We start from the raw sequence: 57,671 nt of genomic DNA, 5'->3' as shown, positions 1-57,671 counted from the left end.
AAATACGCACATCACCAGATTGCAAACGTATTTCATTGCCCGGTTATGCTTTTGACCGAAGTATTTACTGGCCTGAAAATGCGAATTTCTTACACCTGTTTTCTGGCAATGAAAGCACAGAAATAAGTCAGACGCCTGTTACCAAGAATGAAAATATATCAGATTGGTTTTATCAATCTGTCTGGCAACAGGATATTTTAAGAAACCGGAAGCAAGAGAAAAACGTTAAGACAGCGCTTTTATTCAAGTTAGGGGATCATTCTGAGCAAAGTATCATTTACGAACAAGCATTAATCACTCATTACCACAAAGTTATTCAAGTTAGGCTTGGTCAGCAATGTAAATTGGAAATTGGCGCCCCAAGTACCATTCGTGGTCTCAACAGTGAAGATCATGCAAATTTATTCAAATTTATTAACAATAATCAGATTTCAATTGAAGACATTATCATTGATTGTACCGATGTAAACCTGACGGTTAATGAACAATTGGCTTCGGTACTTTATTTACTTAAATCACATCGCGCATTTTGCAATATAAATCATTTAAAGGATATTACCTTACTTATCCAGAATGCACGTGAAGTTTGTAATGAACCTGATATTGATCCGAATGCGGCTGCAATGCTGGTTATCAGCACGATTATCCGACAAGAATTTCATGAAGTATCTTGCCGGGCTATTGATGTTGGTCATGTGAATGACTGCTCTGCTGAGAGGCTAATACGCGAAATTGAGGAAGGTGGAAATAAAACGGTTATCTACAGAAATAACCGGAGATGGACTGAAACTTTCTTACCGTCTATTCCCTTTGTGAAGGATGAGACTTCCCGTTTGAAAAAAGAGGGGGTGTATTTACTCATCGGTGGGCGTGGTTTTATTGGTCATACATTCTCCCAATACCTTGCTACAGAATATAACGCTAATTTGGTTATTTCTTCACGTATCAAATACGAACATGACCAGAAGTGGCAATCCGTCGCCGATGCTGCAAAAAACCTGGAGTTTGTTCAGGTTGATGCGAGTGATCATGGCGCCATGAAAAAACTTATCCATGATTTGATTGCCAAATATGGCCGTATTGATGGGGTATTCTACTTGGCGGGGTTAAGCGATGACATGTCGTTTAGATCAATAAGTGAGACGGATGTAGAGTATATTGAGAGCCATCTCGTCCCTAAGCAAAAAGGAATAACAGTATTAGAACAAGTTTTGGAACCTGTTGATTATGACTTTTGCCTGATCGTTTCTTCTTTGGCGCCTATTCTCGGAGGTGTCGGATTTTTCGCATATGCGGCCGCCAGCGCCTATTTAGATGCGTTTGTATTACGCCATAACCGGAGAAACAGAAAAACATGGGCGTTAATCAACTGGGATGGCTGGGAATTAGCAGAGAAAGAAAAAATTAACGCGGGGGTGGGCAGTAGCCTGTCACACTTGCTTGTGACGAGAAGTGAGGGAATTTCTTTATTAGAAGAAGTACTCAGGTATCGGGAAGAACAAGCCCTTGTGATCTCAACGGCGGATATCAATGCACGTATTGCCCAATGGTCGGCTCCTGCTATCCACGATAATGAGACAGCCATTCAACTCAGGGATTATGCGGCAAGACCTGATTTAGATTCTGAATATGTCTTACCAAAGAGTGATGTTGAGAAAAAACTAGTCTCAGTTTGGCAAGATTTTCTGGGAATTGAACCGATTGGCTTAAAAGATGATTTCTTTGAACTGGGCGGTAATTCACTTAAAGCGATAACTTTATTATCGAGGATCCACAAAAATTGCAAAATAGATGTCTCATTAACACATTTTTTTAAGAACCCGACGATCGAAGACATTATTATTTTATCTGCTTCACAGGCAGAATCAGAGTATCAAACGATATTGCCAGCAGAAGTTCAGGAAACCTACCCGCTATCACCCGGACAGCGGCGGCTTTATCTGCAACAGATTATGGATAAAAATTCAGTTGCTTATAACGAAACAGCCGCATTTAATATTGTCGGTAAATTAGACAGGAACAAGTTTAACAAAACACTTCAATTATTATTTAAACGACAGGATTCATTGAGAGCATCATTTATTCTTTGTGAAGGCGAACCAAGACAAAAATATCATGATGACATTGAAATAAATATAGAATATTTAAAGCTTGACTCATCCAATATGAGTGATGATGAAGTGAAAATTAAGGTTAATAGCCTTATTAAGCCCTTTAAATTAGACGAACCACCTTTGATAAGAGTGACCCTGATCGAAGTTCGGGAGGGGCACTATATATTCTTCTTGGATTTACACCATATTATTTCGGATGGGCTTTCTCAAGATATCTTTGTAAGAGACTTTTTGGATCTTTATCAGGATAAGGAGCTGAAACCATTAGAAATACAATATAAAGACTACACGGTCTGGCAACAAGGCATGGTAAATGATAGTTGTATATTGGAACAGAAGGCATTTTGGTTATCAACGTTAAAAAATGTACCGGAGTTTAAATTACCAATAGATTATGCCCGAACAAACGAGGTGGGTAATATAGGTGGCCGGATAGGTTTTGTGATTGATAAGGCATTGAGTGATCAACTTGATGCGTTGGCAGAACGCGAAAATATCACAAAATTTATGCTGTTCATTTCGTCTTATGCGCTTTTGATGAAAGATATATCCGGACAAGATAAATTTGCAGTAGGTACACCAATATTGGGACGGCCGCAAAGTGAACTGCAAGGTATCATTGGTATGTTTGTAAACTTGTTGCCGATTGTCTTTGAGTGTAACGGAGAATTACCCTTTAAGCATTTTGTCAAAAGGGTCGCTGAAAGAACGATAGCCTCATTTGAGAATGCTGATTTTCAGTTTGAAAATATGGTGAAGGAGCTTAATATTAAGCCAAGGTTAAATAGAACACCGATTTTTGATACCGTATTTTCCTATATGAATATTGGAATGGCCGATTTTGTATTACCTGAAGTTAAATTCTCTCGTTATGATCTCCATCAGGAGAATACCCGATTTGATATTACCTTTTTTGTTAAGGAAAATTATTCAGGCTATGAATTCAATATTGAATACAAGAAGGATCTATTTAAAGAGAAAACAATGGAGTATTTCAAATATCGATATATTACATTATTAAATAATATCATCGCTTATCCTGATAAAGATATTCAATTTATATTGAATGCAAGTAATGAAAGTCATCATGATGAAGTGACGGAGAGTGATTTTATGGACTTTAATTTTTAGCTTGAAAGGTGAAGGGTATAATTTCCTGTTAAATGGTATATTACACGTGGCTGCCCTTATGACTTCCTATTTTTTGAAAGAGAAAAATCCGGATATTAGAAGGGCAGTTTAATTCATTATCTTATTTATAGAGTAAGTATGTTAGATAAAATTCATTTAAATACACCGATAAATGCAAAATTGAGATTATACCTTCTACATCATGCGGGGGGATCTCACATGTTTTACAGGGCATGGCAACGAGAATTACCTGATTGGATAGAGTTTATTGCGATAGAACTTCCTGGCCGTGGATTGAGCTTTGGCAAAGCGTGCCTGGAATCTATAGAAGATATTTTAGAGGCGTTATTGCCTGTGATTAAGACCGATAAACCATTTGCGTTTTTCGGGCATAGTATGGGGGCATTAATTACCTATGAACTGACTTTAAAATTGCAAGCGCGCTGTATATACCCATTATGGATTGGCCTGTCTGCATTCAAACCGCCTCATATAAAAAGAGCTGAGTTAGTTCATCGCGCCTTAATGACGGAAAATCAGTTTTTAGATTATTTAAAAACATTAGGGAATATCAGTGGATTAACTGAAGATAAACATGCGATGAAAATCATGCTTGAAATAATCAGGAAAGATTTTAAAGCAATTGATGATTTTATCATGAGTGAATCAAAGATTGATAATAAAACCGCAGTGGGTTTGTTTTATGGCAAAGAAGATTCAGAGGTGACATTTGAAATGATGAAAGGTTGGCCGGACTATATTTCAGGTCGGTGTACAACTTATGGATTCCGGGGCGGGCACTTTTATTTACAAGAAGTTAAAAGTGAAGTTATCAATAAAATAACACTTGAAATAAATGAAATCATACAGGAAATAAAATGAAATATGTCATTATTTGGACATTGATTTTCCATCAGAAATGGAATGCACTTACGCGGTATGAGCGGAAAAAATTGCAAAATGAACATTTGCCAGAGATATTAAAAAAATACAGCTCATCAATTAGCCTGAGAACGATAGATACTGAGGGTTTTACCGCAGAGTTTCAGGATTTTGTTATTATAGAAACAGAAAATTTAAGTGACTATTATTGTATGTTACAGGATATGAGAAACACACAAGTCTTCTCTGAAGAATATTTGAGTATCTCTAAAGTTTTCATGGGCATTGAAAATGCTCATGAGATTTACAACGCTGATTGATTCTAACTAACTTGATGGGTTTTAAATACATTCTTTGAAAAACGTCAATGGTGACGTTAATTAGGTCAGCTAATTTATGAGATCAATTGAGTCAATACTCAAATGATGGGATATCTATATGATGAATGTAAAAAATGAATTAAATACAAACATTGATAAAGAATATTTTTGGAAGAGAATAATTAATGATCATGAGCCATCAGAGTTTGAAAAATCCCTGATATTTAATCATGATAGCGTGAACCGACAAAAAATAGTGTTTTCACGTGAAGCATCACAAAATATCTTATCTATGGCGAATGGTTCAGATAAACGATTAAGTGCTTTACTGATATCACTGATGGGTTTTGCTCAGTCAATGATGCAGAGAAGCCAAAGCTCTTTGATTTTAACCACAAGTTATCTCGATGATGGTGAAGAACCCCAGATAATATGTGTTCCGGCAAAATATTCACCTGAACAATCTCTGGCAGAACTGATAAAGACAGTATCAAAAAATATACAGAATTTATTACAGTATAGATTAGGTTCATTTCACGAAATTTGTGAACAACCTAAATTTTTTACATCGTGTATTCTTTTGAAAAACTGTCAGACGGTGAATAAAGAAATTTATGATTTATCTGTTTCTCAAGTATTTTTTGAACATGATAATGAAATAATAAGTTGTGAAGTTCATTCACCTTATCATGTTAATTATTACGCCGAAATGATTAAAATGGTCGTGTTGTTGAGCCAGCAAATTCGTTCCCAGAAGGCGCTCAGTACACTCAAATTATCTGAAGAGTCGGGTGTATATGCCCATCACTTTACACCTGAAATTGACAGTCACTCTACTATTCATTCTTTATTTGCAGAACGAGTAAAACAGCATCCTTTGCGCACAGCGATTACAGATGAACATTGTGCTCTCAGTTATATCGAGTTAGATAAATTAAGCTCAATGTTTGCCACTAAATTGTTAAGCCAGGGTATTAAACAATATGATACCGTCGGTATTCATATGAATCGTTCATGTGCCGCCATTGTTGCTATGCTGGCTGTTTTAAAAACAGGGGCTAAATATTGTCCGCTTGATATAAATTGGCCTGCTTCCCGAAAGAAACATGTCAAAGATACCGCCTCAATTAAGCATGTCATTATTTCTGATGAAACAATCTGTGAACTTGAAGACTGTCAGAACATTGCCTATGTATCGCCTGATAGTGATACCAATATTGATATCGGCGAACCGTTTCATATAACGTCAGACGATTCTGCTTATGTTATTTTTACCTCTGGTTCAACAGGTGCGCCAAAAGGTGTTGAAGTTTCGCATGCTGCTGTCATAAATCTGGTTTTAGGATTACATGACAGAGTTTATCAACATTATCAGGGCACTCTGAATGTAGCCATGATGTCTGCACTGAGTTTTGATGCCTCAGTACAACAACTGTATCCGGCATTGTTACTCGGCCATACTCTTCATATGGTGCCTGAGTCCGTCAAGCGGGATGGAAAAAGAGTGGTTGAATTCTGGGGTAAGAATGCCATCCAGATCGCAGATTGTACGCCGACACATTTACGTATGATCCGAACACAATTCGCTGAACATTCAATTCATTGTACGGTCAATCATCTTATGATTGGTGGTGAATTGTTGGAAAAGCATAACTGGTATAATTTTGCCAAATGTTGGGAGTCGGTTCCTAATGCTTCTAATGCTTACGGCCCGACAGAATGCTGTGTGCAATCCACTTCTTTTGAATTTAACGAGAAGAGTGAAATTCAAACACCGACAATTCCCATTGGTTTTCCGATGCCGGGTGAAGAGATTATATTGATTGACGATTTTTTAAGACGGTTACCTGAAGGTGCCATTGGTGAAATTGCCATTGCTGGGAAGGGTCTTGCAAAAGGCTACATCAATCATCCAGAGTTAACCGCTGAAAAGTTTATGACTATCGAAGGTAAGAAATATTATAGAACCGGTGATCTTGCCCAATATTCAGGAGAAAATGGCTTAATTTATCTTGGCCGATCCGATAATCAGGTCAAAATTAATGGTTATAGAATTGAATTAGGGGAAATAGAAGTTGTTACTCAAAAAACGATTAATGAACAAATCAATGGGCTTGAACCCGGTTCGAAAGCGATTTGTGAAGTTTTTGTTATGGTTAATTCCCAGGACTCAGACAATAAATTTTTAGTGGCTTATATATATACCAATATTGAATTTAATGGAGAGGTTTTGAAGAAAGCATTGGCTGAACGTTTGCCAAGTTACATGATTCCGAGTTATTTCATTAAGGTTGCAGAGTTTCCGCAAAATAACAGCGGTAAAATCGATGTGGCGAGGTTGCCAGATCCCAGAAGTACTGCAAGAAACATTGAGATGAAACCTTGTAGTAGTGAGGTTGAGGTCAATATATTATCTCTTTGGGCTGAAGTTTTAAAAATAAATAAGGAAAATATCAGCTCATGTGACAACTTTTTTGATTTGGGTGGCTCTTCATATACCTTGTTACAACTTAGTATTAAATTGAATGAGTTTTTTAATAAGGAAATTGAAGTTGTTGATTTATTCCAATATACCACAATAGAACAACAAGCGATTTTTATAGAATCTCATGGAAAGGCAGAAGAAAATAATTTGGTTGACGATAATCAACTTGAACAATTTGATAATGCGATAGGAATGTTTAATCATTGAGTGTAAATGGTCAAAAAATAAGATGATGAGCAATCAGTATACGAATGGATTTCGTGAACTTTCGATTCGTATTTATTTTTAATTTTCATTGGTGATGGCATATTATGAATAAAGAAGAAAACCCAATTAATGATAAATTACCTCAAAAATTAACAGGTCTAGAAATCGCTATTGTTGGTATTTCCTGCCGGTTTCCTGATAGCCCAACGGTCGAAAGTTTTTGGAAAAATTGTCTTGAGGGTAATGACTGTATCACCCGATTTTCTGATGAAACGTTAGCTAAGAATGGTGTTCCTGAACATGAATATAAGCACCAGAATTATGTCAATGCGAAAGGTGTGATTGAAAATCCTTTGCGGTTTGATGCTGAGTTTTTCCAATACAATAAGCGCGAAGCGGAGTTACTTGAGCCACAAATCAGGCACCTTCACGAATGTAGTTTTGAGGCATTAGGTTCAGCAGGTTTAGTACCTTCAGCTTATAAAGGAAAAGTAGGCTGTTATTTGGCAGCCAGTGCTCAGTTACAGTGGCAAATGGCAGCTTATGAAGAGAGTAAACAAGACGGGGTCGGTTTATTTTCTGCATTTAGCCTTATCGAAAAAGATTTTGCGGCCACGCGCTTAGCGTATAAGTTGGGGCTGACTGGCCCGGCCGTTGCACTACAAACCGCGTGTTCTTCTTCATTAACCGCAGTGCATATGGCGGCTCGTGCATTATTACTGGGCGAATGTCAGTTGGCTTTAGTGGCCGCTGCCGCTTTGGTGACACCAAATCAACAGGGATATCTCTATCTGGATGGCATGATAGAATCACCGGATGGTGTTTGCCGCCCTTTCGATGAACAGGCCAATGGCACTGTGGGAGGTGAGGGCATTGGCGCCATTGTGCTGCAACCGTTAAAGCAGGCTCTTGCAGAAAAACGGCCTATTATTGCTTTAATTAAGGGAAGCGCTATCAATAATGATGGCGCAAGAAAGGTGGGCTATACCGCGCCAAGTATTGAAGGGCAGACAGACGTTATTCGTAGTGCAATCACAGTATCCAAAATTGATCCTAAATCCATTTCATATATTGAAGCACACGGAACGGCAACTAAATTAGGTGACCCCATTGAAATTACTGCGTTAAAAAATGTATTCCATGATTGTCCGGTGGGCAGTATTGCAATAAGTTCAGCTAAATCTATTATTGGGCATCTTGATAGTGCTGCTGGTATGGCGGGTTTAATTAAGACCGCATTAATGCTGAAAAACAAAATGCTTTGTGCCAATAAGTATTTCAGTACACCCAATTCTAAATTAAAGCTGGAATCATCACCCTTTTACATTAATAAAAATAGCCAAGAGTGGTATAGCGAATCAATCAGAAGGGCGGGCGTCAGTTCTTTTGGTATTGGAGGGACAAATGCGCATATCATCCTCGAAGAGATGATCCATGAACCATTGAATTCTGAATCACCTGAACAATTGGCACTGTTGCCGTTGTCTGCTAAGAATACAGCAAGTTTATCGATGATGGAAAATGAGTTGCTGAAACTTCTGTCAGAGAAAAAGCATAAATTATCTGATATTGCTTATACCCTGCAACAAGGGCGGGAACACTTTGATTTCCGTTCTGTATTGGTTTGTTCCGGGAATAAAACATCCAGCACTTTATCTGATTTTATTCACGGAAAAGCAAAACATTCAGCCAAAAGGATCGTCTTTTTATACCCGGGACAGGGAACACAATATCCGGGTATGGCTTATGCCTTATATCAGCAGGAAAAAATATTCAGAAATAGTTGTCAGGATTGTTTCGCTTTATTATCTGAAGATACTCAAAAAGAGTTGCATGATTTTTTTGTGAATATTTCTGAACAGAAGAGCGTATCCAACGAAATAACCCAATTAGCTATTTTTATTGTTGAATATGCCATGACATCTTTATTGCAAAATAAAGGATTTAAACCGTTTGCCTTACTTGGACATAGTTTGGGTGAGTATGTTGCGGCAACAATATCTGGCGTATTTTCTCTCAATGATGCGCTGTACTTAGTCAGTCAGCGGGCAAAACTCATTGAAATGATGTCGTCAGGTATGATGCTGAGTGTTGCATTAGGAATAGAACAGATACGCAGTTACCTTGATGAGGAATTTGATATAGCTGCAATCAATGGTAAAGAATCTGTCGTTATTTCTGGTAGTACGGCTAATATTGAGAGGCTGGCATCTGCTCTTCAAAATGATAATATCCAATGCAGAAGATTAAAAACCTCTCATGCGTTCCATTCCAGAACGATAAATGAGATTCAGGCAGAATATGCCAAGGCGTTAAATTCAGTCAGTTTTAACCATCCTGTGATACCTATCCTGTCTAATTTAACGGGTAGCTGGCATTCTGAAGAAGGTATCAGACAATCTGAATATTGGTTGTCACACCAACGAAATACCGTTGATTTTTTAGGCAGCATAGAAACATTATCAGAGTTCAATGATCTTGTTTTTATTGAGGTGGGACCTGGTAATACTTTATCCAGTTTCATACATAAGTATTATCAAAACGAAAATGAAAATAAACCATTAATCATTAATATGATTAAACACCCTAATTTGACAGATGATGACCATGAATATTTTTATCGTCAGCTTGGGAAAATATGGTGTAATACAGCAGGTATAGATTGGCAAAATATCAATCAGCCACAAGGGCATTTGATTCATATGCCAGTGTATCAGTTTGCCGGAACGGAGTATACTCAACTCAGGGATAAATTAGTTTCTGGCATCAATGTAAGTCGTGAAAATAATACGTTAAATCATAATAAACTCTATTTCCCTGGCTGGCAGCGGGAACTTTATCCTCAAATAGAAGAAGGGAATAAAGAGCAAGCGGTTTTTATTCTTTGTACCCAATCAAATAATGCCGGTCATCTTGCTTCAAGCAAAGCATTGTGGCCTGATAGCACAGTGATTTTTATTGATGATTCAGACAGTATTAAATCATTAACACCATTACCTGAAAGTAGATTTATCCTGATCCCTGAAAAAGAAAAACTCGAAAATGATCCTATTGAATACTATTTAAAATGGGTTGAAGGGCTTCGCATCATTTTAACTCTGCTAGAATTGCAAGCCGCACGATTTATTCTTTTCACACCTGAGATTGAAAATGTATTGGGATGTGAACAAGCGATACCAACGATTTCGTTATTAAAGGGTTTGGTTCAATCCATTTCTCATGAGTATCAACAGCATCAAGTCATGCAAATAGATTTATCTGGCAATGATGTAGCGGATGACAGATTTAACTTGCTGATACGGGGGCTTGTGAATTCCGGTAAATATAATCAGGTTGCAATACGGCATGGTCAGTTATGGCTTCCTGAATTCAAACCATTATCAATAACGCCTCTGAATAGTGTTGATAAAGCACATGGATTACAAGAAGGGGATTTAGTATTTATTAGCGGGGGTCTTGGTGGCATTGGATTAAAGCTGGCAGAATCATTAGCGATTCAGTATCGTGCACGTTTTGTCTTAGCCTCTCGCTCACAGTTTCCTGCAAGATCTCAATGGGATCTTATAAAGAAAGATCCGACTCAAATGGAAACAATGAAAAAAATTGAGAGTATCGAAAAAATAGAACAAGTTGGGAGTGAAGTCTATATTCATTCTGTTGATGTCTCTTGTGAAAAAGAGCTTCATTCATTGCTGCAATCAGTTGAAAAGGAATTGGGGTCATTCAGTATGGTAATACATGCAGCAGGATCTGACGCCGGTGCATTAATTGCGCAACCTAATCTCACACTGCATCGTGATATCATGGTGGCCAAAGTCTTGGGTGCTAATAACTTGCTTTCCTATTTTAGTGACAAAAGCCTTCGTTCCATGCTGTTTTGTTCTTCTTTGTTATCTTATTACGGCGCTTCTGGGCAATCTGCATATGTTGCGGCTAATGCTTATTTAGAGGCGATTGCAGACGACCAGAAGTTTCCTTTCAGGATCTGTTCCATCGCCTGGGATCGATGGTTAGAAGTGGGTATGGCGGTTAATACCATAAAAAATCCAAATACAACGATCGGCTTAACTAATCAAGAAGGACAAGATGTATTTCTTCAGATAGTTTCACATTATCCTAATAAGTTTTCAGTGTCAGTATTACCAATAAAAGACAGAATAGAACAAGATGAGATTTCACGATTAAATAATAAAGATTATGTCTCCAATATAAAAAATCCACGTACTGAGGGTTCAATAAAGGAGATTATTATAGACGTATGGGGACATCAGTTGGGTCTTTCTGAATTGGATGAATACATAAGCTTTTTTGATTTAGGTGCGACTTCGCTTGATATTGTTCAAGTTAACGAAAAGTTAAAGCAGAAGTTAAATATGGATATTCCTATTGCAATGATGTTTACTTATAGTTCTGTAGTTAAACTGCAAACTGCGTTGCAGAATATAATCAATGAATACAGTGGTACGCATCAGGATAAGGAAAATATAAATCAAAATGATAGAAGGAGTTTAGCTAAAAAACGCATGAATAAAAGATTACGTAATAATTGAAATTGTATTGCCAAATGTACTTAGTCATTCGGGAAAGTAAATCTTGAGTTCTATTCTGAGGGTTATTAAATGAAAAAATTATCTGTCTTATTAGTTGGAGGGTATGGCATTGTTGGGCTGCAAGTTGCACAGATTTTAAATCAGCATGCGCCTGAGCTGGAGTTAATTATTGCAGGGAGAAATATTGATAAGGCCAGACGGCTAGCCCAAACGTTAGGAAATGCAACGGCGGTGGCTCTTGATATTGATAATATCAATTTATCAGATGAAATAAAAATTGACATAATATTAGCCACTGTTAATGATCCCAAAGATAATTTATTGCATTTTGCAAATAAAAATGGCATTGCTTATATAGATATCACGCGTTGGACTGAACGATTGCAGGTTGCGCTAAGCAAGGCTGTGATCATGAGAAATAAAAAACCAAGCTCAATGATTTTTGCGTCATCGTGGATGGCGAGTGTGGTTGCAACACTTGCCAATAATATGAGTAAGTCATTAGTAAACATCACGAATATTGACATCAGTATACTCAGTGCTTCGAATGATAAATCAGGTCCAGATTCATTTGATTATTTGGATAGCCTTGCGACTCCATTTACTGTAAAACAAAATGGGCGATATCAGAAAGTACTTCCTTTTTCGGATGAACGTATCATCTTATTTGATGAGGATTGTCGGTATAGTGTTTTTCGTATAGATATGCCTGATCAATTTATTTTGCCTTTAATAACAAATGCTCAAACTATTGCCACGAGAATTGGTTATGATAATCATAAGGCAAATAAGATATTATCATTTTTTATAAAAAACGGTATTTGGAAATTGATATCAGGTGATCTGTTTAAAAAGTTACGTAAAAAGATTTTTTATCATCCCGGTACAGGCGATCAGCATCAAATTCGGATTGATATACACGGAACTGATGAAAAAGGGGATCGAAAACATATATATACCCATATTAAAGACCCTAAAGGACAAGCACATTTAACCGCTACAAGCGCTGCTGCTTTAGTTATGCAGTTGGCTGAGCACATTCAACGTGATCAAGATGATATTTTGATGATGGGAGAAGAGTTTTTATGTACTGAAAAGCTTAAAGCACTTTTACAGTCAGAAGATATTATTCTGAATGAGAAAAATGAAATATTAAAGTAATTCCTTTTAAGTTATCTTAAGTGACTGGAATAAGAAAGCTGATTAAACGAATCTTCCAGTCACCTGGTTAACCAGATGATTGTATTGCGTAAGAAGAGATAACAAAGCGGTAATTTGAAAGCGTTCAGTTTTTTAATGGTGTTGTTGTTATTTTAATGATAATCAAAGCTTAATTCATCTCGTTATTAATAAAAATATCAGGAGGGGATTTCATTATGCCGTTGTCTGAAATAAAGTTAAGCAATCATTTCAATATATCTCGCAATGTGATTTCCAGTTTAAGGACGCTGAGGAAATTGGATAATTATCATTGGGCTATTGCCCTTTCAAAAGATTATCTTGTTATAATAATTGCGATATATTTAAGTGTTGGTATAAGTTTCTGGTTCTACCCACTCTCTTTATTGATGATAGGTTCGACACAACGAGCATTTACTAATATATTACATTATTCATCTCATTATGTTTTAGCTAAAAACAAATTCCTGAATTATATCGCCGGAACTTTTTTATCTGGGCATTTGGTATTTCATTTGCTTAGTACTTATAAAGATCCTCATGTCAGGTATCATCACGCGCATTTAGGTGATCCAGAAAAAGATCCTGATTATAAATTCCATATAGATAGTGGGTTATATGATTTTAATCAAAATGATAAAGAGTTTTTTATACAAAATATATTATTAACACTTTCAGGATACAGAACATTTAAATATATAAAATATGTAATAGAAGACAGAATTAAATCAAGGAAAAATAAGGAGTTAAAAAAAGAAGAAAATAAAGTTGTAAAGAAAAAATCAGAAAATGATAAAGAATCAACTTTCTTTTTTATTTATTGGATTGTGATACTTTCAATCATTATTTATTCTGGTTGCTTCCTGTATTTTATTCTGCTTTGGATAGTTCCATTATTTACGGTTACAGTAGCTATTGGATGGATTATCGGCATAGCTGAACATTATCCTCTGCCTGCATCTGAAAAGGAGGCATTATTGCTAACACGAAATACAAAAGGTATTTGGTGGGAACGCTTTTTGTTTGGAAGGCATTATGATAATTATCATTTGGTACATCACTTGTATCCGGGTATTCCTCACTGGAACATCAAGAAAGCGCATATATATTTACTGAATGATCCCAATTATCAAAAATGGGATGATCTGTGGGGCGGAATATTTATCCGTGAATATCCGCACCAAGAAACGATGCTAAGTTACGCATCAAAGTATAGAAAATTCAAAAAAGAGAATAAAGAGGGGAGTTTTGCAAAACGCCTACTTTCTATTTGAGTATTTTTGAATATTTTTTATATAAAACGATTTAATCTAAACGGGGCTTTCAGGGCCCTATTATGGTTTTTGGGTATCAGGCAATCAGTTCCGGGAGATTTATACAAGATAACATAGCGATTTAAATTAGTTATTCTGTAACTGATTGTCTTTCACGCCCGGCTAATTAACAATCAGTTCCTTCGTTGAGTAAATAAAATCAATGCTTCAACGTTCAGTAAGGTGCTAAGAAGATATTCTATTTATTTTAAAATTAAAAACCCCGCTGTAGTATCTTATATTCGTATTCTTGAGCATTAAGCTGCGTTTGTAGCTGCATCATAAATGTATCTTGATGTTTAAATTCATTGCAAACGAATAAATCAAGAGCGGCATATTGATGTTCAGGCCATGTGTGAATAGTAAAATGTGACTCTGCTAATATTAGTGCGCCACTGACACCCCATGGTTGGAATTGGTGGAAATTATGAGTAACAACATTCAGCTCACATTGTTGGGCAATATCAAGCATGATTTTTTCAATGGCTGGTACAGATTTCAGTATCTCTGCATCACAATCTTTCATATCTATGATAATGTGAGTGCCAAGTTGTCGTGTATTATCCGATGAACCTACTTTTTCCTGACCACGATATTGAAATTTAGTGCCGTGACACTTATTACAAGTTGCCTCTATGAGCTGTTCTATCGTTAATATGCTCTTTCCGTGTCCAATGGTTACCATGTTATTACATGATTTACATTGGTAAAATTTTATACGGGGGTTAATTTCTCCAGTATAAATTTTGTCTGAATAATTATTTCCCCCTGAGATCGTCGGGTATGTTTGAGGTGTAACAGAAAGAACATAGAGATCGCTGACATTACTGATAATACTTCCGCCATGATATTTATTGAATTGCGGATAAATATGTTTGATAAGAAGATTCTGATTGTTGAATAACCTTTGAACTTCTTGGTTTTCCATTGGTTTTTTTTGACCAAAGGAGAGTAAAATCTCACTATTATCATTTTTAGTGAAACTAATAGCACGTGATAAAAATAGCTTTAATCCGCTCAATGTATAAGGTGGGTCTGTCAAAACGATATCAAAATTTTTAGTGTATACATTAGCGAGTTTTAGATTTAAGTATTCAGTATTAATGACAAAATCATTTTTCTCTGCGATATCTCGAATAAATGTGAGTAGATCTTGATCGATATCCTTGACAAAAATATTTTTTGAGCAGCCGTAGCCGAGCTTTTTAAATGCCATCATCAGGGCTAGGGAAGTCAAATCATCATCACCCAAAAATAAAATATTTTGTTTAAATACTCTTGGGTTATTAAGTAATAGCATTACCCGGCGTATTGATGTCTCTAATGTCGCATGTGCTTGATCTAACAAAACATTGACTTGAGGTCTGCTGTTATATATAGGCTCCAATAAAACGAAAAGCTCCTTCTCAAACTCTTCTCGTTTCTCCTCTGATGACAGCAAGTTATATTTATTTATATCAATTGTTCGGTATCCCAGTTCATCTTGTACGTATTTTACGCCGATAGGGTTTAACTTAAAAACACCTTTATTTTCAGCGTAATCATATTTTATTAATTCTTTTTTAAATGCGGAGATGATGGGAATAGGTAAACCGCTTTTTAATGAAATGTCTTTATTTGATGTACGGTCATATAAATATAAGCGTATTAATAATGTCTCTAGCACTTCAACTGGGTGTGACAACTCCATATTGTTTCTTATAACATTCAGCGTGTTCATGGTAATCTCTTTTTACGTGATTTACTAATTTCACAACGTAATTAAAACTCAGAATTATTAACCCAGATGTTTAAATTCCACTTGAATCTGCTACCGTTGTTCTTACTAAGATCTGCAATTTATCCCCCTCCCATAAATTCTGGAAATTTACTTATACTGTTTATAAATCCAACCATTATATAAGGGATTATAATTTTCAACTAGTTTCTATTACTCTTGGAAATAGTAAATAAGGGTAATATGTTTATGATTTTTCTCTTAACTGAATCCATCAGCATTGTGATATCTCTCGCAAATTTAATGTAAATATACTCAAGTCGGAGTATATATCTCAGGCCGGTTAGGGGCGAATCAATCAAATCTTTTTTTAAAACTAATGATAAAGAGTCTTTCCATTCCCACATCTTAAGACACCACTAGATAGCTCAAGAACATTATTATCTTCTTCATTTGGAATCTGAGTCAGAACACTATTTGGCATCATCAGCAGATAATGAACATGCTTTATTGCCATTATTAGTTTCTTTTAATGGCAATATTGTGATCTCAACGAATGTTATCTTTTCGCCTCTACAGGATTATGAGCCGGCAAGGTTAAATGATCCGTTTATCCGCTAGAAGCTGGATAAATTTTTCAGTGGAATTAGCGCCAGACAAATTTTGAGGATACATCTGTGAGGGCAATAACATGATTCGTTTTGAGGATAAGGTTGTCATTATTACCGGCGCAGGAAGCGGTATTGGGGAGGCTACAGCAAAACGCTTTTCACAAGAGGGAGCTATTGTTGTATTGGCTGGACGGGATACTGACAAGCTTAATCGTGTACTCAGTGAGTTGTCATCGGACAAGGCGTTGGTGATTCAGACTGATGTTGCAGATCGGGAATCGGTCAAAAATATGGTTGATGAAACGGTCAGTCATTTTGGCCGGATAGACATTCTGGTCAACAATGCGGGTTTGTATGTTGTGGGCGACTTATTGAGTACTTCACAAGAAGACGGTAATGCAGTCCTGGCTACAAACCTCAATGGCGTACTCAATTGTAGCTATTTTGCTTTACCTCATTTGCTGGAAAGCAAAGGGTGTATTGTCAATAACGCCTCTGTATCCGGGGTAGGGGGAGATTGGGGCAATGCTCACTATTGTGCAGCGAAAGGCGCTGTGGTGAATTTAACGCGTGCCATGGCACTGGATTATGGCTCACAGGGTATTCGCGTCAATGCGGTTTGCCCAAGTTTAGTATTGACGCCGATGGTCGCTTGTTTTGACGACGAAACCCTGAAACACTTCGATAGTCGTATTCCGTTGAAAAGGGCAGGTCAACCTTCCGAAGTTGCAGCCGCCATAGCATTTTTGGCGAGTGAAGATGCCAGTTTCATTAATGGTGTGAACCTGCCGATAGATGGCGGAGTAACCGCATCCAATGGTCAACCCAATTTTAGCTAACGATATTGTCCATTAAATAAGTGGTCGAAAGGTGGCTCCACAAATTGTGGAGCCACCTAATTTTATTTTATTCCTGAACGATAGTTGTTGGAGTTATTCAATAAGGTGAGTGATTTTGGCTTATAACTCTGGCTAATTCACATAATGTGGGATGAGTGAACAATGTTGCCAATGGAATTTCCATATTTTTCTCACGCATACGAGCCAACAATTGTATTGCTATCAGTGAATGGCCTCCCAACGCAAAGAAATTGTCATGGCGGCCTACCTGTTCCCGTTTCAGCAACTTCTGCCAGATCTCAGCCAGCGCAACCTCCACATCACCGAAAGGCGCTTCGTAACCGGACGTTGTTACAACAGCAGATTGGCTTGATGTCAGTGTATCTTGCGGTAAATCAGCCTGAATGGCGTTGAAATCGGCCAGTAATTGCTGACGTTCTGCGGCGGGTAAAGTGGAAATGCTCATGATGGAACGCAGGGGATCTCTTTCCAATGTTTCCACCAAATCAGTCAGGGCGGTGGTTATATCAGTAATCAGTCGTGTCGGATCGAGACCTGATACAACCTGAGCCGTCAACAGGAAACCTTTACCCAAATCATCTACAGCCAGATAGAGGGGATAGCTGGTTCTTTCTCGCCCTGTTACCAGACGTATACCTTCCCATAGGGTGTTGGTGACACTCGGTTGGCTATGGCGATAGTTAAGGAGTGTGTTAAAGAGCGGCAGGGGAGGCTTTACAGCACTACAGCGCTGAGCCAGTGCTAATGGTGCCTGTTCGTGTTCAAGTAACTGTGTCAAATTGCGGTAAGCAGTTTGCACGGTTTCTTGTACGCTGTTCCCTGCAAGTGAGATTCGGACAGGCAGGGTATTGATGAATAGTCCCGGAATCCGCTCAATGTCAACGCTTCCCTGCATACGTCCCAGCAAGACCGTGCCGAAGACGATATCATCTCGTCCGCTTATTTTTGCCAGAACTTGTGCCAACGCGACATGGAATAGCACTCCGGGACTAACCCCCTGCTGGCGCGCCTGTTTGCGGATAGCTCTGGCGAGTGCTGCATTAAGTGGCTTGATAACCTCCGTTGCCGATCTGCCTCCACTGTGTACATCCCGTATTCCGAAGGGCGCAGTCGGTGTATTCACATCAGCGAGTACTCTACGAAAATAGGTTTCGTGGTCTGACATCGGCACCCGCAAAGACTGGGCAATAAAATTGCGGTAAGGCAGTACAGGCGGCAATACAGGAGATAAGTGCCCGGTACGGTGGTGCAGCAGTTCGTTGATTTCGGCAATGATAAGATCCAACGAAATATGGTCATTGATTATGTGGTGACAGCAGAGAGCCAGCAACCATTCCCCTTGCTGCGGATCGTGGGCAATGTCAGCAGATAATAGCGGAGCCTGGCTTATATTGATGCGATGCCGGCAAGGATCGGTATGTGCCAGTAATTGAGACGACACGTCTTTATCGCCGTCTGGTACAAAGGTGTTGATGTGCAGGGATGCCTGACGCCAGACAACTTGCACCGGCTGTGCTAAACCTTGCCAGCAGAAGGCAGTACGCAGAATATCATGGCGGTTAATGATCTGTTGTAATGCCGCCAGAAAAGTATCAAGGCGTTCGCGGGTGTCGAAAGCGAACAAGAGGTGCAGCAGATAAACATCTCCCTGTGTTTGCAGGAGATGGTGGAACAGCATGCCTTCCTGTAATGGTGCAAGTGGATAAATATCCTGAATGTTGGTCATACCGTCGGGGATCGTGGCAGCGATAGTATCAATTTCATGTTGTGTCAGGGAAACCAGCGGCAGCATATCAGGCGTGATGGCAGTGCAACCATCAGGGATGAGATTGGGCGGCACGGTGAACGAGGTTGTATTATCCCCGATGCCCTGCATGATTTTCGCCATTTCAGCCAGTGTTGGTGTGGAAAACACGGTACGAATATCAAGGTGCCAGCCTTGGTTACGCAGCCGTTCGATCAGGCTGATGACCATCAGAGAATGACCACCCAGCTCAAAGAAATGGTCATAACGCCCGACTTTTTCCAACCCTAATAATGCCTGCCAGATTTCGGCTAACGCGATTTCCCTGTCACCAAGCGGGACTGCATAAGTGTGAGTCACGATAGACGCCTGATCCGGCATCGGCAACGCCTGGCGGTTGAGTTTGCCATTGGGGGCCAGCGGAAAAGCATCCAGTGTCACAAATGCACTGGGTAACATGTAGTCGGCAAGGTGCTGTGCGAGTTGCTGGCGCAGTTCTGCCGGCACCAGCTTCGTATTCGGTTCAGCGATCAGATAAGCCACAAGACGTTTATCCCCTCCTGTTTTTTCATAAGAAGCATCCTCGCGAGCAAGCACGATAGCTTCACGCACGCCGTGACACTGCATCAATCTGGTTTCGATTTCCCCCAGTTCGATACGGAAACCGCGCAGCTTGACCTGAAAATCATTGCGACCAAGGTATTCGATATTGCCGTCAGATCGCCAGCGGGCTAAATCGCCGGTCTTATACATACGGGCGTTGGGACGTTCGCTAAAGGGATCGGTAACAAATTTCTCTGCTGTCAGTTCTGGTTGGTTTGCATAACCCCGGGCGACGCCCATGCCTCCGATATAGATTTCGCCACTGACGCCGATAGGAACCGGCTGACCAAGAGCATCTAAAATATAGATACGGGTATTGGACAGGGGCCGGCCAATCGGAATGTTGTTGGTGATGGGAGGCATAGATTTGTTATCTGTCATCATTTCTTTATCTATCGCTATGGCTGTGGCCGTGATGGTAATTTCGGTGGGGCCATAGGCGTTGAACCAGCGGTAGGATTGGGTTTCTGGGCATGAGAACCAATCCATTAAATAGCGGTGCTCCACTTTATCACCCCCGACAATAACGATGCGTATATAGGGGCTGAAACCGCCGCGTCCTGCCTTCATTTCTTGTACCCAATGGTGCCAGAAGGCGGTTGGTACATTGATGATCGTCACTTTCTGTTCACGCAGAAAATCGACAAAAGCGCTATCCGGTATTTTGATATGGGATGGCCGCAGAACCAGCGTAGCGCCCGATGCCAGAGTAGGGAAAATATCTGACACTGAAATATCAAACGCGAAGGTCACAAATTGCAGGATACGATCGCCCAGACGGGGTTCACTCACCTGACAATGGGCATGAATAAGACTCACGACATTGTGATGTTCCAACATAACGCCTTTGGGATTGCCGGTTGAACCTGAGGTGTAGATGATATAGGCCAGATGGTGCGGTTGAAGCCCTGTCTGCTGGCTGTCAGGGTTAGAGGTCGGCTGTTTCTGCATGTTCTCTTGATGAATTTCATCATCTAACAGCCAGATGGGGATATCTTGTATTGGTAAGCGTGTTTGTAAATGTTTTTGGGTCAACAGTATTGCCGGTTTGCTGTCCGATAACTGATAAACCAACCGTTCAATGGGATAGTCTGGATCAAGTGGAATGTAACCGGCCCCGGCTTTTAAGATCCCGAACAGGCCAATGATCATATCCAAACCCCGTTCAACATGAATTGCGACACGATCATCAGGGAGTACACCAAAAGCAATCAGGCTGTGTGCCAGTTGATTGGCGCGTTGGTTCAGTTCGTCATAACTCAAGGATTGCGCTTCAAAAATTACCGCCGCTGCATCTGGTGTGCGTTGTACTTGCGTTTCGAACAATTGGTGAATCAACGTATCTTGTGAAAAATCGGCAACCGTATCTTGCAAAGATGGCGTGGTATTGAAACCGACCAATAACTGTTGGCGTTCTGCCACGGATAATATCGGTAAGCGTGCAATGGCTTGTGTCTCATCGGTTGTCATGGCTGTCAGCACATTAGTGAAATAACTCACCATGCGTTCAATCGTCTTCCGCTCGAATAGGCTTGACGCGTATTCCAGATAACCACTGATGTTATCTTGGGTTTCGGTCAGAGCCAGCGTCAGGTCAAAATAGGCACTGTGGTGTGGTGGGTCCATCAACGAAACAGATAAACCCGGCAATTCAAGGGCCTGTGTGGATGTATTATTTAGTGTAGAAGTATTATTCAGGGCCAGCATAACCTGAAAGATCGGGTTGTAACTCAGGCTGCGTTCAGGTTGTAGGGTTTCCACCAATTGTTCAAAGGGCAGGTCTTGATGTGCATAGGCTGCCAGTGCCCGCTCACGGACATGAGCGAGCAGATTTGCCACAGAGTCGCACGGTTCCAGTTCGACGCGTAAAGGCAATGTATTGACAAAAAAGCCGATCAATCCCTCAAGGTCACTCAATGAGCGATTGGCGACGGGGGTGCCAATAACGATATCGTCCTGTCCGCTTAAACGGGCAAGTACGATGCTCCAGGCTGTAAGCAGGGTCATAAATAACGTTGTATCCTGACGTTGTCCGAGTGCTTTGAGGGCAGACAATAAATCAGCATTCAGGTGAACGGGGACATGATCGCCTTTGTAATTCTGTTCTGGCGGGCGTGGGTGATCGATGGGGAGCGCCAGCAATGTCGGTGCGTTTTGAAGCTGCTTTTGCCAGAAATCCCGTTGGGCAGTGAAAACCTCACCTTGTAGCCATTTCTGTTGCCAGACGGCATAGTCCGCGTACTGGATGGGAAGGTGGGGTAAAGGATCGCCATATTCTCCTGATGCGGTACGGTAGAGAGCACCCAGTTCGCGGAGCAATATCCCGGTCGACCAGCCATCGGTGATGATGTGATGCTGGATAATAATCAGCACATGCTCTTCATCAGACAGTTGCAGCAATTGACCTCGAACCATTGGCTCATTAGCAAAATCAAACGGGGTTTGTGTTTCGAGTTCCAGCCATTCGTTAATACGGGCCAGGCGAGAAGTTTCATCTAATCTGCGCAGATCCTGACAGGTCAGAGAAAACCCCGTATCTGCGCTGTCGATATGTTGGTAAGGCTGCTCATCAATCAGGACAAAACGGGTGCGCAGACTTTCATGCCGGCTGACAAGATGGTCAAGCGCAGCCGTAATCGCAGTATGATCGAGGTGCCCGCTGAGATGCAGGACTATCGGGATATGATAGGCCAGATTGGTTTTGGTATTGAGGCGGGCAAGGAACCACAAACGCTGTTGGGAGAAAGAGAGTGGCAGAGGCTGACCGCGATCAGCAGCAGGAATAACGATTTGGGTTGTCACAGGCGTGTCGATGAGCAAGATAGCCAAATCGGACAGAACAGGGTGAGAAAAGAGTTGCTGCAAGTGTAATTCCCGCGCCAGTTTCTGGCGTATTCGCGCGGCAAGTTGGATGGCGAGCAGGGAATGACCACCGAGTTCAAAGAAATGATCATGACGACCAACTTGTTCCAATTTCAGCAGCTCTTGCCAAATCTCAGCCAGTTTAATTTCCATATCTCCGATGGGGGCTTCATAGTGACGGGTCACGAGTGCCGTCTGGTCGGGTATTGGCAGTGCCTGACGGTCGAGCTTGCCATTGGGTGTCAATGGAAAGGCATCAAGCGTCACAAAGGCACTGGGCAGCATATACTCGGCAAGGTGTTGGGCTAGTTGCTGGCGTAATTCTGCCGGCACCAGTGTCGTATTGGGTTTAGCAAGGAGATAGGCAACCAGACGTTTTTCGCCCGGTATGTCTTCCCGGGCAGTCACAACGGCTTCGTGCACATCGTGACATTGCACCAGCCGGGTCTCAATCTCGCCAAGTTCGATGCGGAAGCCGCGGATCTTGACCTGAAAATCATTGCGACCAAGATATTCAATATTCCCGTCAGGTAACCAACGAGCCAGATCGCCACTTTTGTATAGACGGGCATCGGGATCTGAAGAAAAAGGATCAGAGATAAAGTGTCTTGCAGTGAGTGCTGGAAGATTCAGATAACCGCGGGCGACCCCGGTTCCGCCAATGTAAATCTCACCGGTAACCCCTATTGGAACCAGTTTTCCGTGGCTATCGAGAAGATAAATCTGGGTATTGGCGATGGGTTTCCCGATAGGTATCCGTCCGATATAACGATCCGGCACACATTGCCAAGCGGTAACATGAACCGCTGCCTCAGTAGGACCATATAAATTGTGTAACTGGCAGTGAGCAAAATGGGACAGACAGGGTTGCTGCAAGATGTAAGGAAATGCTTCACCACTGCATAAAATGTGGCGCAGGGAAGGACAGCGTCCGGCGGGAATAGCATGGAGAAATCGTTGTAGCATGGCAGGCACAAAATAGATGATAGTAATCCTGTGCTTTTCTATCTCGGACAGTAAATAGTGCGGATCTTTATGGCCATCGGGGTGAGCCAAAATTAATTGGGCGCCAAACATCAGGGGCGGGAATAGCTCCCAAACGGAAACATCAAAACTGAATGGTGTTTTCTGCAAGACACGATCCTGCGCGGTGAATTGATAAGTCTTCTGGGCCCAGAGTAAACCATTCACGACACCGCGATGCTCATTCATTACCCCTTTGGGCACGCCCGTCGAACCAGAGGTATAAATGACATAGGCCAGATGGCGTGGTGTTAGGCCGAAAGTTTGGGGGTCCGGGTTGCTGGTTGGCATGTCCGCCATCAGGAATGCAAGATTATTGAGATCTAAAATCGGTACGGTGCTGGCGAGCGGATTGGTTAATGTTGTTTGGGTGAGCAAGGCAACAGGAGCCGCATCCTCAAGTAGATAGGCCAGTCGTTCGGCAGGATAGCCTGGATCGAGCGGGACATAGGCACCGCCGGCTTTCAGGATAGCGAGTAATCCCACGACCATGGCAAGGCTACGTTCAGAACAAATCGCTACCCGATCATCCGGGCGGACACCTAAGGCAATCAGATAATGTGCTAAACGATTGGCCTGACGGTTCAGTTCAGCATATGTCAATGATTGTTCTTCAAAGGTGACAGCAATCGCATCAGGATTGTGCTGCACCTGCTTTTCAAACTGCTGGTGGATAAGTGTGCTTTGCGGGAAATCGGCTGCCGTATTATTGAAATCCACCAGCAACTGTTGACGTTCCCTAACGGGCAAAATCGAAATATCCAAAATCGGCTGGTGGGGGGAGGTTTCCAGCGCTCCGACCAACCCCGCCAGAGCCGTTGTCATATAGCCGATCAGACGAATCGGATCAATATCCGATACGGTTTGGGCAACCAGACTAAATCCATCACCCCAATCATCGACAAACAAACCGATAGGATAATTAATTCGTTCTTCTTGCGTCAGCAAACGTATGCCTTCCCATTTAGCAAAGGTGGTCTCTGATTGACTGTGACGATAATTGAGTAGGGTATTGAAGAGCGGCAAAGGTGGTATTACGCCGCTACAATATTGGGCTTGCGTTAGTGTTGCCTGTTCGTGCTCCAGCAACTTCATCAGACTGAGATAAGTTTCTTGAACGGTCGTCTGGGCGCTGTTATCCGTAAGCCTGATCCGAATGGGTAAGGTATTAATCAGCAGGCCCATGACCTGAGCAATGTCCGTACCGCCCTGCATGCGTCCCAGTAATACCGTGCCAAAGACCACATCATCACGCCCACTTACTTTTGCCAGAACCAGAGCCAGAGCAACATGAAACAATATACTGGGGCTGACACCCTGACGTTGGGCCTGGGTGCGGATAGCTTTGGCAAGTAGCGCATCAATGGGTTGTTTGGTCTCCGATATCTGCCTGTTCCCACTGTGAATATCCAGTATCCCAAAAGGCGCCGTCGGTGCATCTACATCAGAGAGCACGTTACGGAAATAGGCTTCGTGAGCTGAGGTTGGCGTCTGCAAGGATTGGGCGACAAAGTGACGATAAGATAATATCGGGGATAATTTTTCATAATGGTGATTATCAAGATACTCACTGTTCGTATGGCTAACCGTATGGCTACGTAATAATGTGCCGATTTCATTAATGATACGTTCCAGTGTTATATGATCACAGGCTAAATGATGGATGCACAAAGCCAGTAACCACTCATCCTGATGTGGATCATAGGCAATATCGGCTGAGAATAGCGGGGCCCGGCTCACATCAAGGCGGTACTGATTGGGATCAGTGTGTGACAGTAATTGGGAAAGGATATCCTGTTCGCCATCCGGTAAAAACGTATTAATGCTCAAAGATGCCTGCCGCCAGACGACTTGCACCGGCTGGGCCAATCCCTGCCAGTAGATTGATGTGTGCAGAATATCGTGACGGTCAATGACTTGTTGTAAAGCCGCCAGAAAGGCATCCAGCCGTTCGCGGGTGTTGAAGGCAAGCAAGTTGCGTAGCAGGTAAGTATCTCCCTGTTTCTGCAACAGATAATGGAACAAAATGCCTTCCTGCAATGGCGCGAGCGGATAGATATCCTGAATATTGACAGCACCACCAGGAATAGTGGCGGCGATGGCATCAATCTCTTGTTGGGATAGGGAAACTAAAGTCAACATGTCGGGGGTAATGGCAGTACAGCCGTCAGGGATGAGATTGGGCGGTGCAGTGAACACCATCGTATTTTTTTGTCCCCTGTTTCCCTGCACTGTATCCGCCTGAGCGGGTAGTAGTGCTTTTGCCATCTCGTTCAGTATCGGCTTGGTGAATACAATCTGGATATTAAGAATCCATCCCAGATCGCGCAGTTGTTCGATCAGGCTAACGGCTATCAGCGAATGCCCGCCAAGCTCGAAAAAATGATCGTAGCGGCTGACATGTTTCACTCCGAGCAACCTTTGCCAGATTTGGCTCAGGGTGGTTTCTGCATCCCCGATAGGGGCCTGATAATTGCGTGTGACAATTGCAGTATGATCGGGTTTGGGGAGAGCCTGACGGTCGAGTTTGCCATTGGGTGTCAGTGGAAAGGCATTAAGTGTCACAAAGGCGCTGGGTATCATGTATTCGGCAAGATGTTGAGCGAGCTGTTGGCGCAATGCCATTGGCTCTAGTTCAGTATCCGCTTTAGGCAGTAAATAGGCGACCAGATGTTTTGGCGCCGATCTATTTTCATCGGAAAGATTTTCGCCAGTCAGCACCACAGCTTCACGCACGCCGTGGCATTGCCGCAGTCTTGCCTCGATCTCTCCCGGCTCAATGCGGAACCCACGCAGTTTGATTTGAAAATCATTGCGGCCGAGATATTCAATCTTGCCATCGTGTAACCAACGCCCCAGATCACCGGTTTTGTACATACGTCGGCTGTGCACAGAAGAGGAGAACGGATTGGCGAGAAAACGTTCGGCAGTGAGTTCGGGCCGGTTCAGATAGCCGCGGGCAACACCGGCACCAGCAATATAAATCTCCCCCACGACTCCCAGTGGAACGGGTTGACCGTAAGTGTCAAGGATATAGATTTGGGTATTGGCGATGGGATGACCAATCGGCGGCGCATGATTTTCCTGATTATCAATGCCTTCCTGATTATCAATGTCTTCCTGATTATTAATGTCTTCCTGACTCTTACATTGGCAGATGGTGGAACAAACGGTGGTTTCCGTCGGGCCATACGCATTGAGCATTTTCCGTCCTTTTGCCCAGCGTTTGACCAGCGTAGGTGGACATGCTTCCCCTCCCACAATTAAGGTTTGCAGTGTTGGCGGGAGGGTATCCATTGTTGCCAGAGCGGTAGGGGACAAGAGGGCGTGAGTAATGGCATGCGTCTCTAAATAGTGAGTCAGCGTTGTTCCCGGCAGAAGATGCTCCCGTTTGGCAAGGTAGAGGCGAGCTCCCGCCAATAGTGCCATATAACATTCCCAAATACAGGCATCGAAACTGTTTGAGGCAAACTGCAAGATTCGGCTGTCTGGAGTGATGGCGAGTGTGTCTTGCTGAGTGGTAATCAAATTACCCAAACTGCGATGTTCGATCATGACGCCTTTAGGTTGCCCTGTGGAGCCAGAGGTATAAATGACATAAGCCAGATGACGGGAAGTCAGCCCCAGTGCTTGCACCTCTGGGTTTTCTTCCGAACTTTCACCCAAAACAGAATATTCCGGAGTATCAAGTAGCAGGGTTGGCAGATGACTGTTCCACGTTTCGGCCGCCATTGTTTGAATAATTGTCGTCTGAGTCACCAGAGCCACGGGGGTTGAATCATTGAGCATATAGATCAGCCGCGTGGCCGGATAAGTCGGATCGAGTGGCACAAACGCGCCACCAGCCTTGAGGATACCTAATAAGCCGACCACCATTTCCAGACTGCGCTCAATACAAATCGCCACCCGATCATCAGGACGAACGCCAAGGGAAATTAGGTGGTGTGCCAGACGATTGGCACGTTTGTTCAATTCATCGTAGCTCAGCGATTGCCCTTCAAAGACCACGGCAATGGCATCCGGTGTACGCTGCGCTTGTGTTTCGAACAGTTGATGAATCAGCGTATCCTGCGGGAATTCTGCTTGGGTGGCGTTGAAATCCACCAATACTTGCTGGCGCTCAGTGTCGGGCAGGATAGGCAGATTGACTATTTTTGTATCCGCCAGAGAGGGGATCTCCAGAGAAGTGAGAGCGGCAGCAAGCAAGACGGCAAGACGGGACTGGAGCGCCATAACTTCCGTGATATTCAGGTAATCAGGAGAAAAATAGAATTCAATGGAAATCGGGGAATCGGTATCTTCAGGGCGGGCGGTGTTTATGTATTGTTTGATTCTGATACAAAGCGGATAGGGGGCACCAGAATGCAGGTCGAAAAGTTTGACGCTGGTGTTCTCTCCTTCCATATGCAGATCTGTTTTAAACGGTTCGAGAGATAACGTCACATCAAATAATCGCGCATTCCCGGCTTTTTGCCGGGTGTGTAGTTGCCGGTTGAACTCTACGATGGGAAAGCGTTGATGTTCATGGCAAACACTCATTTCGGTTGCAGCTTTGTGCATGACATCACGAAACGTATCCTCCGGTGAGAGGGTGATGCCAATGGGGATCACGGTTGCGAACATTCCCATCGTGCACTTTTGTCGCGTATTTTTGCGGTTGTGCAAGGGACTGCCGATGACAATTCTGTCTGTATCTGCTGTTCGTGCGAAATAGCAGGCCAGAATGGCATACATGAAATGCAGGAAGGGTAATCCCCGTCCGCCAACCGCCTTTTCGATGCGTTTAAAAAGTGTCTGGTCGATTGGCCAACGAACAGGCTGAGACGCAATGGGTTTAGCTTGTTTGTGGTTTTTGGTGTTATTGAAATTGACAGGCTGGAGTAAGGGAGGAGGCAGATTTTCATAACGTTTCAACCAAAATTGCATGTCCTGTGAATAGTGTTCAGAAGCAAGATAGTTGAGGTTATCCGTAATAAAATCAAGATAAGAGTGAGCAGAGTTGTTCAGTGTTTCTCCTTTCATCAGGTGGTTATAGGCATTGATAACTTTGTCAAGGAGTATGAATATACCCGTGCCATCAATGATCAAATGATGACAGCAGAATTGCCAGTACCGGCAGGTATTGCTGACCCGCAATAATTTGGAACGCCACAGCGCCTCGTCCAAGTGAAATGGGCGCATGAACTCGGCATCCATATATTGTTTTGCTCTGATGTCAGCGTCTGGATACGATGAAAAATCGTGTATATCCACGACCACAGGGAGAGAATGAACACTCTTCTGAGTGGGCAAAGCATGGGTGTCGATCAGTTGCAAACGCAAAGCGTCATGGCAATAAACAACGGCTTCAAAGGCACGGGCAAATAATGCTTCATTAAACTCCCCTTCAATGCAGATGAAAAGGCTGAGATTGTAGTTGGAAGAATTGGGATGAATCGCCTGATCAAACCAGATAGCTTGCTGAGGAGAACTAAGAGGATAAGTATGCGAGGAGAGAGAATGGTTATTACGAACTGCTGAAGAAGTTTGTGAAGAGTTGTTATGTAACATGCTCATTTCTCCTTTATGATAGTTCTTTTTTGTAATAGTAACCTTATGAAATTAAGTTAACTGAAATAAATACCGTATGTCGATATTTTTTATTATCGGGAGGTTAATCGTCACTGCGGGTGCTGTGGTGCATGGGTGAAGAACATATCAGGGCAAGGTGATTAAACAGCTGTTTATTGGGAAATCAGTTCATAAATAATCACCGCTAAACGGTCGAACATTTCTCCGAATAACCGCTCTGTAAATGGCACCAGCATTGGGAACAACAGGGAAAGAGTGAAAATACCCACTGTCAGAGTCAGGGGAAATCCGACCACAAATACAGAAAGCTGGGGAGTCATGCGGTTCAACATGCCTAAAGAGAGGTTCAAAACCAAGAGCAGAGTAATCATTGGCATCGCAAGCATCATGCCATTGACAAAGATCAGGCTGGCACTTTGAGCTAATAACAGAAAACCTTTTGGATTCAATTGAGTTGATTGAATGGGGATGGAATAAAACGTATCTGCCAGAATAGACAGCAACCATAAATGCCCGTCAAACGCTAAGAACAGCAGCATCATCAGCATGTTCAGAATCCGAGCTAAAATAGGCATATTCGGGCCACCGGTAGGATCAAAGAATGTGGCGAATGAAAGCCCCATTTGTAAACCAAGCACTTCACCGGCATGTCGTACCACCGCAAAAGCAACCTGAATGGTTAATCCCAAAGCCATACCGATCAATATTTGTTGTATCAGAACCCAAATGCCGGGGACGGAAAAAACAGGAATTTGGGAAGAAGGAAGACCCGGAACCAATAAGGCGGTGATAGCTAACGCCAAGCCTATTCTGACTTTTATCGGCATCTGTTTTTCACTGAAAATTGGCGCTATGCTAAACAGCGCCAATAGACGTACCAATGGCCAGAAAAAATCACTGACAAGGCGGGAGAGCGTTTCGCTATCGAACGGGATCATGGTTAACCGATCATAGCCGGAATGCTGCTAAACAATGTACGCATATAGTCCAGAAGCAAGTTCAGCATCCATGGCCCCGCGATAATGATAGTAACGACAACGGCCAGGATTTTCGGAATAAACGATAAAGTCATTTCGTTTACCTGCGTTGCCGCTTGCAATAAGCTGATGATCAAGCCACAAATCAAAGCAGACAAAAGAAGTGGGGCAGCTAATGCCAACGCGACTTTCATTGCCTCAACACCAAGGCCCATTACCGATTCTGGAGTCATAATTTTCTTAAACCGTTTTTTTTAATCTTTTTCCAATAGATCCACGCTAGACGTAAAAACTTTGCGCCAGTGAGCCAAGCAACAATTGCCAGCCATCCACCAAGACAAACAGCATCAGCTTAAACGGCAGCGATATGGTGGCAGGCGGAACCATCATCATCCCCAAGGCCATTAGCACACTGGCAACAACCAGATCGATGATCAGGAACGGAATGAAGAGGGTAAAACCAATCTGGAATGCCGTCTTTAATTCGCTGGTAATAAATGCAGGGACGAGCACACGCATTGGCACAGAGTCCGCAGTTTCAAAGGCGTCTTGGTTTGCAAGGCGGGCAAACAGAGCCAAATCGTTTTCTCGTGTCTGGCGCAACATGAATTGGCGCAGAGGCTTCGAACCGTTATCCAGCGCGGCTTCCAGTGTGATCTTATCTTCACTGTAGGGCAGGTAAGCGTCTTGGTAAACCTTGTCAAATACCGGTGCCATGATGAAAAACGTCATAAACAGGGCTAGGCCCAGCATCACTTGGTTAGGGGGCGCAGACGGTGTTCCCAGTGCGTTACGCAGTAAGCCCAGAACAATAATAATGCGGGTAAAACTGGTCATCATCAGCAAAGCCGCAGGAATGAACCCCAAAGCTGTGATGAAAATTAGGGTTTGGACTGGCAGTGACCAGCTTTGTCCGCCGTTGGGTAAAGGCTGGCTGATGATGCCGGGCAACTCGGCAGCGGCGTTCATGGGGAACAGTGGCAGTAAGAGTGCCATAAACAGAGTTGCCAAACGCATCATATTAAGCTGTGAGACAAATTTTTTGCCAGTCATAAAGAAAACGCTATTTTTCATCATCGTCCTTGTCGTTCTTGCTTTTTCGCTGGAGCGTATTTTTCAACATCTGGCCGAATGGCAGTGACGTGAGTGCGGCATCCTTTCCCGCGTGATCAGGTGGCGCAGGCATTTGATGCAGCATATTGATTTGCTGGGATGTCACACCCAGTACCAGCCAGTTGTCTTCGACTTCCACCACCACGACCCGCTCTTTCGGCCCGAGAGAACAGCTCGCCTTAACATTCAGCAATCGATGATTTTTGTTTCTGGCTGGGGCAAGACCTAAACGGCGAACTAGCCATGTCATGAAGAAAATCAGCAATAAAATCCCCCCCAGCGCGCTGCTGATCTGCATCAGTGTCTGGCCGGCCGGGAGAGGTTCGGTATTGCCTGTCGTATTAACGGGTACGGCATCAGATGCCGTACCACGTTGAAAAGAAACATTAAGGGAAGGCTGGTTCGCCATCATAGTTAACGACTCAAACGACGCATACGCTCAGAAGGAGTGATGATATCCGTGATACGGATACCGTATTTATCGGATACGACAACCACTTCTCCCTGTGCAATCAAATAGCCATTGATCAGAATATCCAGTGGCTCACCTGCCAGACCATCAAGAGGGACGACTGACCCTTGTGACAGTTTCAGCAGTTGTTTGATAGTCATTTTGGTACGTCCCAGCTCAACCGAGAGCTTAACGGGAATATCCATGATCAGATCAATATCGGAGAGCTGGGCAAGTGCATCCTGCGGTTCCAGATTCTCAAAAATTGACGCGCCGCCGTCAGAGGTTTGCTGTGCGGCCTGTTGTTCCAGCGCTTCTGCCCACATATCGTCAGTCGATCCGTTATCTGCGGGTTGTTTAGCATCACTCATTGGGCTTTTCCTCATCCAGAGCAGTTAAAACAGGGTTAATCAGGTGTTCAACACGCAGGGCATACTGCCCGTTTAGTGTTCCATATTGACTGGTGAGCACAGGCACACCATCAACGTGAACGATTAGGCGTTCAGGTTTTTCAATCGGCAAAACATCGCCACTTTTCAGTTCGAGTATCCTTGACAGCCGCAGTGGGATATCAACAAAGTTTGCAACCAGCTCTAATTCTGAATGCTGAACTTGTTTCACCAGACTTTCACGCCACAATCCCTCTTCCTGACGGACATTTTCCACTGGTGGATTGGTCAGGCGTTCGCGCAGGGGTTCGATCATGGCGAATGGAATACAGATGTTGAATTCGCCGGTCAATGCACCGATCTCCACCTGAAACGGTGTGGTAACCACGATATCGTTCGGTGAGGTGGTGATATTGGTGAATTTTATCTGCGTTTCGGAACGCACATATTCCACTTCAAGTTTAAAGATAGAATCCCAGGCGTCACGATAGGCATCCAGCGCCAGTTTCAGCATTCGGTTGATGATCCGCTGTTCGGTATAGGTAAATTCACGGCCTTCCACCTTGGTTGGAAAACGACCATCACCCCCGAAGAGGTTATCAACAGCGATATAAACTAAGCTTGGCTCGAAAGCGAATAGTGCGGTTCCTCTTAATGGTTTCAGGTGAACCAGATTGAGATTGGTTGGCACGGCCAGATTGCGGGCAAATTCGTGATAAGGCTGAACTTTGATGGCACCGACCGTAATATCCGGGCTGCGGCGCAGCATGTTAAACAGCCCCATCCTGAATTGGCGGGCAAAACGTTCATTGATGATTTCCAGTGACTGCAAACGTTCGCGTACAACACGACGTTGTGTATTGGGATCGTAAGGTCGAACCTCATTTTCTCCAGACGCAGTTTGTTCTACGTCATCAGCAGAGGCACTGTCACCATTGAGCAGAGCATCGATCTCTGCCTGTGAAAGAATATTGTCACTCATTGTGATTATCGCAGAATAAACGTGGTAAACAACACATCGGTGATTTCCTGATCAGACTCACCGGGTATTAGTGTCGGGTTTAATGTCTGTTTGATTTCTGCCACCAAACGCATTTTGCCGTCATCTTTTGCCAGTTCGGTGGCTTTTTGGCGAGATAATAACAGCAACATACGGCTACGAATTTCTGGCAGATAATCATGGAGTCGCTGACGGGTTTTTTCGTCAGACAGGCGTAATGTCACGCCAACATACAGGACGCGGTCGAAATGATCTTCGTCATCGATCAAATTGACGGTAAAAGGCTCCAAGTTCATAAATACAGGGGCATTGATGACTTTGGTTTTTTCTGAGCTGTTATTGGCTGACTGGCTCATTGTCCACCAGCTATACCCTCCGATGGCGGCACCAAGAACAGCGATCAGTATTAGCAGTATCATCCAAATTGGATTTGTGCGTTTATGCTCGTAGCTATAATCAGACATGGACAGACAAATTCCTGTTTTTCGTTGCGGATAAGTCGCCGCGCATTCCGTGGCGGATCTCCTTATCCATCAAAATCGATATCAATTATCCCGCGTCTTTGTTCCGGCAATAGCGGGAACAAACGGAGAAAAAACCATTAACTCACACGTTTGTTATCGGCCCTTTTTCATTTTATTACAGTGCATCCTGAAATTAGGTGAATAATCAGGCAAAAGTATCAACACCTCCCCGGGTTGAGGCGAGTTGCTGAGGTGTCAGCCTGATGGCTGAATCATGAGCAGCGGTAACTCCGGTTGAGGCCACTAAACCATGACGTTGAGTATTGGCATGGGAGTTGGAATGATCACTATTCTGGTTATTAGCTTGGTTACTGGCGTGATGTTCTTGTTGCCAGTTCCCTTGGGCATCACTACTGACACTGCTTTGAGCCAATTGAATGCCACTTTCTGCCAGTGAGTGGCGAAGTCCCGGCAAAGCAGCTTCCAGAGCAGCACGAACATTCTGATGAGCAGAAACAAAGTGCAATTGTGCCTGATTATCTTCAACACTCATGCGGACATGCAGTGCCCCCAGTTCTTGAGGATGTAAACGAAGCTCAGCCTGTCGCAATCCATTACGGTTAAAGAACAACACGTGCTGATTGAGTTGTTGTTGCCATTCTTCGCTGCCAAGATGGGCACTCAATAAAGGCGCAGTTGTGCTATTCAACTGAAATTGACCCGTTGCTTGTTGCCCGCCTGAAAGCAGGGGAGAAGCTGCCAATACCGCAGGTGAGTCGATGGAAGCGGTTTCTATTGTAGCTGCCGTCAACGCAGGAGCGCCCTGAATTGCCATTTGAAGCAGATTCAGCTCCTTGCCACTGTTTTTTGAAGAAATATTGTTTGAAAAAATATTGTTCGAAGAAATATGGTCTGAAGAAATATTTTTGGAGAGAGTATTGTCATACCCTGCTTTATTAGTGGCAGCCAGTTTTACTTGATCGGCGATTGGTGTGAGCACAGGACGAGCGTCGGCAGAGTTCTCTGTTTTGTTACTGAGTGCAATATCTTGTGCAGCAGAAAATTGGATAGCTCTGTCTGGTGCCGTCTCTTTAGATTGTTCAGAGAGAGATTGTTCAGAAAGATCTGTGCCGGCAACTTTGGTGTCTTTGATATCGTTGCCCAGTAACGTCTGGACAACACTGTTTTCATCATCCAGCAAGCTATTTTCCATTAAGCCATCTGTACTTTCTTGAAAAGCCGCAGAATTTGCAGAAGGAGTGACCAGCCCGGCAATTTGGATCGGAATAACAGCACTTAACGCTTCGGCTGACAAAAGATCTTCATCTTTCAATACGGCAAATTCGGCACGGTTTTCTTGTAAGGCAACTTCCGCCTGCAACTTATCTGTGACCACCGCATTATCTGATGCAGGCTGCAATGGTGACCATTCGCCCTGCGCTGTTTTGTCAGCAGCAGATTTTCCCTCTTTCAGACTATTTTTATCCGCCTGAGCAGTGTGCTTCCGCATAGAGGCTGTTTCTGCATTGAGAAGTTGCCCAAATTGAGAGGAAGGGTTACCGTTCGCGGGTTCATTTAAAGTCGGCAGACTTTTTTCCGGGCCTTTATTCGTGAGTTTTAAATCAGTAGGCAAAAGAGTGAGATTCATTGTTTCATTCTCCGTTGTGCACCACGTTGTGCGTACTCGTCCATTTGTTTTTGCTCCATGCGGTTCTGGTGTAACTTCAAATTATGCTCTGCCCGTTGTTGCAGTGTGTTGAAGGCGTTCAGACGCTGCTGTTTTTCCTGCCATTGTGACATGGCTTGCTCAAGTCGTTTTTTCCACTGATTGAGCTGTAATCTGTGCTGTTCAATTGCCATTTCCAGCGTTTTCATAAACTGCTGATAATTTTGCCAGGTTGAGCAGGACATGCCACTGCTGAGAGTGTCGTTCAAACGGGTACGATATTCATCCTGATAACTCATTAACGCCGCGAGTTGTTGCTCCATTTGTTGGTGACTTTGCCTGATTTGTGCAAGTTGTGATGCGGCTTTTTCCGCCGCAGCTTGGGCAAGTTCGCGCAAAGTCACGAGAGGGGAGTGTTGTTGCATGTATTTCCTCGTTTAAATCACCAAACAGACATAAGCGTTACTGAATTACATCAATAGTAAAGTTATATCGGCACCGTACCGGCAAACGTTATACTCGTTGGCAAAAAACTCCTCGATGACATTCCCGTAGGTAACATTCCCATAGGTAACATTTCCATAGGTAAAATGTTAGATTGGCAATAGCTGTTGAAGCTGGGTACAGGCTGCATCGTACTCACTGCGTTCTTCAATGCCCTGTTGCAGGAACTGAGCCATATGCGGATAAAGTTCAATCGCTCTGTCCAGTAAGGGATCACTGCCCGCCGCATAGGCACCAACGTTGATCAAATCACGGTTGCGCTGGTAGCCGGAAAGCAACTGTTTGAAATGTTGCACACGTCGATAATGGGTATTGTCGATCAGGGCAGTCATGGCACGGCTGATGGAAGCCTCAATATCAATGGCAGGGTAGTGACCAGACTCTGCCAGTGAACGCGATAGCACAATATGACCATCTAAGATAGCGCGAGCCGCATCGGCAATCGGGTCTTGTTGATCGTCACCTTCTGTCAGTACGGTATAAAATGCAGTAATTGAGCCGCCGTCGCTGACGCCATTGCCGGCCCTTTCCACCAGTGCGGGTAATTTGGCAAATACAGAAGGAGGATAGCCTTTGGTGGCCGGAGGTTCGCCGATAGCCAGTGCAATTTCGCGTTGTGCCATGCTGTAGCGGGTCAGAGAATCCATAATCAGCAGGACATGTTTACCGCGATCGCGGAAATCTTCAGCGATACGGGTCGCATAAGAGGCTCCCTGCATGCGCAACAATGGCGAAACATCAGCAGGAGCGGCGACAACAACAGAGCGTGACAACCCTTCCACACCCAAGATATTTTCAATAAAGTCTTTAACTTCCCGACCACGTTCACCAATCAGACCCACTACGATCACATCAGCCTGGGTATAACGTGCCATCATGCCGAGCAGCACACTCTTACCAACACCTGAGCCGGCGAATAGGCCCATACGCTGCCCACGCCCGACGGTCAGCAGGGCATTAATGGCACGGACGCCAACATCCAGTACATTGCTGATGGGAGTTCGTTGCAGGGGGTTGATTGGAGTGGTTGTCAGGGGAGCACGATAGCCTGTATCAGGTGCGGGTAAGCCATCAAGGGAGCGTCCGGCACCATCCAGAACCCTGCCAAGTAATTCAGGCCCCAGAGGCAGGCGGCGTCCGCCTCCCGCATCTTCACCATAAGAACGGGCATAGACGCGGGCACCCGGCACAATGCCTTCCAGTTCTTCCAATGGCATCAACAACAACTTTTCACCATTGAAGCCAACAACTTCACTTTCAACCTCTTCAATGGTGTTGCCATTCTGACGTTCGATCAGACAAGTCGCACCGAGGGGCATGTGCAAGCCAGTGGCTTCCAGCACTAAACCTGTCGCGCGGGTCAGGCGTCCGTAACGGCGTACTTTCGGGGTTTTTTCCAGACGCTTTTCCAATGAATCCAATGTTGTCAGCCAGCGCCCAAGTCTTGCCGTCATCACAATTCTCCCGGTGCTGCCAGACGGCACATTTCGTGCCAGCGGGTTGCTAAACTGGCGTCCATATCGCCTTCATCGGCACTGACTTTACAGCCGCCCGGATGCAGTTTGTTATCTGCAACGAGACGCCAGCCATGTAGTGCCAAAACTTCCCCTAGTTGTTGTTCAACCAGAGAAATATTTTGTGGGTGGACACGCAACTGTGGTTTTCCACTGAACATAGGCTCCTGTTGGATAAACTCACGGATCTGATTCAGTAGGGCAGTGCCATCACAAACAGCGGGCTGCCCTAAAATATGGTGAGCAGCCGTTAGTGAAAGTTGCATTAAACGCGAAGCAATAACCGTATCCAGACCATCCAGCGAATGGCTAAAATCTGTCAGCAATGCTTGCCATTGTTCGATAACCACTTGCTGTTGTTGTATGGATTCCTGCAAGCCTTGTTCCAGTCCGGCCTTTCGGCCTTCCTGGAGTCCTTGTTCATAACCCTGAGTCTGGCCTTCTGCAATGCCCTGCATATGACCTGCCTGACGGGCCTGTTCTTTCAGCTCATCCAGCATTTTTATTTGTTCCAGCAGCCGTTCCTGTTCGCTTGGCTCCTCTGTCTCGTCCACCGGTTCCAGTTTCGCCCGCAGTGTATCCCACAGATTCAATTCGTTTGGTTGCCACGGCTGCCAGCTTCCATTATTTGGCTTATCAGACATAGGTATCGTCACCACCATTCAGGATCATTTCACCGCTTTCTGCCAGACGACGCACCACAAGCAGGATGGATTTCTGTTCTGCTTCCACTTGGGACATACGAACCGGGCCACGGTTTGCCAAATCATCACGCATGATTTCAGCAGCACGCTGCGACATATTGTTGAGGAAGTGATCGCGCAATGCCTGATCGCAACCTTTCAATGCCACAAGCAGGGAATCGGCCGGAATTTCCTGCAACAGGCGCTGGATACTGCGATCGTCCACGCCGATAAGGTTTTCGAACAGGAACATTTCATCAATGATTTTCTGTGCCAGTTCGTTATCGTAAGTGCGGACTGCATCAATGACGCCTTCTTCCTGCTGGCTTTTCATCAGATTGATGATTTCTGCCGCAGTACGAATACCACCCATTTTGCTGCGTTTCAGGTTCTGACCATCCAGCAGGTTATTCAATACTTCTGTTAATTCTGCCAGTGCGGATGGCTGTACGCCGCCAAAGGTAGCGATACGAAGCATGACATCATTGCGCAGACGATCATCAAACAGAGCGAGAATATCGGCTGCCTGACCACGATTCAGGTGAACCAAAATAGTGGCAATGATCTGTGGATGCTCGTCGCGGATCATATCGGCCGCCATTTGCGGTTCCATGAAGTTGAGGGTTTCAATGCCTGTCGTGGTATCACGGGACTCAAGGATATCCTCAAGCAGACTGGAAGCACGCTCTTCACCCAATGCTTTGATCAGTACGCTGCGCAGATAATCGTTGGCGTTAATGCTGAGGGCAGTGAACTGCCCCGCATCTTCTTCAAACTCCGCCAGCACATCAACCAGTTGCTGGTTGGAGACTTGCTTCATCCCCGCCATAGCAATACTCAGTTGTTGTACCTCCCGGGAATTCAGGTGCTTGAACACCTCGGCCGCCTGATCTTCTCCCAGGGTCATTAACATGACGGCACTTCTTTCTGTTCCGGTCAGGCTCATTGTTCGTTACTCATCCATTGACGGATCACCAGCGCGACGACGCGAGGATCTTTTTCTGCAAGTTCACGGATACGCTGACTTTGAAGCTCTGTATTAACGCGTTGGCGAGCCAGCTTACGGCGCATTTTTTCATCCATTTCAGCATTGGTTTCTGGTTGCTGTTTCTGCGGTGTTTTCTTCGTTTCCAGTGCGGCTTTTTCTGCGGCACGTTTTTTGGCGAGTTGTGGCACAATCATCTTACGCCACAATAACCAGGCAACCAGAACCAACAATAACCAACGACCTGCTTCCAACAGCTTTTCCAGCAGGACAGGGTGCTGCCAGAATGGCAGAGCTTCTATCACTTCGGATGTATCATTGAACGGTGTGTTGAGCACGTTCAGGCTATCGCCACGTTCAGCAGAGAATCCCATGGCTTCACGGGTTAGTGCTTCTATCTGCGATAACTGTTCTGGTGTCAGCGCTTTTGTTTCAGGGCCATTTTCTCCCTGAACGGTGGCATAGTTGACCACAACGGCAACCGAAAGACGTTCCACTGCGCCTGCTTGTAATTGAACATGGCGAATGGTGCGATCCACTTCATAGTTGGTGGTTTCGTCATGACGGTTATTGCGGTTGTTACTTATCACGCGCTCATAGCTATTATTTCTGTTATTGCTATTGGCACTATTGTTACGGCTCTGGTCAGATTTTTCGTCACCATTGCCTTTGGCATTCGGTTTTTCAATCGGGGCATTCGGTGCAGCATTTGGCTGATTCGACAATGCTCCCGGCACCCCGCCTACCAATGGCCCACCACTCTGCTCGCTGACACTGGTTTGTTTGGAGCGGATGGCCGCCTGATTTGGTGGCTGATTAGGTTTATACTCTTCCGCCGTTTCTTCACGGTGAGAGAAATCAATTTGTGCTGTTACCTGAGCATGCACATTACCGCGGCCCACGACAGGGGCCAGAATAGTCTCAATGCGGTGCTGGAAACGACTCTCTACTTCCTGCGTATATTTCAACTGAGTCGTGTTCAAATCACGGCCAGTGGCATCGGCTTGTGTCAGCAGGCGACCGGATTGATCCACAATCGTCACATTGCCTGCCGGCAAACCGGCAACACTGCTTGAAACCATATGCACAATGGCATTGATTTGCCCTTCATCCAGAACACGGCCTTGCAGCAATCCGACTGTTACGGAGGCTGACGGCGATTTTTGTTCACGAACGAACAATGAAGGTTTTGGCAAGGCCAAATGGACACGAGCGCTCTGGACTGGGCCGAGTGATTCAACAGTACGAGCCAGCTCACCTTCCAATGCGCGTTGGTAATTGACCTGCTCACTGAACTGACTGATACCGAATTTCTCTTTATCCAAGAGTTCGAAACCTGCCGCGCCCCCTTTTGGTAGCCCTTGTTGTGCCAGTTTCAGGCGAGTCTCATGCACCTTATCAGCAGGTATCATGAGCGCAGAACCATTTTCGGCAAAACGGTAAGGGACGTTCATTTGGGTTAATTGCGTAACGATTTCCCCGCCATCCTTATCACTCAGGTTGCTGTAAAGCACGCGATAATCGGGGCTTTGCAACCAGAGGAACAGGGCGACGACGATAGCGATGGCAGCGGAGCCAGCAACTAATAACGGAACTTTTGGATCAGCTTTTATCCTGCTGATAATAGCGTTAAAACCTTTATTTTGGTTTTCAACGTCGGTTGTTGCTGCACTCATAGACGATCCTTGCCTTGCTGGTCAACATGAATACTAAAAGCGTGGCGTAACAAAACAGACTCCCCATACGCAAGCGAAAAGATTCTTCCTATTATTAATCCCATCATTATTCGCTGTTCACACCTCTTTTAATGGCACAATAAGCTTTGAATTTTTACTTCAATTACCCGCTTTAGTTTGGAAGGGCTATGTTACGGTGGCAGCGTGGAAAACTGTCATCGGCCCACGGCTAATATGGCACTTAATCACATAATCAATAGGGTGATTTAACGCGAGGTTTTTATGTCAATTCAGGCAATTGAAGGTGTACTGCAACAGATGAAGGCTCAGGCATTACAAGCAGCAAATATTGCCCAACCCATGCCAGTACAAGGCAGTTTTGCCAGCCAACTGACTGCCGCTGTAGGAAAAATAAACCAAACCCGCCTGAGTGCATCCAAGCAGGCACAAGATTTCACACTGGGCGTTCCGGGTGTGGAACTTAATGATGTGATGGTCAATATGCAGAAGGCAGGCATTTCGCTGCAAATGGGGATTCAGGTAAGAAATAAGTTGGTTAGTGCGTATCATGAGATCATGAATATGCAAGTGTAATAAGTTTATTATTCCATAAATTTGTGATAATAAATTCTTATTCATTGTCTTAAGAATATTTATAGTTAAATTTCTCGCTTGAGAAACCGGGGGCAACCATTTTTATATTTGGCTGCGCCCATTGATCGTGAATTAAATTAAATCCGCATGTTATGGTTGATATTTTTTGGTCAAGTATTCAATCTGTCGATCTGGCAAGACACACGATAACATTCGATTAGTTTAATCGTCTTATTCTACTGGCTTTGTTCGGCATTAAAATTGACTTTATAAAACCAGAATACACATATTGAATACATAACCCAGCCAGAGAAGTGGGGATAGTCCGAATTTCAGGCGTGATATCAATATAAGAAGGTTCGGTTAATGAACACTCTTCCGTTGAAATAATTGAGGTGGTGATAAAAGTCACAGGAGATTTTTGTTTATCAATAAAAGGAATGGATATTTCAATTGTCTGATTATAGAGATTGCCCCCAATCTGAAAGTGTTATCGGTAACTTGCCTTTTTCCAGTGGGTGTCTGGCGATAAATGTCGATACCGCATTTTGGGGATCAAGTTGTTTATTTGCTTCAACAGCATGTTGTATGACTTTTTGTGCCACCCATGATTCCGTTGTAGCACAATAATTCAGACTTTCATCTACTGAAGAAAATCCCATTTTAGGTATTGATAAAATCGCAATAATAAGAACTTTATCTATATGTTTGTTAGCATAGTTCATTATTTTATTAAGAGTAATACATAGTGATGATACCTCCTGTTAATTGCCTGGGAAATTCGCCATTATCATTTCTTTGGTTAATTTTTTGTTAAAAATAAGATGTAAGTTATCTTGATTGTTTGCAATTTATAAATAAAATAAAGTGCCGAATTAGATTAATCAAAAAAGCGATGGTGACGAATTGACACCACCTAAAATGAAGCAAATGAATGACACCATTAATCAGTGTTATTCTTAAATATCATCACTGGAACCATTGTTATGTTTATTTTGATTCTGTCGTAGTCAACTCCATTTCATAGTTGCTGACAGGGAATTGCCCGTATGTATCATGTAAGAGTTGCTTACAGCTTTCCTGTTTAATCAGGTCGCTGAGTTTATTTAACCTTTTTTGCAACAATCTCCTCGTTTCTTTTTCATTATCCAAGACAGTTTGCAAAATTTGGGTCAATTGCTGCTGTAATGAAAATGGGGCGTCTGAATTTTCTGATATTAAAGTTACCACTTCGACGGCCTTCAGATAAGTGATTTCCATATCAACAAGTTCATCCCACTTTTCATTTCTGGCTAAATCAATCATTTGCTCACTTAAACTAAGGATCCGCTGGTAAGCTGACAAAAGATCCATATCATTTTTCATTAAACAATATCCTGACTGGCGTTGTAATGAGGACCTATTTGCTGCCAAGAATCTGAAATCTTGGTAAGTAAATCAATCACTTCGCTAATAGCCTTCTCATCATTGCGTAAATTGGCATGGAGTAAACGGCGACTCATATAATCATATAAATCAAACAGATTCAGAGCAATCTCGCCGCCTTTTTCGAAATCTAATCCTTCTTTAAGACCATTATCAATGATATTGATCGCCTTTGAAATAGCTAAACCTTTTTCCGGAATATTACCTTGCTGCATCAGAATGATTGCACGACGTAGGGCGCTAAGCGCCCCATTGAACAATATCTGAATCAACTGGTAGGGAGAGGCATTCATAATTTCACTCTCAAGGTCTACTTGAGCGTATAACTGGCTTGCCGAACGTTGATACATAATGTCCTTTAATTATCTTAAAAGCTGAAATAGGGATGTCTGTGTACTGGTCAGAGAGTTATTAAGTTTATCCAGTTGGGTAAATTGGCGCTTATAGAACGCCATCTTGGCCTCAGTGTCTTTTTTTGCCTGATCCATTTGTTTTTCAATGGTTTTTAGACTTTTGTTGATACCTTCCGTTACTGTGGCGAGTGTCCCTTCATGACTATCCAGCGTTTTCTTCAATAAATTATAAGTCTGGGTCGCAAAACCGGTTTTTTCACCATCACCCATAAAGAAGGCCTTAACGTTAGCCGGTTTTTCTTTCAGGTTCTTTTCCAGTTTTTCATTACTGATTTCCAGTGTGCCATCCAGTTTCTGTTTAATCCCCAGCTTATTCAGCGTTGCGATATCAGCCACATTCTGGGCTGCGAATAATTGCTGTCTTAGCTGATTTTGAATACTTTTTAAGGTTCCATCACCGAGTAGGGCACCATTGTCTTTTGAAACCTCTTCGCCTTTCTTGACTGATGTGAATTTAGTCAGTGAATTGAACGTGCTCTGTGATTCATTATAAGCATCCACCCACTTTTTAATTGCTTCTTTCATGGGTTCGATATCACGAGAAACGACCAGTGTTTCTGTGCGGGATTCTCCAGTTGCACTTTCTTCTTTTTCTGAAACCTTTTTCAGATTCAGAATAACGCCTTCAGGTGCATCTTTTATCTCATTGGTTTGGCGCACAATCTTGAGGCCATTGACGGTTAATTCCGCGTTGTTCGCCTGCACGGACTGTGTCATTGAACCCGCACCACCACCTTTGTCGTCAGAGGTATAGTTCAGCAAATCACTGAGCTTATCATCACCTTCAACTTTAATGGTCATGACAGACTGGGTACCCGCTTTTTTCGCCGTCAGAACCAGATAGTTTCTATTATCTTCCGCTTTGATAATGCTGGCATTGACGTTGCCTTCCTGTTTATTGATGGCATCACGGATTTCAACCAGAGACGTTTCATCATCTTTCAGGGAAATGCGCATTGGCTTGTTTTCATCTGATTTACCCGGTTCACCCGGTTGTGTGATGATAATGGTACGGATATTTCCTTCACCCAATGTTTCACCTTGCGGGGATTTTACATCGGCGACTACTGGGGATTCCAGGGACTGTGCCTTTGCAAGCTGCTGAACCTCAATTACATAATTACCCGGACTGGCTTTGGAATCCGTACTTGGAGTAAATGTTTTATGATCTTCACTGGTTTTTGTAGTGTTAAGTTTATCGAATTTTTTTAGTTCTTCAGATGCACTCTTGAGTTTTTCTAAACTGCCTTTAAGTGAACCAAAACCAGTCAGTTTTGCGTTATAACTGGATTTCTGCTTCTGTAATGGTTTCAAACGATTATCGTATGTTGTCTGAAGTTTATCCCATACAGAATTTGTATTCATCCCGGATCCAGCCCCTAATGAGGAAATGCTAGCCATATTGACTCCTTTTATTAGTAAAGCATCACAGGACTTGTTATCGGATTCATTTGCGAAAAGTTTACTGACAAAATGATTTTTTTTATGGATGGAATAATTGATAAGAACAGGCGCTGTTTGGCTTATCGGGGAAAAATGCGAAAAAATAAAAAAGTTTTTGCAAGAAATATTAAAGGTTCTTTTTGTGGCGCCGATAAAACTGTTGGCGGTGATGAACACCGTGGGCAAATAGGCCCAAACTAATTATATCTACTTGATTTTAAAAGGAACTCTACTATGGCACTTGGCATCAATACTAACTATTCCTCTCTGCTGGCTCAGAACAACATGGCTCGATCTCAAGGTGTTCTGGGCACGGCGATTGAGCGTCTGTCCTCTGGTTTACGCATTAACAGCGCAAAGGATGACGCCGCTGGTCAGGCGATCGCCAACCGTTTCACCGCTAACATTAGTGGTCTGAGTCAGGCTTCCCGTAACGCCAATGACGGTATCTCCATTGCTCAGACTACCGAAGGTGCTCTGAACGAAATCAATAGCAATCTGCAACGTATCCGTGAACTGACTGTTCAGGCGCAGAACGATAGCAACTCTAAGAACGATATTAAGTCTATCAATGAAGAAATAACTCAGCGTTTTGACGAAATTAATCGTATTTCTGAACAAACTCAGTTCAATGGCGTGAAAGTACTGAGCAAAGATCAAACAATGAAAATTCAGGTTGGCGCTAACGATGGCGAAGTTATCAACATCGATTTGAAAAAAATCGACCGTGATACTCTGAAATTAAAAAACTTCGAGTTAGTTGGTACTAAATTTGGTGCAGAAGTAACTGAAGGTCCTTTTGATACAACCAAGACAGGTACTCAAGTTCCTGTAAACGAAAAGTCTTTAACAGATTTAAATACTGGTAAAGCTCCTGATTCAGATATCAAAAATGCAAAACTTTACGAGGCAGCGAAAAAAGCAGATGGAACATCTGATGGATATGTAATCCGTGGTGAAGATAAAGACGGAAACGCAGTGATGTTCAAAGCTAAAGTTGATAAAGATGGTAAAGTTGCTAAAGATGGTAAAATTGAGATCAAAGAACCTCTGAAAGATTTGGATAATGCTTTATCAACTGTAGACAGCCTGCGCAGTTCTCTGGGCGCGGTTCAAAACCGTCTGGAATCCACGGTTAACAACTTGAGCAACACCGTTACCAACCTGAGCGCGGCAAGAAGCCGTATTCAAGACGCTGACTACGCAACTGAAGTTACCAATATGGGCCGTGGCCAGATCCTGCAACAGGCAGGTAACGCGGTTCTGGCTCAGGCCAACCAGATCCCACAGGCCGTTATGTCTCTGCTGCGTTAATTTTTATTTTCCGGTTGAGCCGTTATGCAGGGCAACCTGCATAAACAACGCTTATAAAATAAGGATCGGTTCGCCGATCCTTATTTTTTGGTTACTGTTTTTATCAAGATTGTCAAGGACAGCCTGAAACTTGCAAAGCATTTAGGCGGACATCAAAAATTTCGCATAGGTGAAAAAGAAGTGCTTTTACTTCATTGTTCAAACGATTGTACCGATTAGGGGATTGGATAATGGTATCCAGTCTCTTATCCAAAGGTGTCTGTTGTTGTGAGCGATTTGTATACCGCCGAAGGCGTGATGGACAAAAATAGCCTCTGGAAGCGCTATGTACCACTAGTTCGCCATGAAGCCTTGAGGCTACAGGTCAGGTTGCCTGCCAGCGTAGAACTCGATGACTTGCTTCAGGCCGGTGGCATAGGCTTACTGAATGCGGTGGAGCGGTTTGATTCCCTACAGGGAACCGCGTTTACCACCTATGCGGTACAGCGCATCAGAGGTGCAATGTTGGATGAGTTGAGGAGCCGTGATTGGGCTCCGCGTAGTGTGCGGCGTAACGCACGTGAAGTCACGCAGACCATCCGTAAACTTGAGCAAGAGTTAGGCCGTCCAGCCAGTGAGCAGGAAGTTGCTAAAGAATTAAAGATTAATCTGATAGAATATCGGCAAATACTGTTAGACACAAATAACAGTCAACTATTCTCTTATGATGAATGGCACGAAATTCACGGTGAAAGTTGTGAGCCAGTGATTGAGGAAGGGCATGAGACAAATCCTCTCCAACAATTACTGGAAAGTGATCTTCGTCAGCGGGTAATTGATGTCATCGAATCATTGCCCGAACGGGAAAAGATGGTTCTTACGCTGTACTATCAGGAAGAGCTCAATCTTAAAGAGATCGGCGCAGTGCTTAACGTAGGGGAGTCCCGCGTAAGTCAGCTTCACAGTCAGGCCATAAAAAGGCTGAAGGCGCGTTTGAATCCAGAGAAGTAACTTTTTGCTTATTTGTTTTTTGTTAAGACTATACACAGGGCTTTATCTCTTATGTCTGTTACAACACAAAAGAAACGGCCTCTTAGCCGTTATATCAAAGACTATAAACATAGTCAGACTCATTGTTTGCACTGCCATAAAACACTTGATCGTATTTCACTTGTTTTTAACGGTCAGGTCATCAATAAAGAAGCTATTTCTGAGATGACTGAATTGGTGGATGACAAAACCTGGAATGAGTTACAGGGTAAATTTGTGGCGCTGTGCCGCTTTTGTAGTGAAATTTATTGCAATAGCCAGACTGATTATTTCGACATTATGTCATTTAAACAGTATTTATTTGAACAAACAGAGATGAGTCATAGTACTGTGCGTGAGTATGTGGTTCGTTTAAGACGTTTGGATGAATTACTGACTTCAAGTAATTATTCGGCTAATGAATTTACGCCAGAAAAAATTCAGGAACAACTCAGCGAAAAATTGTCTCAGTCTGCTTTCAGCAATTACAATATCGCGCTGCGTAAATATGAGCAGTATCTGAGCTGGCAACAGAACGGTCATTAATTAATTACACCGATAAATAACGTTAGCCGGTTTAAACGATTTTAGAGGGGAATGCGATTGTCACGCATTCCCCTCTCTGTTTCCATATTATTTCTGTTGTTACATATTCTTACTGCCATATATTAAAATGGTTATGTATTTATAATAAATTAATCTTAATTAACTCTTTTTAATTAATTCATTTTAAACCATTTATGTTAATTAACATACTTTAATTACATGTTATTAACCAATCGTCATTAAGCTGGCATTACCGCCTGCCGCTGCGGTATTTACACTTAATGAACGTTCATGCAGTAGGCGTTCCAGCAACAGATTGGTTTCACCACGGGCAAACCCTTGTACGGAGATAATGGACCCTTTACGCTGTGCAATCACACCGCAAACCTGACGCAATTGATCGCAATCGCCGTGATGAATCACTGCTTCCATTGCTGTTTTCTCATTTTGCCAGTCGTTAACCCAATGAATATGTTGACGAACTTCATCCGGCAACTGACGCTGCAATCCTTGATGCAATTCGTCTTTCTCCCAGATGGCTTGGCAACCGACAGAAAGTACCGCGGCTAATTGCACCAGCGCATCTTGCTCGTTATCTGCAAGGCACAACACATGTCCACGTGGCAGCAAAGTATAAGTATTACGTTCTCCGGTTGGCCCCGGCAGTACGCGTACTGTTCCACCTTGCGCCAGTAAACTGTATTCCTGAATCACTTGGCCTAATACATCATTATTTTGCGTGGTTGCCCAATCAGCCAATTTGTAGAGTGGAGTATGCAGAATGACACGCATTTTGGCATCAAGTTCATATTCTGCATCCTGACGCTCCAGTGTTTGGCTGGCTGCATTGACAGGACGTTGTGACAACAAACGATACAGATACAGCGGCCCGCCTGCTTTTGGCCCTGTGCCTGACAAACCTTCGCCACCAAATGGTTGCACACCGACGACCGCACCAACCATATTGCGGTTAACATATAAGTTACCGACTTTAGCTTTACTGGTGACTTGTGCGATGGTTTCATCAATACGAGTATGAATTCCCAGTGTTAAGCCATAACCGGAAGCATTGATTTGATCCAGCAGCTTATCCAATTCATCACGTTTGAAACGCACGACATGCAGAACCGGGCCAAAAATTTCTTTTTTCAGCTCACTAAAACTTTCCAGCTCGATCAGCGTTGGTTTGACGAAAGTGCCTTGTGACCATTCCTGACTATCCATTGCATTTTCATGCGCGGCCTGATAAATAGCCCGGCCTTTAGTGCGCATGGCTTGGATATGGCGCTCGATACCCGCTTTGGCTTCTGCATCAATCACCGGGCCGATATCTGTTGATAAGCGCTCAGGATTACCCATCCGGCACTCAGCCATCGCGCCTTTCAGCATGGCAATCGTTCTTTCTGCGACATCTTCCTGAACACACAGGATACGCAGGGCAGAACAACGTTGACCGGCACTGTCAAAGGCGGAAGCAACCACGTCGGTGACAACTTGTTCGGTCAAGGCAGAAGAATCAACGATCATGGCATTTAAACCACCCGTTTCTGCGACCAACGGTGTTGGATGGCCTTGGGCATCAAGACGACCGGCAATATTGCGCTGCAATAAGCTGGCAACTTCGATAGAACCGGTAAACATCACGCCGCGTACACGTTTATCCCCGACCAGAGAGGCGCCCACTGTTTCCCCTTGACCCGGCAGTAATTGCAGTACACCTCGAGGAATACCTGCCTGATGAAGCATTTTTACGGCAACAGCGGCAATCAATGGTGTTTGTTCTGCGGGTTTTGCCAAGACACTATTACCGGCTGCTAATGCCGCCGCGATTTGGCCGGTGAAAATAGCCAGAGGGAAGTTCCACGGACTGATACAAACCACAGGTCCCAGTGGGCGATGGGTATCATTGGCGAAATCCTGGCGCACTTGATCAGCGTAATAATAGAGAAAATCTACGGCTTCTCGTACTTCGGCAATCGCATTATTGAAAGTTTTACCTGCTTCGCGGACTAAAATACCGAGCAAAGATTGCAGGTTATTTTCCATCAACTCGGCCGCACGTACCAAAATCGCTGCACGTTCTGATGGCGGTGTGGCAAACCAAATTGCTCCGGCATTAGTGGACGTATTCAACGCATGGCTGACTTCCTGCTCAGTGGCTTCACGAACATAACCGACGATATCTGAAGGTCTGGCTGGATTATTCACAGGCTCAGCCGCAGGCAATTCTCCGGTGTGCTGGTAATCACCACCCAACAAAGGTTCGCTGCTCCACGTTTCCATTGATGAACTCAGCAAGGAACTGGAAAGGGAAGCCAAACGATGTTCATTGGAGAGATCCAACCCTGATGAATTGACGCGATTTTTACCGTATAAATCATGCGGCAGAGGAATTTTCGGATGCGGCAGACCGATTTGCCCTTCTGCTTGCGCTAACTCTTGTACGATTTTCACCGGATCAGCAACCAGTTCATCAATCGGCAGGGAAGTATCTGCAATGCGATTGACGAATGAGGTATTGGCACCATTTTCCAGCAGGCGGCGTACCAGATAAGCCAGCAGCGTTTCATGCGTTCCTACTGGCGCATAGATGCGACACGGGCGATTGAGCTTGCCATCGGCGACTTTTCCGACTACCTGCTCATAAAGAGGCTCACCCATGCCATGCAGACATTGGAACTCATATTGCCCCGGATAATAGTTCTGCCCGGCCAAATGATAAATTGCAGATAAAGTATGGGCGTTATGGGTAGCAAACTGTGGATAGATTAAATTCGGAACAGAAAGTAACTTACGGGCACAGGCGAGGTAAGAAACATCAGTATAAACCTTGCGGGTATACACCGGATAGTCTTCTAAGCCATCGATTTGAGCACGTTTGATTTCACTATCCCAATAAGCACCTTTCACCAGACGGATCATCAGCCTGTGACGGCTGCGCTGTGCCAGGTCAATAATACTGTCAATCACGAACGGGCAGCGTTTCTGGTACGCCTGAATGACAAAACCAATACCGTTCCAGCCTTCCAATTTTGGTTCAAAACACAATTTTTCCAGCAAATCGAGGGAGATTTCCAGACGATCGGCTTCTTCTGCATCGATATTGATACCAATATCATATTGACGTGCTTGTAAAGTGAGAGCGAGCAGGCGTGGATAGAGTTCATCCATAACACGCTCATACTGCGCACGGCTATAACGGGGGTGCAGGGCAGAGAGTTTGATGGAAATACCCGGCCCTTCATAGATACCGCGACCGTTGGATGCTTTACCAATGGCGTGGATCGCCTGTTGGTAGGAAACCATGTAAGCTTGGGCATCTTCTTCGGTCAGCGCGGCTTCACCCAGCATGTCATAGGAATAACGGAAGCCTTTCTCTTCCAGCTTGCGGGCATTGGCAAGGGCTTGAGCGATAGTTTCCCCAGTAACAAATTGCTCACCCATCAGGCGCATTGCCATATCTACACCTTTGCGTACCAATGGCTCACCGCTTTTACTGATAATGCGGTTCAGGGATTTGGATAGCTTAGCTTCATTGTGGGTAGAGACCAGCTTACCAGTGAACAGCAACCCCCACGTTGCAGCGTTAACAAACATGGAAGGGCTTTGACCCAGATGAGAGTGCCAATTGCCATTACTGATTTTATCGCGGATTAAAGCGTCGCGGGTGGCCTTATCGGGAATGCGTAACAGGGCCTCGGCAAGACACATCAACGCCACACCTTCCTGAGAAGAAAGTGAAAATTCCTGTAACAACCCCTGAACTAACCCGGAACGCCCGATTCCTTGTTTTTGCTGGCGCAGTTTTTCTGCAATGGAATAAGCAAGCTTATGAGTCGCCTTGGTTTGTTCTTCTGAAAGCTGCGCACGTTGCAACAGCATAGGAACGGCCTGTGTCTCTGGCAGGCGATAGGCAGAAGTAATTGCGGAACGTTTCACCGATTGGGGTAAAATATGTTCGGCAAAATCCAAAAATGGCTGATAAGGCGCCTCAATCGGTGATTCTTCTTCGGAAATCTTTTCTTCTTTGCTATCCTGACCCGCTGATATTTCTGGGATCTTTTCCTCGTTTTCCAGACGTTCAAGATAATTAAAAATGGCTTGCTTAATCAGCCAGTGTGGTGTGCGTTCAATTCGTTGTGCAGCAGATCTAATACGATTACGCGTTGCTTCATCGAGCTTCACGCCCATAGTGGTACTACCCATTCTCACTCCTTAATAGGTAAGACTTAACCAAGTTGCATAACAATATCTGCCATGTTGCAACTTTGTGCAACTTTGTTAAAAGCGGCCGTTCTAATTTTGTGAAATTAATCTAGTTTTTATTATCCCTGTGGTGAGTATTATGGCTTTTTATTTTTTATCTAATTGATATATATGAATTTTAATTCAGCCTTATAAAGGCGAGGTATAACCCATTATTAAATGAAGGGTGCAACCTTTGGAATGATAAATGTGATTTAGCAAGCGTTTTTTATAAAAAACATCGTTAATTAGTTGTTAATAACGTTTTAACTAAACTAGGATAGAATGTAATTTTAGAATAATTTCGATAGTAAATATTACTTAATGAAACTAATGTTATCTTGGAGTACAGCTTTTTGCAGTTTAATAGGGAAGAAAAAAAGTACTTGAAAAAACGTACCTTAAGTACAGACAACATTATTTACGCAAATAACACATTTGCAGATGTATGATTTATAAAAACACTATGGAGAAGAACCTGCATGACAGTAAATTCACCAATGCTCATTACCTTCACTATCTACATCGCGGGGATGTTGCTGATAGGCTTTATGGCTTATCGTTCCACCAAAAATTTTGATGATTACATATTAGGTGGTCGGCGATTGGGCAGTGTGGTAACGGCATTATCTGCTGGCGCTTCTGATATGAGTGGCTGGTTATTAATGGGATTGCCGGGGGCTATTTTTTTCTCTGGCATTTCAGAAAGTTGGATCGCGTTAGGCCTGCTGCTGGGCGCATACCTGAATTGGCGATGGATTGCAGGTAGATTACGTGTACATACTGAAGTGAGTAATAACGCATTGACGTTACCAGATTATTTCACTCATCGCTTTGAAGATAAAAGCAGAATCCTGCGTATTATCTCTGCACTGGTTATCTTGATTTTCTTTACTATTTACTGTGCATCGGGTGTTGTGGCTGGTGGGCTATTGTTTGAAAACACGTTTGGTATCAGCTACGAAAAAGCGATTTGGTTGGGTGCATTGGCGACAATTGCCTATACCTTCCTCGGTGGTTTTCTTGCGGTAAGCTGGACGGATACGGTTCAAGCAACGTTGATGATTTTTGCTTTGATTTTGGTTCCTGTGTTGGTTCTGTTCAAAGTGGGAGGAGTTGGCTCCGCCATCAATATTATTGAAGCAAAAAATCCGGCCTATTTAGATATGTTTAAGAATCTGAATATTATTGCTATTGCTTCTTTGTTGGGATGGGGATTAGGCTATTTCGGTCAGCCACACATTCTGGCTCGTTTCATGGCAGCAGATTCCCACCAGACTATTCATAAAGCCCGCCGCATCAGTATGACGTGGATGTTGCTGTGTCTTGCAGGAACAGTGGCTGTTGGCTTCTTTGGTATCTCATATTTTGAAATATATCCAGAGCAGGCAGGGCCGGTATTGCAAAACCGTGAGCGTATCTTTATGGAGTTAGGTGTGCTCTTGTTTAATCCATGGATCACCGGAGTATTGCTGTCTGCGGTACTGGCTGCGGTTATGAGTTCATTGAGCTGCCAGTTGCTGGTTTGTTCTAGTGCGCTGACAGAAGATCTCTATAAAGCATTTATACGTACTAAAGCCAGCCAAAAAGAATTGGTATGGATTGGTCGTATGATGGTTTTGCTGGTGGCAATCATTGCCATCGTGATCGCAACTAACCCAAACAATAAAGTATTGGCTTTAGTCAGTAATGCCTGGGCTGGATTTGGTGCGGCGTTTGGCCCGGTGGTTTTGATTTCTGTATTGTGGAAACGTATGACTCGTAATGGTGCTCTGGCAGGTATGCTTGTGGGTGCAATTACTGTTTTGGTTTGGATGGAATTCCGTTGGTTCTCGTTGTATGAGATCATCCCAGGCTTTATTTTCGCCTCGATCGCGATTGTGGTGGTAAGTCTGCTCGGTAAAGCTCCAAATCAGGCAATACAACAGCGTTTTTCTGAAGCAGAAGCGCATTATAGAACTAAATAAATCCGCTGTAATAAAAAATCTCTGAGTAATGAACTGCACCTTGATGAGTTAGCGTTTAACTTTTGGGGTGCAGTTAGGTCAATTACGAACTCTTTAATACATGACCGATAATTCTGGTGGGTCGTCGGGGGTTCGAACCCCGGACTGGCTGATTAAGAGTCAGCTACTCTACCAACTGAGCTAACGACCCAATACGATAAATTATTCTCCAACGTTAACGAGACGTCAATGGACTATATCCATTTTTTTATTAGGAGAATAAAATATGCACAATGTGCTATCTGCTGATAGATTAAATTGTAACCTTCTTGTTTTTCATGTGAAATCCTTCTGTTAATACCGCGGTTGTCTATGTCACAATGTTCCCTTAAACACAGCTTGAGGGTATTAAGGCCATGCTGTGAGAATAAATTGGATACAACTATGGAAGAAAAAATACAACCCATTCACACTTCTGAAACTGAAGGTTCGCATTTACAGCGAAGTCTCACTAACCGACATATACAGTTAATCGCAATTGGTGGTGCCATCGGTACTGGCTTGTTTATGGGATCAGGCAAGACCATTTCCCTTGCGGGGCCGTCGATCATTTTTGTTTATATGATCATCGGGTTTATGCTGTTTTTCGTTATGCGCGCAATGGGAGAGTTATTGCTTTCCAATTTGCACTATAAGTCGTTCAGTGATTTTGCCGCGGATTTATTGGGGCCGTGGGCCGGTTTTTTTGTAGGCTGGACTTACTGGTTCTGTTGGGTCATTACTGGCATCGCGGATATTGTTGCTATTACTGCTTATGTCGGATATTGGACACCGAGTTTTCCCGAATGGGGAACTTCGCTCCTGTGCGTTTTGGTATTACTGACTCTAAATCTCGCGACAGTAAGATTGTTTGGGGAACTCGAATTTTGGTTTGCCATGATCAAAATTATCGCGATTGTCGCCCTAATTGTCACGGGAGGCATCTTAATTGGCATACATTTCCAATCTCCGGCAGGGCATGTCGCTGCACTTTCTAATGTCTGGAGTGATGGCGGTATGTTCCCAATGGGGCTGAGTGGCTTTTTTGCCGGATTCCAGATAGCAATATTTGCTTTTGTCGGTATTGAATTGGTGGGAACCGCTGCCGCGGAAACTAAAAATCCGATGAAATCTTTGCCAAAAGCGATTAATGCCATTCCAATTCGTATCATTACGTTTTATGTTTTGGCGCTGATTGTGATTATGTCGGTCACGCCATGGCGAGCAATCATGGCCGATAAAAGTCCTTTTGTAGAATTATTTGTTCTGATTGGATTACCTGCTGCCGCCAGTATTGTAAACTTTGTGGTACTGACTTCTGCCGCATCTTCGGCAAATAGTGGCGTTTTCTCCACCAGCCGGATGTTGTTTGGCCTGGCTAAAGAAGGGAATGCACCAAAGCAGTTTAGTCAGCTTTCCCGCCGTTCGGTTCCGGCATCGGGGTTAATTTTTACTTGTTTGTGCCTCTCTTTTGGCGTCATTTTGATCTACTTTATTCCTGATGTGATGCGGGTTTTTACTTTGGTAACAACTGTTTCCGCTATTCTGTTTATGTTTATTTGGAGCATGATTTTGTGTTCCTATCTGGCTTATAGAAAACGTCGTCCGGCTTTGCATCAGGCTTCGGTGTACAAAATGCCGTTTGGTATTGTGATGTCCTGGGTATGTTTAGCTTTCTTTGCTTTTGTTTTGGTATTGCTTTCTTTGCAACCGGATACTCGTCAAGCTTTGATCGCAACACCCGTTTGGTTCATTATTTTAGTGATTGGGTTTCAGATTGTGAAAAAACGTAAGGCTCGCCACCTTACTTATTGAGTAATAAAAATCCCATAAATTAAATATCAGTGGCCCAAAAATTGGGCCATTTTTTTCGTTATAGGGCCATGGGCGTGCCTTGATGGAATCTAAGTTGCCATGTGTTACCCGAAGATAATTGCCAAATTGATGAACGAAGTGCTTGATTGAATGGATTGCCAGCTTGATTCATTTCATAAGATTGATAAGTGAGTAAAGCAATATTTTCATCCAGATAGTTTATAAAGAAGTGATGTGAAAAAATTGGGGAAGTAGTTTTTATTTCTGTTGTTAATTCGTTGAACACGATTTTTTTAGTGTAAACATGACCTGATTTACTGATTTCCAGAAAATCATCGTGTAATACAGTGCTAAGCCAATCGGCATTATTTCTTTTCTCGCCATGAAGACTGACTTCAAGTTGTTTGATAAGCTTAAAAATAGCTAAATTTTCCTGAACCATATGCTCTCCAAAGAAAATAAACCGATATTAAATAACATTATGAACAGGTAAAATTATTATTTTAAATAATTTTTAAAAGACTATTTACATTTATTTTTTTATCAGGTACTTATAAAGGGAGTCAAGTCGAAAAATAGGTATACATGGAAATTATAATCAGGGCAACTGAGCCTGAAGATGCTGAGCATTATCAACGAATTTATAGCCACCCAGACGTTTATTCTAATACTTTGCAACGCCCATGCCCCTCGCGTGAAATGTGGAAAGAACGTTTAAAATCAATTAAAAATCAAGATGAGATACCGTTTGTTGCTGAAGTAAATGGCAAGGTTGTGGGGACAATCGGGGTATTTACCCATGCCAATCCAAGGCGCAGGCATGCGGTAGGCATCGGTATTGGGGTTGATGCGGCTTATGCAGGGAAAGGTATTGGTTCAAAATTGATGGAGTTCGTGATTGATTATGCGTTCAACTGGTTAGGTTGTATCAGAATTGAATTGGAAGTATTTGTTGATAATGAAAAAGCAATAGCCTTGTACAAAAAATTTGGGTTCGAAGTAGAAGGTATTCGGCGTATGCAGTCATTAAGAAATGGTCAATATTGTGATGTTATGGGAATGGCTTTAATTAACAGTAGATTTGTGTGATATTTTATTGTAAATAATAAACCCGATAGAGAAAGCTTTTGTTTTGATCGGTTTTTATCTATTTAGTATATGGAGTTTTAATTTATTAATATAAAAAAATTCATTTATAATAAGATAAGAATATTGAACTCTGAATAAATTAAATAATCGTATTAATATAATATCAGTGAATTCAAAATGTTTTATTAGTTATTACAAGAGGTATATATGGAAATTATAATCAGGGCGACTGAGCCTGAAGATGCTGAACATTATCAACGAATTTATAGTCATCCGAATGTTTACCCCAATACTTTGCAACGTCCATGCCCTTCACATGATATGTGGAGGGAACGTTTAAAGTTAAATAAGATGCGAGGAGATATTGATTTTGTCGCAGAAGTAGATGGTAAGGTTGTAGGATCATTAGGGTTATTTACCTATGCGAACCCAAGGCGCAGGCATGCGGTGGGCATTGTTATTGGGGTTGATGCGGCTTACTCAGGCAAAGGGGTTGGTTCAAAGATGATGGCGTTTGCCATTGATTACGCATTTAACTGGTTAGGTTGTATCAGAATTGAGTTGGGAGTTTTTGCTGATAATGAAAAGGCCATCGCATTATATAAAAAATTTGGATTTGAAAAGGAAGGCATACGGCGTATGGAATCACTTAGAAATGGTCAATACTGCGATCTCATGGAGATGGCTTTGCTAAAATTGTATTGTGCCATATAAGCATGGGTACGAAATAATTCATTTCTCGGACATAGAGCTACCAGAGAATCACATTCATTGGTTGTTAGAATTTGGCTCTGATGAATATCACCGAAAGTATTTAATTGTTCGATGTGTAGCGCGGCGGCCAATTTCGCACTATTACGCGGTAGATTCTGCACTCGTTAGCATGAGGTTAATGCCTCTATAATGCACAGTGCAGAATAAAATGCTTAGCACTAAAAACCATCAGTTATCAATTGATTTTTGCTCTTTCCCTCTCATACTTCTACAAACGCACATTTTGAACATTAATTGAACTAAAAATTTGCATGCTTTTCAAACTGAAAGGCTCCATCAGCCGCTTTATCTAGGTTCATGTAGCAATATACCGATTTCTATTAATCGTTGGTTTGGCGGGAACGGTGGAGCTGGCGAAAAATGCCATTCCTGCATCAGCTATCACACAATACTCAGGTAACTCGCCTAGCCATGTCATGAGCCAAA

The 57,671-nt window shown here is 43.3% G+C and carries 38 protein-coding genes and 1 tRNA gene (1 of these 39 running past the window's edge); 17 read left to right on the top strand and 22 right to left on the bottom strand.

Annotated features, from left to right (window positions below):
- The 7 genes from Xmir_RS11860 to Xmir_RS11830 form a co-directional block, all read left to right on the top strand.
- Window positions 1-3,245 carry the 3' portion of a type I polyketide synthase gene (locus tag Xmir_RS11860; RefSeq protein WP_099114454.1) on the top strand. It extends 2,530 nt beyond the left edge of the window, so 3,245 of the gene's 5,775 nt are visible here — the last part of the coding sequence; the start codon falls outside the window, past its left edge; its stop codon occupies window positions 3,243-3,245.
- A 138-nt stretch (window positions 3,246-3,383) separates the two neighbouring features.
- Window positions 3,384-4,127 (top strand): thioesterase II family protein, encoded by a 744-nt coding sequence (locus tag Xmir_RS11855; RefSeq protein ID WP_099114453.1) that lies wholly within the window; start codon window positions 3,384-3,386, stop codon window positions 4,125-4,127.
- The gene (locus Xmir_RS11850; protein ID WP_099114452.1) at window positions 4,124-4,447 is read left to right on the top strand and encodes a darcynin family protein; all 324 of its coding nucleotides are present in this window, start codon (window positions 4,124-4,126) and stop codon (window positions 4,445-4,447) included. Before Xmir_RS11855 ends, Xmir_RS11850 begins: the two co-directional genes overlap by 4 nt.
- A 118-nt stretch (window positions 4,448-4,565) precedes the next feature.
- Window positions 4,566-7,139 carry a non-ribosomal peptide synthetase gene (locus Xmir_RS11845; protein WP_244170919.1) on the top strand — a complete coding sequence of 858 codons (2,574 nt, stop codon included), beginning with the start codon at window positions 4,566-4,568 and terminating at the stop codon, window positions 7,137-7,139.
- Between the two features lie 104 nt (window positions 7,140-7,243).
- Entirely contained in the window at window positions 7,244-11,689 is a 4,446-nt protein-coding gene (locus Xmir_RS11840; RefSeq protein ID WP_099114451.1) for a type I polyketide synthase, read from the top strand.
- 69 nt (window positions 11,690-11,758) lie between these two features.
- The gene (locus Xmir_RS11835; protein ID WP_099114450.1) at window positions 11,759-12,850 is read left to right on the top strand and encodes a saccharopine dehydrogenase family protein; all 1,092 of its coding nucleotides are present in this window, start codon (window positions 11,759-11,761) and stop codon (window positions 12,848-12,850) included.
- A 215-nt stretch (window positions 12,851-13,065) separates the two neighbouring features.
- The gene (locus tag Xmir_RS11830; protein WP_099114449.1) at window positions 13,066-14,142 is read left to right on the top strand and encodes a fatty acid desaturase family protein; all 1,077 of its coding nucleotides are present in this window, start codon (window positions 13,066-13,068) and stop codon (window positions 14,140-14,142) included.
- Between the two features lie 253 nt (window positions 14,143-14,395).
- On the opposite strand, the gene speD is transcribed toward Xmir_RS11830, so the two are convergent.
- The gene (gene speD, locus Xmir_RS11825) at window positions 14,396-15,901 is read right to left on the bottom strand and encodes an adenosylmethionine decarboxylase (protein ID WP_099114448.1); all 1,506 of its coding nucleotides are present in this window, start codon (window positions 15,899-15,901) and stop codon (window positions 14,396-14,398) included.
- Between the two features lie 688 nt (window positions 15,902-16,589).
- On the opposite strand from speD, the gene budC reads away from it, so the two are divergent.
- Complete coding sequence (budC, locus tag Xmir_RS11815) at window positions 16,590-17,348, top strand: meso-2,3-butanediol dehydrogenase (protein ID WP_208620425.1); 759 nt, start codon at window positions 16,590-16,592, stop codon at window positions 17,346-17,348.
- Window positions 17,349-17,445: 97 nt separating this feature from the next.
- Here budC and Xmir_RS11810 read toward each other — a convergent pair whose 3' ends face one another.
- The 14 genes from Xmir_RS11810 to fliF all read right to left on the bottom strand — a co-directional run bounded on the left by Xmir_RS11810 (window position 17,446) and on the right by fliF (window position 40,594).
- Window positions 17,446-29,157 (bottom strand): non-ribosomal peptide synthetase, encoded by an 11,712-nt coding sequence (locus tag Xmir_RS11810; protein ID WP_099114446.1) that lies wholly within the window; start codon window positions 29,155-29,157, stop codon window positions 17,446-17,448.
- Between the two features lie 167 nt (window positions 29,158-29,324).
- The gene (fliR, locus tag Xmir_RS11805; RefSeq protein WP_099114445.1) at window positions 29,325-30,110 is read right to left on the bottom strand and encodes a flagellar biosynthetic protein FliR; all 786 of its coding nucleotides are present in this window, start codon (window positions 30,108-30,110) and stop codon (window positions 29,325-29,327) included.
- A 2-nt stretch (window positions 30,111-30,112) separates the two neighbouring features.
- Window positions 30,113-30,382 carry a flagellar biosynthesis protein FliQ gene (gene fliQ, locus Xmir_RS11800; protein ID WP_099114444.1) on the bottom strand — a complete coding sequence of 90 codons (270 nt, stop codon included), beginning with the start codon at window positions 30,380-30,382 and terminating at the stop codon, window positions 30,113-30,115.
- Window positions 30,383-30,428: 46 nt separating this feature from the next.
- Entirely contained in the window at window positions 30,429-31,166 is a 738-nt protein-coding gene (gene fliP / locus Xmir_RS11795; protein ID WP_099114524.1) for a flagellar type III secretion system pore protein FliP, read from the bottom strand.
- A gap of 46 nt (window positions 31,167-31,212) precedes the next feature.
- Complete coding sequence (gene fliO / locus Xmir_RS11790; protein WP_099114443.1) at window positions 31,213-31,674, bottom strand: flagellar biosynthetic protein FliO; 462 nt, start codon at window positions 31,672-31,674, stop codon at window positions 31,213-31,215.
- 2 nt (window positions 31,675-31,676) lie between these two features.
- Window positions 31,677-32,084: a flagellar motor switch protein FliN gene (fliN, locus tag Xmir_RS11785; RefSeq protein WP_047963292.1), complete on the bottom strand. Its 408-nt coding sequence runs from the start codon at window positions 32,082-32,084 to the stop codon at window positions 31,677-31,679.
- The gene (gene fliM, locus Xmir_RS11780; RefSeq protein ID WP_099114442.1) at window positions 32,077-33,084 is read right to left on the bottom strand and encodes a flagellar motor switch protein FliM; all 1,008 of its coding nucleotides are present in this window, start codon (window positions 33,082-33,084) and stop codon (window positions 32,077-32,079) included. The genes fliN and fliM overlap by 8 nt, the downstream gene beginning before the upstream one ends.
- A 5-nt stretch (window positions 33,085-33,089) precedes the next feature.
- Window positions 33,090-33,566: a flagellar basal body-associated protein FliL gene (fliL, locus tag Xmir_RS11775; protein WP_099114441.1), complete on the bottom strand. Its 477-nt coding sequence runs from the start codon at window positions 33,564-33,566 to the stop codon at window positions 33,090-33,092.
- Window positions 33,567-33,771: 205 nt separating this feature from the next.
- A complete protein-coding gene (locus tag Xmir_RS11770; protein ID WP_099114440.1) occupies window positions 33,772-35,214 on the bottom strand; it encodes a flagellar hook-length control protein FliK in 1,443 nt (480 codons plus the stop codon).
- The gene (fliJ, locus tag Xmir_RS11765; RefSeq protein ID WP_099114439.1) at window positions 35,211-35,657 is read right to left on the bottom strand and encodes a flagellar export protein FliJ; all 447 of its coding nucleotides are present in this window, start codon (window positions 35,655-35,657) and stop codon (window positions 35,211-35,213) included. Before fliJ ends, Xmir_RS11770 begins: the two co-directional genes overlap by 4 nt.
- Before the next feature lie 168 nt (window positions 35,658-35,825).
- The gene (gene fliI / locus Xmir_RS11760; protein ID WP_099114438.1) at window positions 35,826-37,190 is read right to left on the bottom strand and encodes a flagellar protein export ATPase FliI; all 1,365 of its coding nucleotides are present in this window, start codon (window positions 37,188-37,190) and stop codon (window positions 35,826-35,828) included.
- Window positions 37,190-37,894, bottom strand: a complete 705-nt coding sequence (fliH, locus tag Xmir_RS11755) for a flagellar assembly protein FliH (RefSeq protein ID WP_099114437.1) — start codon at window positions 37,892-37,894, stop codon at window positions 37,190-37,192. Before fliH ends, fliI begins: the two co-directional genes overlap by 1 nt.
- Window positions 37,887-38,879 (bottom strand): flagellar motor switch protein FliG, encoded by a 993-nt coding sequence (fliG, locus tag Xmir_RS11750; protein ID WP_099114436.1) that lies wholly within the window; start codon window positions 38,877-38,879, stop codon window positions 37,887-37,889. The genes fliH and fliG overlap by 8 nt, the downstream gene beginning before the upstream one ends.
- A complete protein-coding gene (gene fliF / locus Xmir_RS11745) occupies window positions 38,876-40,594 on the bottom strand; it encodes a flagellar basal-body MS-ring/collar protein FliF (protein ID WP_099114435.1) in 1,719 nt (572 codons plus the stop codon). Before fliF ends, fliG begins: the two co-directional genes overlap by 4 nt.
- 282 nt (window positions 40,595-40,876) lie before the next feature.
- Between fliF and fliE the strand changes: the two genes are divergently transcribed.
- Window positions 40,877-41,188: a flagellar hook-basal body complex protein FliE gene (gene fliE, locus Xmir_RS11740; RefSeq protein ID WP_099114434.1), complete on the top strand. Its 312-nt coding sequence runs from the start codon at window positions 40,877-40,879 to the stop codon at window positions 41,186-41,188.
- 461 nt (window positions 41,189-41,649) lie between these two features.
- Here the strand turns inward: fliE and Xmir_RS11735 are convergent, their stop codons facing one another.
- The 4 genes from Xmir_RS11735 to fliD form a co-directional block, all read right to left on the bottom strand.
- A complete protein-coding gene (locus tag Xmir_RS11735) occupies window positions 41,650-41,793 on the bottom strand; it encodes a hypothetical protein (RefSeq protein ID WP_244170917.1) in 144 nt (47 codons plus the stop codon).
- A 385-nt stretch (window positions 41,794-42,178) separates the two neighbouring features.
- Complete coding sequence (gene fliT, locus Xmir_RS11730; protein ID WP_099114433.1) at window positions 42,179-42,553, bottom strand: flagella biosynthesis regulatory protein FliT; 375 nt, start codon at window positions 42,551-42,553, stop codon at window positions 42,179-42,181.
- Entirely contained in the window at window positions 42,553-42,963 is a 411-nt protein-coding gene (gene fliS, locus Xmir_RS11725; RefSeq protein ID WP_099114432.1) for a flagellar export chaperone FliS, read from the bottom strand. Before fliS ends, fliT begins: the two co-directional genes overlap by 1 nt.
- A gap of 12 nt (window positions 42,964-42,975) precedes the next feature.
- Window positions 42,976-44,427, bottom strand: a complete 1,452-nt coding sequence (fliD, locus tag Xmir_RS11720) for a flagellar filament capping protein FliD (protein ID WP_099114431.1) — start codon at window positions 44,425-44,427, stop codon at window positions 42,976-42,978.
- Window positions 44,428-44,511: 84 nt separating this feature from the next.
- Here fliD and Xmir_RS25215 point away from each other — a divergent pair, with 84 nt between their 5' ends.
- The 4 genes from Xmir_RS25215 (at window position 44,512) to fliZ (ending at window position 47,337) form a co-directional block, all read left to right on the top strand.
- Complete coding sequence (locus tag Xmir_RS25215) at window positions 44,512-44,670, top strand: hypothetical protein (RefSeq protein WP_167385973.1); 159 nt, start codon at window positions 44,512-44,514, stop codon at window positions 44,668-44,670.
- A 33-nt stretch (window positions 44,671-44,703) separates the two neighbouring features.
- Window positions 44,704-45,783 carry a FliC/FljB family flagellin gene (locus Xmir_RS11715; protein ID WP_099114430.1) on the top strand — a complete coding sequence of 360 codons (1,080 nt, stop codon included), beginning with the start codon at window positions 44,704-44,706 and terminating at the stop codon, window positions 45,781-45,783.
- Between the two features lie 267 nt (window positions 45,784-46,050).
- Window positions 46,051-46,773 carry an RNA polymerase sigma factor FliA gene (locus Xmir_RS11710; RefSeq protein WP_099114429.1) on the top strand — a complete coding sequence of 241 codons (723 nt, stop codon included), beginning with the start codon at window positions 46,051-46,053 and terminating at the stop codon, window positions 46,771-46,773.
- 51 nt (window positions 46,774-46,824) lie between these two features.
- Window positions 46,825-47,337, top strand: a complete 513-nt coding sequence (gene fliZ / locus Xmir_RS11705; RefSeq protein ID WP_099114428.1) for a flagella biosynthesis regulatory protein FliZ — start codon at window positions 46,825-46,827, stop codon at window positions 47,335-47,337.
- 225 nt (window positions 47,338-47,562) lie between these two features.
- On the opposite strand, the gene putA is transcribed toward fliZ, so the two are convergent.
- Complete coding sequence (putA, locus tag Xmir_RS11700) at window positions 47,563-51,543, bottom strand: trifunctional transcriptional regulator/proline dehydrogenase/L-glutamate gamma-semialdehyde dehydrogenase (RefSeq protein WP_099114427.1); 3,981 nt, start codon at window positions 51,541-51,543, stop codon at window positions 47,563-47,565.
- A gap of 521 nt (window positions 51,544-52,064) precedes the next feature.
- Here putA and putP point away from each other — a divergent pair.
- A complete protein-coding gene (gene putP, locus Xmir_RS11695) occupies window positions 52,065-53,549 on the top strand; it encodes a sodium/proline symporter PutP (protein WP_099114426.1) in 1,485 nt (494 codons plus the stop codon).
- Window positions 53,550-53,663: 114 nt separating this feature from the next.
- Here putP and Xmir_RS11690 read toward each other — a convergent pair.
- Window positions 53,664-53,739 (bottom strand) — tRNA-Lys (locus tag Xmir_RS11690).
- Between the two features lie 233 nt (window positions 53,740-53,972).
- Here Xmir_RS11690 and cycA point away from each other — a divergent pair.
- Window positions 53,973-55,382, top strand: coding sequence for a D-serine/D-alanine/glycine transporter (cycA, locus tag Xmir_RS11685; RefSeq protein WP_099114425.1), 1,410 nt, complete (start codon window positions 53,973-53,975; stop codon window positions 55,380-55,382).
- Window positions 55,383-55,440: 58 nt separating this feature from the next.
- Here cycA and Xmir_RS11680 read toward each other — a convergent pair whose 3' ends face one another.
- Window positions 55,441-55,824, bottom strand: coding sequence for a nuclear transport factor 2 family protein (locus Xmir_RS11680; protein WP_099114424.1), 384 nt, complete (start codon window positions 55,822-55,824; stop codon window positions 55,441-55,443).
- 143 nt (window positions 55,825-55,967) lie between these two features.
- On the opposite strand from Xmir_RS11680, the gene Xmir_RS11675 reads away from it, so the two are divergent.
- Window positions 55,968-56,471, top strand: a complete 504-nt coding sequence (locus tag Xmir_RS11675) for a GNAT family N-acetyltransferase (RefSeq protein ID WP_099114423.1) — start codon at window positions 55,968-55,970, stop codon at window positions 56,469-56,471.
- Window positions 56,472-56,678: 207 nt separating this feature from the next.
- Window positions 56,679-57,185 (top strand): GNAT family N-acetyltransferase, encoded by a 507-nt coding sequence (locus tag Xmir_RS11670; protein ID WP_099114422.1) that lies wholly within the window; start codon window positions 56,679-56,681, stop codon window positions 57,183-57,185.
- Window positions 57,186-57,671: the final 486 nt, after the last annotated feature.

This window comes from Xenorhabdus miraniensis (assembly GCF_002632615.1).
Note: the sequence above shows the minus strand (reverse complement) of the source record. Positions and strands in the feature narration are given on the sequence as shown.

Bases quoted from the DNA above. Each gene is read 5' to 3' on its own strand.
- fliS (WP_099114432.1), bottom strand. From the start codon at position 42,963: ATGTATCAACGTTCGGCAAGCCAGTTATACGCTCAAGTAGACCTTGAG.
- fliD (WP_099114431.1), bottom strand. From the start codon at position 44,427: ATGGCTAGCATTTCCTCATTAGGGGCTGGATCCGGGATGAATACAAAT.
- fliN (WP_047963292.1), bottom strand. From the start codon at position 32,084: ATGAGTGATGCTAAACAACCCGCAGATAACGGATCGACTGACGATATG.
- fliG (WP_099114436.1), bottom strand. From the start codon at position 38,879: ATGAGCCTGACCGGAACAGAAAGAAGTGCCGTCATGTTAATGACCCTG.
- fliF (WP_099114435.1), bottom strand. From the start codon at position 40,594: ATGAGTGCAGCAACAACCGACGTTGAAAACCAAAATAAAGGTTTTAAC.
- Xmir_RS11845 (WP_244170919.1), top strand. From the start codon at position 4,566: ATGATGAATGTAAAAAATGAATTAAATACAAACATTGATAAAGAATAT.
- Xmir_RS11810 (WP_099114446.1), bottom strand. From the start codon at position 29,157: ATGAGCATGTTACATAACAACTCTTCACAAACTTCTTCAGCAGTTCGT.
- fliR (WP_099114445.1), bottom strand. From the start codon at position 30,110: ATGATCCCGTTCGATAGCGAAACGCTCTCCCGCCTTGTCAGTGATTTT.
- cycA (WP_099114425.1), top strand. From the start codon at position 53,973: ATGGAAGAAAAAATACAACCCATTCACACTTCTGAAACTGAAGGTTCG.
- fliM (WP_099114442.1), bottom strand. From the start codon at position 33,084: ATGAGTGACAATATTCTTTCACAGGCAGAGATCGATGCTCTGCTCAAT.
- Xmir_RS11675 (WP_099114423.1), top strand. From the start codon at position 55,968: ATGGAAATTATAATCAGGGCAACTGAGCCTGAAGATGCTGAGCATTAT.
- fliQ (WP_099114444.1), bottom strand. From the start codon at position 30,382: ATGACTCCAGAATCGGTAATGGGCCTTGGTGTTGAGGCAATGAAAGTC.
- budC (WP_208620425.1), top strand. From the start codon at position 16,590: ATGATTCGTTTTGAGGATAAGGTTGTCATTATTACCGGCGCAGGAAGC.
- Xmir_RS11855 (WP_099114453.1), top strand. From the start codon at position 3,384: ATGTTAGATAAAATTCATTTAAATACACCGATAAATGCAAAATTGAGA.
- Xmir_RS11835 (WP_099114450.1), top strand. From the start codon at position 11,759: ATGAAAAAATTATCTGTCTTATTAGTTGGAGGGTATGGCATTGTTGGG.
- fliJ (WP_099114439.1), bottom strand. From the start codon at position 35,657: ATGCAACAACACTCCCCTCTCGTGACTTTGCGCGAACTTGCCCAAGCT.
- fliH (WP_099114437.1), bottom strand. From the start codon at position 37,894: ATGTCTGATAAGCCAAATAATGGAAGCTGGCAGCCGTGGCAACCAAAC.
- fliP (WP_099114524.1), bottom strand. From the start codon at position 31,166: ATGCGTTTGGCAACTCTGTTTATGGCACTCTTACTGCCACTGTTCCCC.
- Xmir_RS11715 (WP_099114430.1), top strand. From the start codon at position 44,704: ATGGCACTTGGCATCAATACTAACTATTCCTCTCTGCTGGCTCAGAAC.
- Xmir_RS11670 (WP_099114422.1), top strand. From the start codon at position 56,679: ATGGAAATTATAATCAGGGCGACTGAGCCTGAAGATGCTGAACATTAT.
- Xmir_RS11850 (WP_099114452.1), top strand. From the start codon at position 4,124: ATGAAATATGTCATTATTTGGACATTGATTTTCCATCAGAAATGGAAT.
- Xmir_RS11830 (WP_099114449.1), top strand. From the start codon at position 13,066: ATGCCGTTGTCTGAAATAAAGTTAAGCAATCATTTCAATATATCTCGC.
- putA (WP_099114427.1), bottom strand. From the start codon at position 51,543: ATGGGTAGTACCACTATGGGCGTGAAGCTCGATGAAGCAACGCGTAAT.
- fliI (WP_099114438.1), bottom strand. From the start codon at position 37,190: ATGACGGCAAGACTTGGGCGCTGGCTGACAACATTGGATTCATTGGAA.
- fliO (WP_099114443.1), bottom strand. From the start codon at position 31,674: ATGATGGCGAACCAGCCTTCCCTTAATGTTTCTTTTCAACGTGGTACG.
- putP (WP_099114426.1), top strand. From the start codon at position 52,065: ATGACAGTAAATTCACCAATGCTCATTACCTTCACTATCTACATCGCG.
- Xmir_RS25215 (WP_167385973.1), top strand. From the start codon at position 44,512: ATGGATGGAATAATTGATAAGAACAGGCGCTGTTTGGCTTATCGGGGA.
- fliL (WP_099114441.1), bottom strand. From the start codon at position 33,566: ATGTCTGATTATAGCTACGAGCATAAACGCACAAATCCAATTTGGATG.
- Xmir_RS11770 (WP_099114440.1), bottom strand. From the start codon at position 35,214: ATGAATCTCACTCTTTTGCCTACTGATTTAAAACTCACGAATAAAGGC.
- Xmir_RS11840 (WP_099114451.1), top strand. From the start codon at position 7,244: ATGAATAAAGAAGAAAACCCAATTAATGATAAATTACCTCAAAAATTA.
- Xmir_RS11680 (WP_099114424.1), bottom strand. From the start codon at position 55,824: ATGGTTCAGGAAAATTTAGCTATTTTTAAGCTTATCAAACAACTTGAA.
- fliE (WP_099114434.1), top strand. From the start codon at position 40,877: ATGTCAATTCAGGCAATTGAAGGTGTACTGCAACAGATGAAGGCTCAG.
- fliZ (WP_099114428.1), top strand. From the start codon at position 46,825: ATGTCTGTTACAACACAAAAGAAACGGCCTCTTAGCCGTTATATCAAA.
- speD (WP_099114448.1), bottom strand. From the start codon at position 15,901: ATGAACACGCTGAATGTTATAAGAAACAATATGGAGTTGTCACACCCA.
- fliT (WP_099114433.1), bottom strand. From the start codon at position 42,553: ATGAAAAATGATATGGATCTTTTGTCAGCTTACCAGCGGATCCTTAGT.